61 protein-coding genes (1 of these 61 cut by a window edge) are annotated in these 55648 nt (G+C 68.9%); 38 read left to right on the top strand and 23 right to left on the bottom strand.

Going from position 1 to position 55648, the window contains the following annotated elements; translation table 11 throughout:
- Positions 1-236, top strand: the 3' portion of a protein-coding gene (locus A5750_RS09920; protein ID WP_066950653.1) for a glycosyltransferase. Its footprint begins 979 nt before the window's first position; only the last 236 of its 1215 coding nucleotides appear in the window; its start codon lies beyond the left edge, outside the window; it ends in the stop codon at positions 234-236.
- On the opposite strand, the gene A5750_RS09915 is transcribed toward A5750_RS09920, so the two are convergent.
- Positions 225-974, bottom strand: coding sequence for a dienelactone hydrolase family protein (locus A5750_RS09915; protein ID WP_066950465.1), 750 nt, complete (start codon positions 972-974; stop codon positions 225-227). The two genes, A5750_RS09920 and A5750_RS09915, sit on opposite strands and share 12 nt — an antisense overlap.
- 42 nt (positions 975-1016) lie before the next feature.
- Between A5750_RS09915 and A5750_RS09910 the strand changes: the two genes are divergently transcribed.
- From A5750_RS09910 to A5750_RS09870, 9 genes are all read left to right on the top strand, one after another.
- Positions 1017-1817, top strand: coding sequence for a thymidylate synthase (locus A5750_RS09910; RefSeq protein WP_067262371.1), 801 nt, complete (start codon positions 1017-1019; stop codon positions 1815-1817).
- Positions 1814-2311, top strand: a complete 498-nt coding sequence (locus A5750_RS09905; RefSeq protein ID WP_066950459.1) for a dihydrofolate reductase — start codon at positions 1814-1816, stop codon at positions 2309-2311. Before A5750_RS09910 ends, A5750_RS09905 begins: the two co-directional genes overlap by 4 nt.
- A gap of 86 nt (positions 2312-2397) precedes the next feature.
- Positions 2398-3099, top strand: a complete 702-nt coding sequence (locus A5750_RS09900) for a DivIVA domain-containing protein (RefSeq protein ID WP_066950456.1) — start codon at positions 2398-2400, stop codon at positions 3097-3099.
- 18 nt (positions 3100-3117) lie between these two features.
- Positions 3118-4365: a winged helix-turn-helix domain-containing protein gene (locus A5750_RS09895; protein WP_197505402.1), complete on the top strand. Its 1248-nt coding sequence runs from the start codon at positions 3118-3120 to the stop codon at positions 4363-4365.
- Positions 4365-5738 (top strand): type I restriction-modification system subunit M, encoded by a 1374-nt coding sequence (locus tag A5750_RS09890; RefSeq protein WP_066950453.1) that lies wholly within the window; start codon positions 4365-4367, stop codon positions 5736-5738. The genes A5750_RS09895 and A5750_RS09890 overlap by 1 nt, the downstream gene beginning before the upstream one ends.
- Positions 5735-6796, top strand: coding sequence for a restriction endonuclease subunit S (locus A5750_RS09885; protein ID WP_066950450.1), 1062 nt, complete (start codon positions 5735-5737; stop codon positions 6794-6796). Before A5750_RS09890 ends, A5750_RS09885 begins: the two co-directional genes overlap by 4 nt.
- A 10-nt stretch (positions 6797-6806) precedes the next feature.
- Positions 6807-7559, top strand: a complete 753-nt coding sequence (gene thyX / locus A5750_RS09880; protein ID WP_066950644.1) for an FAD-dependent thymidylate synthase — start codon at positions 6807-6809, stop codon at positions 7557-7559.
- Positions 7560-7640: 81 nt separating this feature from the next.
- Positions 7641-8543 carry a 4-hydroxy-tetrahydrodipicolinate synthase gene (gene dapA / locus A5750_RS09875; protein WP_066950447.1) on the top strand — a complete coding sequence of 301 codons (903 nt, stop codon included), beginning with the start codon at positions 7641-7643 and terminating at the stop codon, positions 8541-8543.
- Between the two features lie 19 nt (positions 8544-8562).
- Positions 8563-10239, top strand: a complete 1677-nt coding sequence (locus tag A5750_RS09870) for a ribonuclease J (protein ID WP_066950444.1) — start codon at positions 8563-8565, stop codon at positions 10237-10239.
- Positions 10240-10245: 6 nt separating this feature from the next.
- On the opposite strand, the gene A5750_RS09865 is transcribed toward A5750_RS09870, so the two are convergent.
- The 3 genes from A5750_RS09865 to A5750_RS09855 are packed head-to-tail and all read right to left on the bottom strand — an operon-like array spanning position 10246 to position 12255.
- Positions 10246-11118 carry an SAM-dependent methyltransferase gene (locus tag A5750_RS09865; protein WP_066950441.1) on the bottom strand — a complete coding sequence of 291 codons (873 nt, stop codon included), beginning with the start codon at positions 11116-11118 and terminating at the stop codon, positions 10246-10248.
- Positions 11119-11122: 4 nt separating this feature from the next.
- Positions 11123-11944 carry a mycofactocin-coupled SDR family oxidoreductase gene (locus A5750_RS09860; protein ID WP_066950641.1) on the bottom strand — a complete coding sequence of 274 codons (822 nt, stop codon included), beginning with the start codon at positions 11942-11944 and terminating at the stop codon, positions 11123-11125.
- Positions 11941-12255 (bottom strand): putative quinol monooxygenase, encoded by a 315-nt coding sequence (locus A5750_RS09855; RefSeq protein WP_066950438.1) that lies wholly within the window; start codon positions 12253-12255, stop codon positions 11941-11943. The genes A5750_RS09860 and A5750_RS09855 overlap by 4 nt, the downstream gene beginning before the upstream one ends.
- 177 nt (positions 12256-12432) lie before the next feature.
- Between A5750_RS09855 and A5750_RS09850 the strand changes: the two genes are divergently transcribed.
- Positions 12433-14913, top strand: coding sequence for a DNA translocase FtsK (locus tag A5750_RS09850; protein ID WP_156659342.1), 2481 nt, complete (start codon positions 12433-12435; stop codon positions 14911-14913).
- 10 nt (positions 14914-14923) lie between these two features.
- On the opposite strand, the gene A5750_RS09845 is transcribed toward A5750_RS09850, so the two are convergent.
- Complete coding sequence (locus tag A5750_RS09845; protein ID WP_197505395.1) at positions 14924-15439, bottom strand: amino-acid N-acetyltransferase; 516 nt, start codon at positions 15437-15439, stop codon at positions 14924-14926.
- Positions 15440-15495: 56 nt separating this feature from the next.
- On the opposite strand from A5750_RS09845, the gene pgsA reads away from it, so the two are divergent.
- The 4 genes from pgsA (at position 15496) to A5750_RS09825 (ending at position 18326) form a co-directional block, all read left to right on the top strand.
- Positions 15496-16095: a CDP-diacylglycerol--glycerol-3-phosphate 3-phosphatidyltransferase gene (gene pgsA / locus A5750_RS09840; RefSeq protein WP_066950429.1), complete on the top strand. Its 600-nt coding sequence runs from the start codon at positions 15496-15498 to the stop codon at positions 16093-16095.
- A gap of 114 nt (positions 16096-16209) precedes the next feature.
- Entirely contained in the window at positions 16210-16548 is a 339-nt protein-coding gene (clgR, locus tag A5750_RS09835; RefSeq protein WP_066950425.1) for a transcriptional regulator ClgR, read from the top strand.
- A 127-nt stretch (positions 16549-16675) separates the two neighbouring features.
- Entirely contained in the window at positions 16676-17506 is an 831-nt protein-coding gene (gene pspA, locus A5750_RS09830) for a phage shock protein PspA (protein ID WP_066950423.1), read from the top strand.
- 10 nt (positions 17507-17516) lie between these two features.
- Positions 17517-18326: a hypothetical protein gene (locus A5750_RS09825; RefSeq protein ID WP_067262367.1), complete on the top strand. Its 810-nt coding sequence runs from the start codon at positions 17517-17519 to the stop codon at positions 18324-18326.
- Between the two features lie 4 nt (positions 18327-18330).
- On the opposite strand, the gene A5750_RS09820 is transcribed toward A5750_RS09825, so the two are convergent.
- Complete coding sequence (locus A5750_RS09820) at positions 18331-18762, bottom strand: limonene-1,2-epoxide hydrolase family protein (RefSeq protein WP_067262363.1); 432 nt, start codon at positions 18760-18762, stop codon at positions 18331-18333.
- Positions 18763-18815: 53 nt separating this feature from the next.
- Here A5750_RS09820 and A5750_RS09815 point away from each other — a divergent pair, with 53 nt between their 5' ends.
- From A5750_RS09815 to A5750_RS09805, 3 genes are read left to right on the top strand one after another with little or no spacing between them, the layout of a single operon-like run.
- Complete coding sequence (locus A5750_RS09815; RefSeq protein ID WP_067262360.1) at positions 18816-19982, top strand: glycosyltransferase; 1167 nt, start codon at positions 18816-18818, stop codon at positions 19980-19982.
- A 32-nt stretch (positions 19983-20014) separates the two neighbouring features.
- Positions 20015-20278, top strand: coding sequence for a hypothetical protein (locus A5750_RS09810; protein WP_066950408.1), 264 nt, complete (start codon positions 20015-20017; stop codon positions 20276-20278).
- 19 nt (positions 20279-20297) lie between these two features.
- Positions 20298-20516, top strand: a complete 219-nt coding sequence (locus tag A5750_RS09805) for a DUF3046 domain-containing protein (RefSeq protein WP_197505401.1) — start codon at positions 20298-20300, stop codon at positions 20514-20516.
- A gap of 14 nt (positions 20517-20530) precedes the next feature.
- Here A5750_RS09805 and A5750_RS09800 read toward each other — a convergent pair whose 3' ends face one another.
- The gene (locus A5750_RS09800; protein ID WP_066950636.1) at positions 20531-21157 is read right to left on the bottom strand and encodes a flavodoxin family protein; all 627 of its coding nucleotides are present in this window, start codon (positions 21155-21157) and stop codon (positions 20531-20533) included.
- Between the two features lie 44 nt (positions 21158-21201).
- The gene (locus A5750_RS09795) at positions 21202-21864 is read right to left on the bottom strand and encodes a (2Fe-2S)-binding protein (RefSeq protein ID WP_067262356.1); all 663 of its coding nucleotides are present in this window, start codon (positions 21862-21864) and stop codon (positions 21202-21204) included.
- Positions 21865-22195: 331 nt separating this feature from the next.
- On the opposite strand from A5750_RS09795, the gene recA reads away from it, so the two are divergent.
- The 4 genes from recA (at position 22196) to A5750_RS09775 (ending at position 25904) form a co-directional block, all read left to right on the top strand.
- A complete protein-coding gene (gene recA / locus A5750_RS09790) occupies positions 22196-23236 on the top strand; it encodes a recombinase RecA (RefSeq protein ID WP_066950396.1) in 1041 nt (346 codons plus the stop codon).
- The gene (gene recX / locus A5750_RS09785) at positions 23202-23714 is read left to right on the top strand and encodes a recombination regulator RecX (protein ID WP_067262353.1); all 513 of its coding nucleotides are present in this window, start codon (positions 23202-23204) and stop codon (positions 23712-23714) included. The genes recA and recX overlap by 35 nt, the downstream gene beginning before the upstream one ends.
- Positions 23715-23775: 61 nt before the next feature.
- Positions 23776-25281 carry a tRNA (N6-isopentenyl adenosine(37)-C2)-methylthiotransferase MiaB gene (gene miaB / locus A5750_RS09780; protein ID WP_197505400.1) on the top strand — a complete coding sequence of 502 codons (1506 nt, stop codon included), beginning with the start codon at positions 23776-23778 and terminating at the stop codon, positions 25279-25281.
- Positions 25278-25904, top strand: a complete 627-nt coding sequence (locus A5750_RS09775; RefSeq protein WP_066950386.1) for a hypothetical protein — start codon at positions 25278-25280, stop codon at positions 25902-25904. The genes miaB and A5750_RS09775 overlap by 4 nt, the downstream gene beginning before the upstream one ends.
- Here A5750_RS09775 and A5750_RS09770 read toward each other — a convergent pair.
- Positions 25901-27262, bottom strand: coding sequence for a DUF349 domain-containing protein (locus A5750_RS09770; RefSeq protein WP_067262347.1), 1362 nt, complete (start codon positions 27260-27262; stop codon positions 25901-25903). The genes A5750_RS09775 and A5750_RS09770 overlap by 4 nt on opposite strands.
- Before the next feature lie 235 nt (positions 27263-27497).
- Between A5750_RS09770 and A5750_RS09765 the strand changes: the two genes are divergently transcribed.
- The 8 genes from A5750_RS09765 (at position 27498) to A5750_RS09730 (ending at position 37634) form a co-directional block, all read left to right on the top strand.
- Positions 27498-28400 carry a DMT family transporter gene (locus A5750_RS09765; protein WP_067262346.1) on the top strand — a complete coding sequence of 301 codons (903 nt, stop codon included), beginning with the start codon at positions 27498-27500 and terminating at the stop codon, positions 28398-28400.
- 204 nt (positions 28401-28604) lie between these two features.
- Positions 28605-29573, top strand: a complete 969-nt coding sequence (locus A5750_RS09760) for a DMT family transporter (RefSeq protein WP_066950375.1) — start codon at positions 28605-28607, stop codon at positions 29571-29573.
- Between the two features lie 33 nt (positions 29574-29606).
- Entirely contained in the window at positions 29607-30296 is a 690-nt protein-coding gene (locus tag A5750_RS09755) for a hypothetical protein (protein WP_067262343.1), read from the top strand.
- A gap of 7 nt (positions 30297-30303) precedes the next feature.
- Positions 30304-31236 (top strand): tRNA (adenosine(37)-N6)-dimethylallyltransferase MiaA, encoded by a 933-nt coding sequence (miaA, locus tag A5750_RS09750; RefSeq protein ID WP_067262472.1) that lies wholly within the window; start codon positions 30304-30306, stop codon positions 31234-31236.
- Between the two features lie 22 nt (positions 31237-31258).
- Positions 31259-32125: a diaminopimelate epimerase gene (dapF, locus tag A5750_RS09745; protein ID WP_067262469.1), complete on the top strand. Its 867-nt coding sequence runs from the start codon at positions 31259-31261 to the stop codon at positions 32123-32125.
- Positions 32126-32177: 52 nt separating this feature from the next.
- Positions 32178-33605, top strand: coding sequence for a GTPase HflX (gene hflX / locus A5750_RS09740; protein ID WP_067262341.1), 1428 nt, complete (start codon positions 32178-32180; stop codon positions 33603-33605).
- A gap of 93 nt (positions 33606-33698) precedes the next feature.
- Positions 33699-34859, top strand: coding sequence for an acyl-CoA dehydrogenase family protein (locus A5750_RS09735; protein ID WP_066950365.1), 1161 nt, complete (start codon positions 33699-33701; stop codon positions 34857-34859).
- A 582-nt stretch (positions 34860-35441) separates the two neighbouring features.
- Positions 35442-37634, top strand: a complete 2193-nt coding sequence (locus A5750_RS09730; protein ID WP_066950362.1) for an LGFP repeat-containing protein — start codon at positions 35442-35444, stop codon at positions 37632-37634.
- 23 nt (positions 37635-37657) lie between these two features.
- On the opposite strand, the gene lexA is transcribed toward A5750_RS09730, so the two are convergent.
- The gene (gene lexA / locus A5750_RS09725) at positions 37658-38356 is read right to left on the bottom strand and encodes a transcriptional repressor LexA (RefSeq protein WP_066950360.1); all 699 of its coding nucleotides are present in this window, start codon (positions 38354-38356) and stop codon (positions 37658-37660) included.
- A 290-nt stretch (positions 38357-38646) separates the two neighbouring features.
- On the opposite strand from lexA, the gene A5750_RS09720 reads away from it, so the two are divergent.
- The 3 genes from A5750_RS09720 to A5750_RS09710 all read left to right on the top strand — a co-directional run bounded on the left by A5750_RS09720 (position 38647) and on the right by A5750_RS09710 (position 40230).
- On the top strand, positions 38647-39141 hold the full coding sequence (locus A5750_RS09720) for a LysM peptidoglycan-binding domain-containing protein (protein WP_066950357.1): 495 nt from the start codon (positions 38647-38649) through the stop codon (positions 39139-39141).
- Between the two features lie 103 nt (positions 39142-39244).
- Positions 39245-39709: a transcriptional regulator NrdR gene (gene nrdR / locus A5750_RS09715; RefSeq protein ID WP_046184812.1), complete on the top strand. Its 465-nt coding sequence runs from the start codon at positions 39245-39247 to the stop codon at positions 39707-39709.
- A 38-nt stretch (positions 39710-39747) separates the two neighbouring features.
- Positions 39748-40230, top strand: a complete 483-nt coding sequence (locus A5750_RS09710; protein ID WP_066950354.1) for a peroxynitrite isomerase — start codon at positions 39748-39750, stop codon at positions 40228-40230.
- Between the two features lie 13 nt (positions 40231-40243).
- Here A5750_RS09710 and A5750_RS09705 read toward each other — a convergent pair whose 3' ends face one another.
- Genes A5750_RS09705 through A5750_RS09695 form a run of 3 tightly spaced genes read right to left on the bottom strand, consistent with a single transcriptional unit; the run spans position 40244 to position 43018 of the window.
- A complete protein-coding gene (locus A5750_RS09705) occupies positions 40244-40930 on the bottom strand; it encodes a PhzF family phenazine biosynthesis protein (RefSeq protein WP_066950351.1) in 687 nt (228 codons plus the stop codon).
- 36 nt (positions 40931-40966) lie between these two features.
- The gene (locus A5750_RS09700; RefSeq protein WP_067262339.1) at positions 40967-41998 is read right to left on the bottom strand and encodes an alpha/beta fold hydrolase; all 1032 of its coding nucleotides are present in this window, start codon (positions 41996-41998) and stop codon (positions 40967-40969) included.
- 45 nt (positions 41999-42043) lie between these two features.
- Positions 42044-43018: a proteasome assembly chaperone family protein gene (locus A5750_RS09695; RefSeq protein WP_066950344.1), complete on the bottom strand. Its 975-nt coding sequence runs from the start codon at positions 43016-43018 to the stop codon at positions 42044-42046.
- Positions 43019-43216: 198 nt separating this feature from the next.
- Here A5750_RS09695 and A5750_RS09690 point away from each other — a divergent pair, with 198 nt between their 5' ends.
- A complete protein-coding gene (locus A5750_RS09690; RefSeq protein ID WP_067262337.1) occupies positions 43217-44056 on the top strand; it encodes a serine protease in 840 nt (279 codons plus the stop codon).
- Here the strand turns inward: A5750_RS09690 and sthA are convergent.
- The gene (gene sthA, locus A5750_RS09685; RefSeq protein ID WP_067262334.1) at positions 44053-45468 is read right to left on the bottom strand and encodes a Si-specific NAD(P)(+) transhydrogenase; all 1416 of its coding nucleotides are present in this window, start codon (positions 45466-45468) and stop codon (positions 44053-44055) included. The two genes, A5750_RS09690 and sthA, sit on opposite strands and share 4 nt — an antisense overlap.
- A gap of 111 nt (positions 45469-45579) precedes the next feature.
- Between sthA and A5750_RS09680 the strand changes: the two genes are divergently transcribed.
- Positions 45580-46638, top strand: a complete 1059-nt coding sequence (locus A5750_RS09680) for a DUF4192 domain-containing protein (protein WP_067262466.1) — start codon at positions 45580-45582, stop codon at positions 46636-46638.
- 8 nt (positions 46639-46646) lie between these two features.
- Here A5750_RS09680 and ideR read toward each other — a convergent pair whose 3' ends face one another.
- The 3 genes from ideR to A5750_RS09665 all read right to left on the bottom strand — a co-directional run bounded on the left by ideR (position 46647) and on the right by A5750_RS09665 (position 48973).
- Positions 46647-47336, bottom strand: coding sequence for an iron-dependent transcriptional regulator IdeR (gene ideR / locus A5750_RS09675; RefSeq protein ID WP_066950336.1), 690 nt, complete (start codon positions 47334-47336; stop codon positions 46647-46649).
- 125 nt (positions 47337-47461) lie between these two features.
- Complete coding sequence (sigB, locus tag A5750_RS09670) at positions 47462-48451, bottom strand: sigma-70 family RNA polymerase sigma factor SigB (RefSeq protein ID WP_082948083.1); 990 nt, start codon at positions 48449-48451, stop codon at positions 47462-47464.
- Between the two features lie 108 nt (positions 48452-48559).
- Entirely contained in the window at positions 48560-48973 is a 414-nt protein-coding gene (locus A5750_RS09665; protein ID WP_369817315.1) for a DUF3099 domain-containing protein, read from the bottom strand.
- A 45-nt stretch (positions 48974-49018) separates the two neighbouring features.
- On the opposite strand from A5750_RS09665, the gene A5750_RS09660 reads away from it, so the two are divergent.
- Positions 49019-49258, top strand: coding sequence for a DUF3039 domain-containing protein (locus A5750_RS09660; protein WP_066950325.1), 240 nt, complete (start codon positions 49019-49021; stop codon positions 49256-49258).
- On the opposite strand, the gene A5750_RS09655 is transcribed toward A5750_RS09660, so the two are convergent.
- Entirely contained in the window at positions 49255-50250 is a 996-nt protein-coding gene (locus tag A5750_RS09655) for a YihY/virulence factor BrkB family protein (protein WP_067262331.1), read from the bottom strand. The genes A5750_RS09660 and A5750_RS09655 overlap by 4 nt on opposite strands.
- Positions 50251-50315: 65 nt before the next feature.
- The gene (locus A5750_RS25260; protein ID WP_082948084.1) at positions 50316-50501 is read right to left on the bottom strand and encodes a hypothetical protein; all 186 of its coding nucleotides are present in this window, start codon (positions 50499-50501) and stop codon (positions 50316-50318) included.
- A gap of 136 nt (positions 50502-50637) precedes the next feature.
- Between A5750_RS25260 and A5750_RS25255 the strand changes: the two genes are divergently transcribed.
- Positions 50638-50994, top strand: a complete 357-nt coding sequence (locus tag A5750_RS25255; protein ID WP_067789657.1) for a DUF952 domain-containing protein — start codon at positions 50638-50640, stop codon at positions 50992-50994.
- On the opposite strand, the gene A5750_RS09650 is transcribed toward A5750_RS25255, so the two are convergent.
- The 3 genes from A5750_RS09650 to ppgK all read right to left on the bottom strand — a co-directional run bounded on the left by A5750_RS09650 (position 50943) and on the right by ppgK (position 53952).
- Positions 50943-51356 carry a RidA family protein gene (locus A5750_RS09650; RefSeq protein ID WP_067262329.1) on the bottom strand — a complete coding sequence of 138 codons (414 nt, stop codon included), beginning with the start codon at positions 51354-51356 and terminating at the stop codon, positions 50943-50945. The genes A5750_RS25255 and A5750_RS09650 overlap by 52 nt on opposite strands.
- A 101-nt stretch (positions 51357-51457) precedes the next feature.
- A complete protein-coding gene (locus tag A5750_RS09645; RefSeq protein ID WP_082948085.1) occupies positions 51458-52966 on the bottom strand; it encodes an RNA polymerase sigma factor in 1509 nt (502 codons plus the stop codon).
- Between the two features lie 176 nt (positions 52967-53142).
- A complete protein-coding gene (ppgK, locus tag A5750_RS09640; RefSeq protein ID WP_066950316.1) occupies positions 53143-53952 on the bottom strand; it encodes a polyphosphate--glucose phosphotransferase in 810 nt (269 codons plus the stop codon).
- 103 nt (positions 53953-54055) lie between these two features.
- Here ppgK and A5750_RS09635 point away from each other — a divergent pair, with 103 nt between their 5' ends.
- Positions 54056-54934: an inositol monophosphatase family protein gene (locus A5750_RS09635; RefSeq protein WP_066950313.1), complete on the top strand. Its 879-nt coding sequence runs from the start codon at positions 54056-54058 to the stop codon at positions 54932-54934.
- Positions 54935-54942: 8 nt separating this feature from the next.
- Here A5750_RS09635 and cei read toward each other — a convergent pair whose 3' ends face one another.
- On the bottom strand, positions 54943-55596 hold the full coding sequence (gene cei / locus A5750_RS09630) for an envelope integrity protein Cei (protein ID WP_066950310.1): 654 nt from the start codon (positions 55594-55596) through the stop codon (positions 54943-54945).
- Positions 55597-55648 lie beyond the last annotated feature (52 nt).

Genomic DNA, 55648 nt, shown 5'->3' with positions numbered 1-55648 from the left:
CGCAGGTGGTACTGCCGCAGGGGGCCGATCAGCCGTATTGGGCGGGCCGGGTGGCGGACCTGGGCATCGGTGTCGCGCACGACGGCCCGGCGCCCACCGCCGAGTCGCTGTCGGCCGCGCTCGAGACGGCCCTGTCGCCGGATATCCGTGCGCGGGCGGGTGCCGTGGCCGCAAAGATCCGCACCGACGGCGCGGCGGTGGCCGCAACGCTGCTGCTGGACGGGTTAGCGCGGTAACGCGGAACCGAAGACCTCGGTCATGGCCTGCCAGTGCCGCTCCGCCGCGGCCGGGTCATACGGCGCGTTGTCCGGAACCGCGAACCCGTGGGCCGCCGGATACCACTCGATGGTGTGCTGCACGCCGGCGGCGGTCAGCGCCTTGTCGAGCTGCTCGGCGTGGTCGTGCGTGAAGGACGCGTCATCTTTGGCGCCACCCACATACACCGTCGCGCGCATCCGGTCGGCCAGCAGGTGCGGACTGTCCGCCGTGTCGGTCACCAGGCCGCCGCCGTGGAAGGACGCCACAGCGGCGACGCGCTCGGGTACCCGACCGGCGACCACCAAGGACGTACGGCCGCCCATGCAATAGCCACACACGCCGAAGCGCTCCCCGGACACCTCCGGCCGGGCCGACAGGTAGTCGAAGAAGGCGACGGCGTCGCCGGCCATTTTGTCCGGGGTGATGCTGCCGATCATCCCGAACAGCCGCCTGCGTTCCTTCTCGTCGGCGAACACGGTGGCCATGTCGAACGGGGCCCACTCGCCGCTGCGGTAGTACACGTCGGGAAGAAGCACGGCGTAGCCGTATCCGGCCAATTTGGCCGCCATTTGTTCGAAGGTGTGGCGCAATCCGCCGGCGTCGGGGTACATGACCACGCCGGGCCACGGAACTTGGGATTCCGGACCATCGGGGGTGAACAAGTGGACGGTGCAGGTCCCGTCAGCGGTGGCGATGGTGTCGATGATGTTCGGCATGGGACCCGTTCTACTCCTGGCCCCGGGAGCTAAGCTGGCCGCGTGCCGATCCCGACGCCATACGAGGACCTGTTGCGCCTGGTGCTCGAGCGGGGCACGGCCAAAGCCGACCGCACCGGCACCGGGACCCGCAGCCTGTTCGGCCGGCAGTTGCGCTACGACCTGTCGGCCGGCTTCCCGCTGCTCACCACCAAGAAGGTGCATCTGAAGTCGGTCATCTACGAGTTGCTGTGGTTCCTGCGCGGCGACTCGAATGTCGCCTGGCTGCACGAGCACGGCGTCACCATCTGGGACGAATGGGCAAGCGAGACAGGCGATCTCGGGCCTATCTATGGCGTGCAGTGGCGGTCCTGGCCGACGCCGACGGGTGAGCACGTCGACCAGATCACCGCGGCGCTGGACTTGCTGCGCAGCGACCCAAACTCGCGGCGCATCATCGTGTCGGCGTGGAACGTCGGCGAGATCCCGCAGATGGCGCTGCCGCCGTGCCACGCGTTCTTCCAGTTCTACGTGGCCGACGGCCGGCTCAGCTGTCAGCTGTATCAGCGCAGCGCCGACCTCTTCCTCGGTGTGCCGTTCAACATCGCCAGCTACGCGCTGCTCACCCACATGATGGCCGCCCAGGCCGGTCTGTCGGTCGGTGAGTTCGTCTGGACGGGCGGCGACTGCCACATTTACGACAACCACGTCGAGCAGGTGCGCACCCAGCTCAGCCGCGAGCCGCGGCAATATCCGGAACTTTTACTGGGACACCGGGATTCGATCTTCGACTACACCTACGACGATGTCGTCGTGAAGAACTACGACCCGCACCCCGCGATCAAAGCCCCCGTCGCTGTATGACCGACCTCGGCCTGGTGTGGGCGCAGTCGACGTCGGGCATCATCGGCCGTGGTGGCGACATCCCGTGGCGAGTACCCGAGGACCTGGCCCGCTTCAAAGAGCTGACCATCGGGAACACCGTGGTGATGGGCCGGCGCACGTGGGAGTCGCTGCCTGCCAAGGTCCGGCCGCTGCCCGGTCGCAGGAATGTCGTACTCTCGCGCCGGAGGGACTTCGTGGCCGACGGCGCACAGGTCGTCGGATCGCTCGAGGCGGCTCTTGCCGGTTCCGAGACCGAGCCCGAGACGTGGGTGATCGGTGGCGAGCAGGTCTATCTGCTCGCGCTGCCCCACGCCACGCGGTGTGAGGTCACCGAGGTCGAAGTCGACCTGCGGCGCGACGACGACGACGCGCTGGCGCCTGTGCTCGACGACGCCTGGCTGGGTGAGACGGGGGAGTGGCAGGTCAGCCGCACGGGGCTGCGATACCGGCTGCACAGCTACCGTCGGGCATAGGCGTGGGCCTGCGCGCCCGTGACATACTCGGACGCGGGGGTCGGTCTCTCCGCGTCACCACACGTTGCCAGGAGGGGGAATTGGCAGTGATAACCGAACCCACGAAAGCGTTCACTCGCATGTTCAGGGGCTACGACCCGGCCGCGGTCGATGCCCACATCGAGATGTTGACCACCAAGCAGCAGTTGCTGCTCGACGATGTCGAGAGCCTGAGGTCCCGGCTGAAGGAAGCCGGCGACCAGACGGCCGCGCTGCGCAAGGAGGTCGCCGTCCTCACCGACACCTCACCCTCACCCCACGCGGTGCAGCGCCGGATGGCGAAGATGCTGCAGCGTGCGGTCGAGGAGGTTTCCGAGATGCAGGCCGAGGCGCGGAGCGAGGCGGACGCGCTGATCGCAGCGGCCGAGGCCGAGGTCGAGGCCGCGCAGCGAAAGCACGAAGAGGAGTTGGCGGCGATGGCCGAGCAGCGGAAAGCCATGGAAACCGATTACCAGGAAGCCAAGAAGCAGCTCGAAGCCGAACTGGCCGGGATGCGCGCCGACACCGAAGCGGCGATCGACAAGGCGTGGCGCGACGCCCAGCGCGAGGCCGATCACTACCGTGAGCAGGCCCGGCGCGCGGCGGACGAGGCGATCAAGCAACGGATCAACGTCCTCGAGCAGCTGATGGGCGTGTACCGCGACCTCGAAGCGGTCCCGGCCGCTCTCGAGTCGGCCTACCAGGAGCAGAAGAACGCGCCGGAGCCGAGCGTCGTGGTGCCGCTGGACGGGAAAGTCAGCACGGGCTAGCCGCGTCGCCGCCGGGCGCTGTCGCACCCGAGCGGTATTCTCGGCGCCGTGTCGATCCGGACCCCCAGGCTGTCGGCCGCGCAAGCCCGACGGATCGCCGTTGCGGCCCAAGGCTTTAGCGAGCAACGGCCCGCCGGTCCGATCACCCGCGCGCACCTGAAGCGGCTGATATCGAGAATCCAAGTGCTGCAACTGGATTCGGTTTCGGTCGCGGTGCGCGCCCACTACGCGCCGGTGTTCAGCCGGCTCGGCCCCTACGACCGCGACGTGCTGGACCGCGCCGCCTGGGGGCCGCGCGCGTCGCGGCTGCTGGCCGAGTACTGGGCGCACGAGGCCGCGCTGATGGCCGTCGACGACTGGCCGCTGCTGCGCTGGCGGATGCGCCAGTACCGGCACGGCCGCTGGGGCGTGCACATCGTCAAGGCCAATCCCCAGCTCGCTGACAAGATCGTCGCCGCCGTCGCCGAGCTCGGGCCCAGCACTGCCGGACAGATCGAGGCCCATCTCGAGGCCGAACCGCGTGGGCCCAGAGGAAGCTGGTGGGGCAGCCGCAGCGACACCAAGTGGGTCGCCGAGGCGCTGTTCGCGTCCGGCGTGCTCACGACGGCCACCCGGGTGGGCTTCGCACGGCACTACGACCTGGTGGAACGGGTGCTGCCGGCGAGCGTGCTGGCGCGCGACGTCGACGACGAGGAGGCCGTCCGGGAACTCACGCTGCGGGCGGCCACCGCGCTCGGCGTGGGAACCGAGGCCGACATCCGCGACTACTTCCGGCTGTCGGCCCAGCAGGTCAAGCCGGCGGTCGCCGACCTGGTGGCCGCGGGGGAGGTCGAGCGGGTCGACGTCGAAGGCTGGCCCGCGCCGGCCTATCTCCGCACCGGGCGCGCGGTGCCGCGAGCCGACCGGGGGACCGCGCTGTTGTGTCCGTTCGACCCGCTGATCTTCTTTCGGCCCCGGGTTGAGCGGCTGTTCGGATTTCACTACCGCATCGAGATCTACACCCCGGCCCACAAGCGCCAGTACGGCTACTACGTGTGGCCGCTGCTGATGGACGGGCAGCTGGTGGCGCGGGTCGACCTCAAGGCCGATCGGGCCGGCGACACGCTGCGCGTCGTGGGCGCGTTCGGCGAACCCGACGCGCCGCGACCGCGCGTCGTCGAGGCGCTGGCCGGCGAATTGCAGTCGATGGCGTCGTGGCTGGGTCTGGGCGGGTTCAGCGTCGCCACCCGGGGCGACCTGGCCGCCGATCTGCGGGCGGCCGGCTGATGCGGGCGACGGACAAAGAGCTCAAAAACACGCTGTGGAAGGCGGCCAACAAACTGCGCGGCTCCCTATCTGCCGGCCAGTACAAGGACGTCGTTCTCGGGCTGGTGTTCCTCAAGCATGCCTTCGATGCGCAGTGGAAGTTGTTGGTGCACAACGCGGAATCGCCCGACATCGGCCGGCTCGTCGACGACGCGATGGAGGTCGCGACGCTGCCGCGGCTATACGAGAAGCTCGACCCTCGCCGTCTCGGTGAGCTGCTGGGCCTGCTGGACACGGCGCGATTCGGTGAGCTTGGCCACGCCCGTGACGTGCTGGGCGAGGTGTACGAGTACTTTCTGGGCAATTTCGCGCGCGCGGAAGGGCGCCGCGGCGGCGAATTCTTCACCCCACCCAGCGTGGTCGGCGTGATCGTCGAGGTTCTGGAACCTTCGAACGGGCGGGTGTATGACCCGTGCTGCGGATCGGGCGGGATGTTCGTGCAGACCGAGCGGTTCATCGCCGAACACGACGGCGACCCCGCCGGAATCACGATCTGCGGTCAGGAAAGCGTCGAACAGACCTGGCGGATGGCGAAGATGAACCTCGCCGTGCACGGCATCGACAACTCCGGGCTGGGCGTGAGGTGGGCCGACACGTTCGTCGACGACCAGCACGCCGGCGTGCAGATGGATTACGTGATGGCCAATCCGCCCTTCAACATCAAGGATTGGGCCCGCGACGAGCGTGACCCGCGCTGGCGCTTCGGTGTCCCACCCGCCGGGAACGCCAACTACGCGTGGATTCAGCACGTCCTGTCCAAACTGGCCCCGGGTGGGAAGGCCGGCGTCGTCATGGCCAACGGTTCGATGTCGTCGAACGTGGCCGGGGAAGGCGAAATTCGCGCGCGGATCGTCGACGCCGACCTGGTGTGTTGCATGGTCGCGCTGCCCGGGCAGCTGTTCCGCAGCACGTCGATCCCGGTGTGCCTGTGGTTCTTCGACACCGACAAGGGCGAGCGGTCCGGGCAGGTGCTGTTCATCGACGCCCGCGGGCTCGGCCACCTGGTGGACCGCACCGAGCGGGCGCTGACGCACGAGGAGGTCGTCCGCATCGGCGACACGTATCACGCGTGGCGCGGATCGGAATCGGCTGCCGCGAAAGGCCTTACCTATCGAGATGTTCCGGGGTTCTGCGGCTCCGCGTCGCTCGACGAGATCGCCGCGGCAGGCTACCCGCTCACGCCGGGACGGTATGTCGGGGCGCCCGACCCCGAGGGCGACGGCGAGCCGGTGGAGCAGAAGATCGCCCGGCTGACCGGCGACCTGCTCGCGGCACTTGACGAATCCGCCCGCCTGGAAGGCGTTGTGCGCCAACAATTGGAGCGCCTGACTTGACCACCACACTGGGTGACCACCTGGCCTTCAGCACCGGCGGCAGTGCGCCGCCGCCGGCACCCGGCGCACGCTTCCGTGTGTACGGCGCCAACGGGGCGATCGGTTACACGGCCGAACCCAACGCGGCCGGCCCGCTGATCGTCCTCGGGCGCGTCGGGTCGCGGTGCGGCAGCCTGCGGTACTGCGCCTCCGACGTCTGGGTCACCGAGAACGCACTGGTATGCCGGGCCAAAGACCCACGCGAGACACGGTATTGGTACTACGCGCTGCAAACCTGCCGGCTGGGCGATCACCGCGGTGGATCGGGGCAGCCGCTGCTCAGCCAGCGCATCCTGCGTGACGTTGCGGTGCGCAGCGTGGGCGCGCCGCAGCGCCAGGCGATCGCCGAACTGCTCGGCTCCCTCGACGACAAAGTGTCCGCCAACGAACGGGTGATCGAGACCGCCGAGAACGTGATGGTCGCCATCGCGGAGTCGGCCCACGAACGCGTGCCGCTGTCCAGCCTCGCCGGCCGGTCGACGGTGTTCCTCGACGTGGCCGAGTTCGACGACGTGGTCGCGCACTTCAGCCTTGCGGCCTTCGACGACGGGGCGCGGCCGCGCCCCGTGGGCGCCGAATCCATCAGGAGCGGCAAATTCCTGCTGTCGGAGCCGTGCGTCTTGTTCGCCAAGCTCAATCCCCGGATTCCGCGAATCTGGAACGTGCTGACCTTGCCGCCCCAGATGGCCGTGGCCAGCAGCGAGTTCGTCGTCCTGAAACCGAGCGGCGTCGACGCCTCGGCTTTGTGGTCGGCCGTGCGGCAACCCGACGTCTCCGAACGGCTGCAACGTCGGGTGGCCGGGACTTCGGGGAGCCATCAGCGCATCCAGCCGCGCGATCTGTTGGACGTTATGGTCCCCGACGTCCGGCGCCTGCCGACCGCGGCCCTGCAGACGATCACCGAGATGGGGGCGCTGTGCGACGCGCGTCGCACCGAGAACGCGCGGCTGTCCGCCGTCCGCGACGCGCTGCTGGCCCCGCTGATATCGGGTGAGCTTCGGGTGCGGTCGCCACGTTAAGGTGAGCGCCGTGGCCGAGACCGCGCCGCTACGCGTGCAACTGATCGCCAAGACCGAGTTCCTGGCGCCGCCGGACGTGCCGTGGACCACCGACGCCGACGGTGGCGCGGCGCTGGTCGAGTTCGCCGGCAGGGCGTGCTATCAGAGCTGGTCGAAACCCAATCCCAAGACCGCGACGAACGCCGGCTACATCAAGCACATCATCGACGTCGGGCACTTTTCGGTGCTCGAGCACGCCAGCGTGTCGTTCTACATCACCGGCATTTCGCGATCGCTCACGCACGAGCTGATCCGGCACCGGCATTTCTCCTACTCGCAGCTGTCGCAGCGCTACGTGCCGGAGGGCGACTCGCGAGTCGTCGTGCCCCCGGGCATGGAGGACGACCCCGAACTGCGCCGGATCCTGACCGAGGCCGCCGACGCCAGCCGGGCCACCTACGCCGATTTGCTGGCCAAGCTCGAGGCGAAATTCGCCGACCAACCCAACGCCGTCTTGCGGCGCAAGCAGGCGCGCCAGGCCGCCCGGGCGGTGCTGCCGAACGCGACCGAGACCCGCATCGTCGTGACGGGCAACTACCGGGCCTGGCGGCACTTCATCGCCATGCGCGCCAGTGAGCACGCCGACGTGGAAATCCGGCGGCTGGCCATCGAGTGCCTGCGTCAGCTCGCCGACGCCGTGCCCGCGGTGTTCGCCGACTTCGAGATCTCGACGCTGGCCGACGGGACCGAGGTAGCCACCAGCCCGCTGGCGACCGAAGCCTGAGGCTGACCACCCCCGCCGCCCCGGCAACGCACGTCCGCGCCGTTGCCAAATACCTTGCCGCCGCCAGGTAACCTAAGGACCGTGAGCACCGTCGGATTCGACGCCCCGGCCCAGTTGGGAACCGTGCTGACCGCGATGGTGACACCGTTCGCTCCCGACGGCTCCCTCGATACCGCCGCCGCGGCACACCTGGCGAACCACCTGGTGGACGCGGGGTGTGACGGCCTCGTGGTCTCCGGCACCACCGGCGAGTCGCCGACCACCACTGACGACGAGAAGCGGGAACTGCTCCGCGTCGTGCTGGAGGCGGTGGGCGACCGCGCCCGGGTGATCGCGGGCGCGGGCACCTATGACACCGCTCACAGCGTCCGGCTGGCCAAGGCCTGCGCGGCCGAGGGCGCCCACGGATTGCTGGTGGTCACGCCCTACTACTCGAAGCCGCCGCAGAGCGGCCTCATCGCGCACTTCACCGCCGTCGCCGACGCCACCGACCTGCCGGTGCTGCTCTACGACATCCCGCCGCGCTCGGTGATCCCGATCGAGACCGAGACCATCCGTGCGCTCGCCGCCCATCCGAACATCGTGGGAATCAAGGACGCCAAAGCCGACCTGCACAGCGGCGGTCAGATCATCGCCGAGACCGGGCTGGCCTACTACTCCGGGGACGACGCGCTGAACCTGCCGTGGCTGGCCATGGGCGCCACCGGCTTCATCAGCGTGATCTCCCATGTGGCCGCGGGTCAGCTCCGAGAGATGTTGTCCGCCTTCGCTTCCGGCGACATCGCCACCGCGCGGAAGATCAACGTCTCCGTCGCCCCGCTGTGCAACGCGATGAGCCGGCTGGGCGGCGTGACGATGTCCAAGGCGGGTCTGCGTCTGCAGGGCATCGAAGTCGGCGATCCCCGGCTGCCGCAAATGCCGGCGTCGCCCGAGCAGATCGACGCGCTGGCCGCCGATATGCGCGCGGCTTCGGTGCTCCGGTGAGCCAGAGGGTGGCCCGTAAGTGGATGTAGACCTCGCCCCTCCTGGTCCCTTGACCACTGGTGGGTTGCGGGTCACCGCGCTCGGTGGCATCAGCGAAATCGGCCGGAACATGACGGTTTTCGAGCATCTCGGCCGGTTGCTGATCATCGACTGCGGGGTGATGTTCCCCACCCATGACGAGCCCGGGGTGGACCTGATACTTCCGGACCTGCGCCACATCTCCGACCGGCTCGACGACATCGAGGCGCTGGTGCTGACCCACGCGCACGAGGACCACATCGGCGGCATCCCGTTCCTGCTCAAGCTGCGCCCCGACATCCCGGTCGTCGGGTCGAAGTTCACTCTGGCGCTGGTCGCCGCGAAATGCCGCGAGCACCGGCTCAAGCCGGTGTTCGTCGAGGTCAGCGAACGCCAGCGGAGCACCCACGGCGTCTTCGAGTGCGAATACTTCGCCGTCAACCACTCGATCCCGGATGCGCTGGCGATCGCCGTGCACACCGGCGCGGGAACCGTCTTGCACACCGGCGACATCAAGCTCGACCAGCTTCCCCTGGACGGCCGGCCCACCGATCTGCCCGGCATGTCGCGGCTCGGCGACGCCGGTGTGGACCTGTTCTTGTGCGACTCGACCAACTCCGAGATCCCCGGCGTCGGACCGTCGGAGAGCGAAGTGGGACCGACGCTGCACCGCCTGATCCGGGGCGCCGAGGGCCGGGTGATCGTGGCCTGCTTCGCCTCCAACGTCGACCGGGTACAGCAGATCATCGATGCCGCGGTCGCATTGGGCCGGCGGGTGTCGTTCGTCGGGCGGTCCATGGTGCGCAACATGGGCATCGCCCGCGAGCTGGGGTTCCTGCGGGTGGCCGATTCCGACGTGATCGACATCGGCGCCGCCGAGATGATGCCGCCCGAGCGGGTGGTGCTGATCACCACCGGCACCCAGGGCGAGCCCATGTCGGCGCTGTCGCGGATGTCGCGCGGCGAGCATCGCAGCATCACGCTCACCGCGGGAGACCTGATCGTGCTGGCGTCGTCACTGATCCCCGGCAACGAGGAGGCGGTCTACGGCGTGATCGACGCGCTCGCCAAGATCGGGGCGCGCGTCGTCACGAACGCCCAAGCACGCGTGCATGTTTCGGGCCACGCGTATGCCGGCGAGCTGTTGTTCCTCTACAACGGTGTGCGGCCGCGCAACGTCATGCCGGTGCACGGCACCTGGCGGATGCTGCGCGCCAACGCCAAGCTGGCGGCCAGCACCGGGGTGCCGGAGGAGTCGATCCTGTTGGCCGAGAACGGCGTCAGCGTCGACCTGGTCGCCGGCACGGCGTCGATCGCCGGGGCGGTTCCGGTCGGCAAGATGTTCGTCGACGGGCTGATCAGCGGCGACGTCGGCGACATCACGCTGGGGGAACGGCTCATCCTGTCGTCGGGCTTCGTCGCGGTGACCGTCGTCGTCCAGCGCGGCACCGGGCGCCCCGTGGCCGCGCCGCACTTGCATTCGCGCGGCTTCTCCGAAGACCCCAAGGCGCTGGAGCCCGCCGGGCGCCGGGTCGAGGCGGAGCTGGAACTGCTTGCCGCGGACAACATCACCGATCCGGGCCGCATCGCGCAGGCCGTGCGCCGCACCGTCGGCAAGTGGGTGGGCGAGGTGTACCGCCGGCAACCGATGATCGTGCCGACGGTCATCGAGGTCTGACCCGCCCTAGAGCTTCTCCGCGTAGGCCGACCATTCCAGTTGCGAGGCCTTCAGCTTGCGACCCGTGGGCTCCACGTAACGCTCGAGGAGTTCGTCGGGCCCGGCCTGCTCCAGCAGCCGCCAGCCGTATTCGCCGACGAACTCGCCGACCTCCTCGGGTTGTAACCCGAAGTGCCACAACTGCCTGCGCTGGCGGACGCTGCGATAGAGCGTGCGAGTGCCGTATCGATTCGTACCGTCGATGAAATCCCGCCGGACGTAGGTGAATACCAGACGGCTGCCCGGCGCGGCCGCGCGCAACCCCTCCAGCGTCCGGCGAACGGTTGCTTCGGTCAGGTACTGGGTGACTCCTTCGCAGATGAAGAAGGCCCGGTAATCGGTGCGGTAGCCGTGCTCGGCCAGGGCGGTCAGCAAGTCGTCGCGCGCCAGGTCCAACGCCACCTGCCGCACCGACATCGGCGGCCCGCCCAGCACCCGCCGGACCGTCTTCACCTTCCTGGCGACGTTGACCGGCAGGTCGACTTCGAAGACGGGGATGCGGACTTGGCGGGTCAGCAGGTAGGCGCGGGTGTCCAATCCGGCGCCGAGGATGACGACCGCGTCGACGCCCTCGAGCGCCTCGGCCAGCTTGTCGCCGATGAAACGCTTGCGGCAGGCCAGGTTCGCCCACAGGCCGCGGCCGGTCCACTCCGATCCGCGGACCATCAAGCGGCGCACGGGGGCCACGCGGGTGGCCGCGACGAGCCAGCGCAGCGGCGCCGGCAGAAACAGTTCCGCGAGGTCGTCGTCCACCAGGCGGCGGCCCGGTGGCTCGTTCTGTTCGACGGCGGCCAACACCATCGGGCCGAAAGCGGTCTGCGCGGCGGGATTTCGTGCCATTCGACTACTTGTTCAAAAAGCCCGCATCGACCGGCAGCGTCACCCCGGTGATGTAGCGGGCCTGGTCGCTCACCAGCCACGCCACCGCGTTGGCGACGTCCTCGACGTCCAGCACCTCCACCGGCATGGCGTTGCCCATGGCGCCCGGTGTGTCGGTCGCGGCGGCCATCTTGGCCAGCCATTCCCGGGTGAACTCGTTGTTGATCATCGGGGTCTCGACACCGGAAGGATGGATCGAGTTGACCCGGATATACTGTGTGGCAAGCAGATTCGCGTATACCCGCATCAGCCCCACCACGCCGTGCTTGGCGGCGGCGTAGCCGACGGAACCGGCGTCCGGGCTGCCGACGCCGGCGAGTCCGGCGCTCGAGCTGATCAGCACGATCGAGCCGCCGGTGCCCTGCTTGACCATGGTCGGGATGGACACCTTGATGGTGTTGTAGACGCCGGTGAGGTTGACGTCGATGACGTCGCGCCAGCCGTCGTCGCCGGACTGCATCGGTGCGATACCTGCGTTGGCCACGACGATGTCGAGCCGGCCGAACTCGTCCAGGCCCGCCTGCAGCGCGGCCGACAGCGAGGCCCGGTCGCGCACGTCGCCGCGGGCGGCCACGATCCGGGCGCCGGTGTCCTCGACCAGCTTGACGGTTTGCGCGAGGTCGTCCTCGGTGGCCAGGGGATAGGGCACGCTGGCGATCTGGTCGCACAGGTCGACCGCGATGATGCTCGCGCCGTCGGCGGCGAGCCGCACGGCGTGGGCGCGTCCCTGGCCGCGCGCCGCGCCGGTGATGAAGGCGATCTTGCCTTCGAGGGGCCGCGTCATCAGGACCGGAGCTGACCCTTGTCCGGGTCGCCGGCGGGAACCGGCTGCAGCATCTTGATGTCCGGCGCCCCGGCGAGGTGGTCGCCGGCCGCGGTGAACATCTTGGTGACGGCGGGAGCGGTGCTGTGGGCCTTCAGCGCCTCGGGATCGGCCCACTGCTCGACGAAGACGAAGGTCTCGCCCGATTGGTGCAGCGAGTACAACTGGCAGCCGGGTTCGTTGTGCACTTCCTCCACAGCCTGCGTAAGGATGTCGCGGACTGCGTCGACCGATTCGGGTTTAACGGTCATTGTGGCAACGACGACGACGGGCATGCTGGGGCCTCCTGGGGGCTACGGGGTGGTGACGCGCATGACTTCTGTTATCTAAATCACCGGTTGCCACCCTACCCACGCAGCCGAGTGGCCCACCCGTCAGATGGCTCACATGACCAAACCGTTACCAGTGTGGCGGGTGGTGCAGATGATGGCGGTGCGACTACCCTTGCCGACATGGCTAACAAGACCGCCGCCCGCTCCAAAGCCAGAACGAGCAGGTCAAAGGCCCCTTCACGAAGTGGGTCGGGTCGCGGGCGGCCGGCGGCGCCCCGTAAGCGGCCGAGGAGGCCCGCCAAACGGCGCAACCACTCGCTGCTGCTGGCCGCCGGGCTGACCGGCGGGCGCGCCCTGCGCGCCACCTGGCTGATGGCGGCGCGCAGCACCGGCGGCGCCGCCCGATCGATCGGCCGGGCCCGCGACATCGACCCGGGGCACCGCCGCGACGGGATCGCGCTGATGCTGCTCGGCCTTTCCGTCGTGGTCGCCGCGAGCTCGTGGTTCAACGCCGCCCGGCCGGTCGGCGCGTGGGTCGACACGCTGTTGCGCACCTTCATCGGGGCGGGGGTCCTGGCGCTCCCGGTCGTCACCGCCGCGGTGGCGGTGACGCTGATGCGCACCCAGCCCAACCCCGATGCGCGGCCCAGGCTGATCCTGGGCGCCACCCTGATCGCGCTTTCCGTGCTCGGCCTGCGGCACCTGTGGTCGGGCTCGCCCGAGGACCCGGAAGCGCGGCGCCGCGCGGCGGGGTTCATCGGCTTCGCCATCGGCGGCCCACTGTCCGACGGGCTGACCGCGTGGATCGCCGCGCCGTTGTTGTTCATCGGCTTCATGTTCGGCCTGCTGTTGCTGACGGGCACCACCATCCGGGAGGTGCCCGACGCCGTCCGCGCCATGTTCGGCGCCCGGTTGCTCGGTGATGACGAGTACTACGACGACTTTGACGACTACGCGGATTCCGATGCGGTCCAGGACTTTTCCGACGACTTCTACGACGAGAGTTCGCTCGACCCCGAAGACGGGCCGCCGGCCTGGCCGGCTGACCCGGCCCCCGCCCTGCGCGACAACGAGGACGACATCCCCACCACGCCGGAGCCGGCCATCGGGAAGAGTCGCCGCCGCGACAAGAAGAAGACCGAGGTGCTGGACCGCGTCGTCGAGGGTCCGTACACCCTGCCGTCGATGAGCCTGCTGGTGGCGGGCGACCCGCCGAAGAAGCGCAGCGCCGCCAACAACGTCATGGCCGACGCCATCGGCGAGGTGCTCACCCAGTTCAAGGTCGACGCGGCCGTCACCGGCTGCACCCGCGGGCCGACCGTCACCCGCTACGAGGTCGAGCTCGGGCCGGGCGTGAAGGTGGAGAAGATCACCGCGCTGCAGAAGAACATCGCCTACGCGGTGGCCACCGAGAGCGTGCGCATGCTGGCCCCGATCCCCGGCAAGTCCGCCGTGGGCATCGAGGTGCCCAACACCGACCGGGAAATGGTGCGGCTGGCCGACGTGCTGACCGCGCCGTCGACCCGCCGCGACCACCACCCGCTGGTGATCGGGCTGGGCAAAGACATCGAGGGCGACTTCATCTCGGCCAACCTCGCGAAGATGCCGCACCTGCTGGTCGCGGGGTCCACCGGCTCCGGCAAGTCCAGCTTCGTCAACTCCATGCTGGTGTCGTTGCTGACCCGCGCCACCCCCGAAGAGGTCAGGATGATCCTGATCGACCCGAAGATGGTGGAGCTCACCCCGTACGAGGGCATCCCGCACCTGATCACCCCGATCATCACTCAGCCCAAGAAGGCGGCCGCCGCGCTGGCGTGGCTGGTCGAGGAGATGGAGCAGCGCTACCAGGACATGCAGGCGTCGCGGGTGCGCCACATCGACGACTTCAACGAAAAGGTGCGGTCGGGGGCCATCACCGCGCCGCTGGGCAGCCAGCGCGAATACCGGCCGTACCCGTACGTCGTGGCGATCGTCGACGAGCTGGCCGACCTGATGATGACCGCGCCGCGCGACGTCGAGGATGCGATCGTGCGGATCACCCAGAAGGCCCGCGCGGCCGGCATTCACCTGGTGCTGGCCACCCAGCGCCCGTCGGTCGACGTGGTCACCGGGCTGATCAAGACCAACGTGCCGTCGCGGCTGGCGTTCGCCACGTCGTCGCTCACCGACAGCCGGGTGATCCTGGACCAGGCCGGTGCCGAGAAGCTGATCGGCATGGGCGACGGCCTGTTCCTGCCGATGGGCGCGAGCAAGCCGCTGCGGTTGCAGGGCGCCTACATCACCGACGAGGAGATCCACGCCGTCGTCAACGCCTGCAAGGATCAGGCCGAGCCCGAATACACCGAGGGCGTCACCGCCGCCAAGACCACCAGCGAACGCACCGACGTCGACCCGGACATCGGTGACGACATGGACGTGTTCCTGCAGGCCGTCGAGCTGGTGGTGTCCAGCCAATTCGGCTCGACCTCGATGCTGCAGCGCAAGCTGCGCGTCGGCTTCGCCAAGGCCGGCCGGCTGATGGACCTGATGGAAACCCGCGGCATCGTCGGGCCCAGCGAGGGATCCAAGGCGCGCGAGGTGCTGGTCAAGCCCGACGAGCTGGCCGGGACGCTGGCGTTGATCCGGGGTGGCGGCGACGCCGACGGCGGCGACCCCGACTAGCGCCGAAGATTCACAGCACCAGCAGCATCCGGGAGTTGCCCAGGATGTTGGGCTTGACGTAGCTCAGGTCCAGGAACTCGGCGACACCGATGTCGTAGGAGCGGCACATCTCCTCGAACACCTCGGCGGTGACCGGCGTGCCCTCGATCTCGGTGAACCCGTGCTTGCCGAAGAACTCGGTCTCGAACGTCAGCACGAACAGCCGCTTCAGCTGCAGCTCGCGTGCGACCTCCAGCAACCGGTCGACGATCGCGTGGCCGATGCCGTGGCCCGTCATCGCCGGGTCGACCGCGACGGTGCGGATCTCGCCCAGGTCGGACCACATCACGTGCAGGGCGCCGCAACCGACCACGTCGTCGCCGCATTCGGCCACCCAGAACTCCTGGACGGCCTCGTATAGCGTCACCAGGTTCTTCTCGAGCAGGATCTTCCCCGCGTAGGTGTCGACGAGCTGTTTGATCGCGGGGACATCGGACGTTCGCGCGCGGCGCACCACCGCTCGGCAGTCCTGCGGACTTTCAGTCACGGCTAACAGTATCGGCATCGGGGACGGGTGCACTGGTCAACAGTTATTCTGTTGCGGTGTCGGGGCAGCCGCAAACGGGACCGTTGATGGGACCGCCGGGCCGCGTCCATATCGCGAACCTCGCCAACACGCTGACGCTGTTGCGGCTGGTGTTGGTCCCGATCTTCCTCCTCGCGCTGTTCGCCAAAGATGGTCACGAGACCGCTTTCCGGATCGTGGCTTTCGTGATTTTCGCGGTTGCCGCGATCACGGATCGCCTGGACGGCCTGCTGGCCCGCAACTACGGCATGGCGACCGAATTCGGGGCGTTTGTCGATCCGATCGCGGACAAGACGCTGGTCGGGTCGGCGCTGATTGGTCTGTCGATGCTCGGCGAGCTGCCGTGGTGGGTCACGGTCGTGATCCTGGTCCGCGAGTTCGGGGTCACGGTGCTGCGGCTGGCGGTCATTCGCCGGGGGGTCATCCCGGCCAGTTGGGGCGGCAAGGTCAAGACCGTGGTCCAGGCGGTGGCGATCGGCCTGTTCATCCTGCCGCTGGCCGGGCCGTTCCGGGTGACGGCGGCGGTGGTGATGGGTGCGGCCATCGTTCTGACGATCGTCACCGGCATCGACTACGTGGTGTCGACCGTTCGGGAAGTGCGCCGGACGACCGACTGATTTTTACGGTCGCCGAACGGGAACCAAGACCCCGCCACCCGCGTTTCACGTAGTGAGCATCTGCCGCGGTCGATTTCGTGCCGAGCGGGGCTGACTGGACGAAGGAGGGCAGGGATGCCGTCATTAGTGCGCGAGGTCATCGGCGACGTGCTGCGCGAGGCCCGGGTGACACAGGGCCGGACGCTGCGCGAGGTGTCCGATTCGGCGCGGGTGAGCCTCGGATACCTGTCCGAGGTGGAACGCGGGCGCAAGGAGCCCTCCAGCGAGCTGCTCAACGCGATCTGCGAGGCATTACGGGTGCCGCTGTCGTCGGTGCTCACCGACGCCGGCGAGCGGATGGCTGGCCAGGAACGGGCGGCCCACGGTGCGTCCGTCGATGGCGCCCGCGGTCCCAGCATCGACGCCGGCACCAAGGTCGTCATCCCGCCGGTGGCGTCCCTGGCGATCGCCTGAGCGCAGCCCGGCGCGGCGATCCAGCGCCAGGGGTAGGGCGATCGGCCCCGACCCACTAAATTGAGCGACAAGCGACGGCCCATCCAGGGACCATCCGGCCTACAAGAAGCGAAGGTGGAGCTCACTCATGGCCAATCCGTTCGTCAAAGCGTGGAAGTACCTGATGGCGCTGTTCAACGCGAAGATCGACGAGCACGCCGACCCCAAGGTGCAGATCCAGCAGGCCATCGAGGAAGCGCAACGCACGCATCAGGCGCTGACGCAGCAGGCGGCGCAGGTGATCGGTAACCAGCGCCAATTGGAGATGCGGCTGAACCGGCAACTCGCCGACATTGAAAAGCTGCAGGTCAACGTTCGGCAGGCCCTGACGCTCGCCGACCAGGCCACCGCGGCCGGTGACGCCGCCAAGGCCACCGAGTACAACAACGCCGCCGAGGCGTTCGCGGCCCAGCTGGTGACCGCCGAGCAGAGCGTCGAGGACCTCAAGACGCTGCACGACCAGGCGCTGAGCGCGGCCTCGCAGGCCAAGAAGGCGGTCGAGCAGAACGCGATGGTGCTGCAGCAGAAGATCGCCGAGCGCACCAAGCTGCTCAGCCAGCTCGAGCAGGCCAAGATGCAGGAACAGGTGAGCGCCTCGCTGCGGTCGATGAGCGAGATCGCCGCCCCTGGCAACGTGCCCAGCCTCGACGAGGTGCGCGACAAGATCGAACGCCGCTACGCCAACGCGATCGGCTCCGCCGAACTCGCACAGGGTTCGGTGCAGGGCCGCATGCTCGAGGTCGAGCAGGCCGGGGTGCAGATGGCCGGTCACTCCCGGCTGGAGCAGATCCGCGCGTCGATGCGCGGCGAAGCGCTGCCGGCCGGTGGGACACCCGCCGCCGGGGCCACTCCGGAGGCGAAGCCCGCGTCCGCCGAGACCACCGGGGGCGCGGTCACCGAGAAGCCGTTTGGCCAGTAACGCGGGTGTCGTGGCGGTGAGCGAGACGCGGCGCGGGCTCTGGCGCACGTTGCTGGGGCGCGGGTTGGCCACGGCCGTCGACCTTTCCGATCTGGTGGCCCAGAAGATCAGCGCCGCCGCGGATCCGCGTGCGCGGCTGCTGCGGCGGCAACGTCGCGCACTGCGGTGGGGCCTGATCTTCGCCGCCGGTTGCGTGTTCTGGGCGTTGGTGACGATGCTGCTGGCGGCCTGGGGATGGTTCGCGCTGCTGCTGGAGATCACCGGCGCCGTCTCGGTCATCATGGCCATCCCGGCGACGCTGTTGTTGTTCCGCTACCGGTGGCTGCGCTCCGAGCCGCTGCCCACGCCCCGGCCGGCGAACGCGCGCCGGCTGCCGCCACCGGGGTCGGCGGCGCGGCCCGCCATGTACGCGCTGGGCGCCTCCGAACGCGGATTCCTCTCGCTGCTGAACGTGATCGAGCGCGGCTCGATGTTGCCGACCGCCGAGATCCGTGACCTGACCGCGGCGGCCGGCAAGACCTCGGCGGCCATGGCGGCCACCGCCGCGGAGGTGGTGTCGATGGAGCGGGCGGCACAGTCCAGCGAATCATCGCGGGCGTATCTGGTGCCCACCATCAACGCGTTCACCGCGCAGTTGAGCGCCGGCGTCCGTCAGTACAACGAGATGGTAACCGCCGCAGCCCAATTGGTGTCTTCGGCCAACGGCGATCAGTTGGCCGCCTCGCAGCGCTACCGCGCCGAGCTGGCCGGGGCAACCGACCGGCTGGTCGGCTGGGCGCAGGCGTTCGACGAACTCGGCGGCTTGCGCGGCGCGAGCTAGCGGGCTAGAACGTCGCTTTCAGCGACGGCAGCACCACGGCGGCCAGGCCGCGAAGGGTGGCCTTGAACATGTCGAAGAAGTCAAAGTAGTCGCGCCACAACGTGATTCGCCCATCGTGGACTTCGAACACGCCGCACACCCAGAACTGCAGCCGCAACGGGCCGAAGATCAGGGCGTCGGAGCGCTCGGTGAGCACCGCCCCGCCGTCGGCGGCGATGCGGTGGATCTTCACCTCGAAGGCGGCGCGGCCGTCCATCTGGCGAAACAGCTTCATCGCCCTGGCGCGGCCGTGAATCGTCGGCAGCCCGACATTTTCGTAGACGAGGTTGTCGTCCAATGCCGCGTCGGCGGCGTCGTAATCCGCATCCTGCAGGGCGTTCAGAAAACCCTCGACCGTGCGGGTGTTCGCAACGGTTGTCCCAGTCAGCTCGGTCATGGGTGCCAGCGTAGGCGAGCGTTTCGCCGGCGCGCTGTGGCAGGGTAAGGCCGATGCGCGTCGCCGTGGTCGCCGGGCCTGATCCCGGGCACTCGTTTCCCGCGATCGCGCTGTGCCAACGCTTCGCCCACGCCGGAGACGAGCCCACGCTGTTCACCGGCGCCGAGTGGGTCGACACGGCCCGCTCCGCCGGCATCGACGCCGCCCCGCTGGACGGGCTGGCCGCCACCGACGACGACGCCGACGCCGGGGCCCGAATCCATCGGCGCGCGGCGCGGATGGCCATCCTCAACGTGCCGGCGCTGCGCGACCTGGCGCCCGACCTGGTGGTGTCCGACGTCATCACCGCCGGGGGCGGCATGGCCGCCGAGTTGTTGGGCATCCCGTGGATCGAGCTCAACCCGCATCCGCTCTACCTGCCGTCGAAGGGACTGCCGCCGATAGGGAGCGGACTGGCGCCGGGCACCGGCATCCGCGGCCGGCTCCGCGACGCCACCATGCGGGCGCTCACCGCGCGGTCCTGGCGCGCGGGCCTGCGGCAGCGCGCGGCCGTGCGGGTCGAGATCGGACTGCCTGCCCGCGATCCCGGGCCGCTGCGGAGGCTGATCGCCACCCTGCCCGCCCTCGAGGTGCCGCGGCCGGACTGGCCGGCGGAGGCCGTGCTGGTGGGTCCGCTGCACTTCGAACCGACCGATCGGGTGCTGGAAATCCCGCCGGGCTCCGGACCCGTGCTGGTGGTTGCGCCGTCGACCGCGATGACCGGGACCGAGGGGCTGGCGGAGGTCGCGCTGGCGCACCTGCGGCCGGGGGAGACGCTGCCGGCCGGATCGCGGCTGGTGGTCTCGCGGTTGGGGGGAGCGGATCTGCAAGTGCCGCCGTGGGCGGTGGTCGGGCTCGGCAGCCAGGCCGAGTTGCTGCGCCACGCCGACCTGGTGATCTGCGGCGGTGGGCACGGCATGGTGGCCAAGACGCTGCTGGCGGGGGTGCCGCTGGTCGCGGTGCCCGGTGGCGGGGATCAGTGGGAGATGGCGAACCGGGTGGTCCGGCAGGGCAGCGGGCGGCTGATCCGGCCGTTGACCGCCGAGGCGCTGGTGGCTGCGGTGAACGAGGTGCTGTCGTCGCCCCGTTATCGGGAAGCCGCCCAAGCCGCCGCCGCTAGCATCGTCGGCGTGGCCGATCCGGTCCGGGTGTGCCACGAAGCGCTCGCTCCGGCGGGATGATCGGACGGGTTCGCGAAGGGAGGGCGTCGGCAATGAGAACGATCGCCGCGGGCTGCCTGCTTCTTGCCTTGCTGTTCGGCTCGGGCGTGGCCCGCGCCGACAGCGGCGACGAGCAGCAGGCCTGCCAGCTGATGGACGACCCGGCGGCCGCTGAGCAGGGCTATGCGCCGGCCGAATACGCCTTCATGCAGTTGCGCTCCCGAATGTCGGCGCAGCGGGCGCGGACGACCATGTCCGAGGCCGTCCAGGACTTCTGCCCCAACCACCTGATCGACCTGCCGGCCAGTTGGCGGTAATGCGGCCGGTGTCCGATCGCTGCCCGGTGGGTATCTTGCTGGCGTGCGGCTAACGGAATTCAACGAGCGCGTCGTCCTGCGATTCGGTGCGGCGTACGGCTCTTCGGTGCTGGCGGACCATGTGCTGAGCGGTTTCGACGGCCGTACCGCCGCCCAGGCGATCGAGGACGGGGCCGAGCCCCGCGACGTGTGGCGGGCCCTGTGCGTCGACTTCGACGTGCCGCACGACCAGTGGTGACGCGAGCCGCAACCTCATTCGTAGGGCGGGTACTCGTTCTGCCGCAATAGAGCCGCGAGGTGAACGGCGTTGCGGGCCGCCGTTTCCGTGGTGGTGGCCACCGCTTCCGGCACATCGTCCAAGTCGTTGAAATTCGTCCCCTGCATGGCCTCGCCGTTCCAGTACGTACACCCCTGAGCGGGAATCGAGAATCCGATGTCGTTGAGCGCCTGGAAGAGGTCGGCGACGATCTTGTGCGCGCCGTCTTCGTTTCCCACGACCGCCGCCAGTGCTACTTTGCCCACCATCCGGGGCCGTCCGGCGTCGTCCTTATCGGAGATGGCAGCGTCGAGGCGCTCCAGGACGCGCTGCGCGACGCTGGACATGTGGCCGACCCAGGTGGGCGTCGCCAGCACCAGGATGTCCGCCGCGGTGATCTTCTCCAGCAGCCCCGGCCACTCGTCGCCCGGACCCATGTCGGCTTCCACGCCGGGCAGCAGCGCCAGGTCCACGCAGCGCACCTTCTCGCCGTCGACGCCCGCGCTGCGCAGTTGGGCCATCACCTGATCGGCGATCAGCTCGCTGCTCGACGGCTCCGGGCTCTTCTTCAACGAGCAGGTCAACGCGAGGGCGCGCAGGGATTGCGGTGCGGCTGTGGACATGATGCTCGAATACCCCTGCACCACAAGCGCAAACGACGCACCGGCTAAGTCCGGTCCGACGGTGGCGCCTCGAACACGCAATCGCCGCAGACCGACCGACCCGGCAGGCGATAGAAGAGGCAGCAACTATGACGTTTGAAGCCCAGGCGTGGGCCGGTGACGCCCGATCCGGCCAGCCCGCCGGTACCGAGCAGCGCATGGGTCATCTCGGCGATCCGCGGGCCGAGGTCGGACCGCACCGCGAGCAGGGCCCGGGCGGCGCCGGTCAGCGCGGAGGCGACATTGCCCGCCAGCAGCGCGGGCGCCAGCTTGACCCGCAGCCCGGCGGCGAGCGGCTCCATGTGCTCTTGCACCACCACCCGGTACAGCACGTCGGATGAGTTCGCGGGGATCCCGACGGGCGCGGGCAGCCGCAGTTGCGCCCCGTCGTCGGCGCGTTGCAAGTCGTTGAGGTCGGGGACGACGCCGTGACCCAGCGCGCATGCGAGCACGGGTGACCACAGCCGGGTGGCGTGGCCGAGGTGAACCAACGAGGCGGCGACGCGCAGGTCCGTCGTGCGATACCGCCTGGCGGTGGCGTCGATCAGGTCGGTGAAGCCGTCGGCGTAGGACCGCCCGACCGGGTGCCAACCCGCGGCATCACCCACGGGCAACGTGAAAAACCCTTTGTAGCAGGCTATTTCGGCCAGCTCAGCGGAGATGTCCATGTATGCGCAAACCAAGCCTTTAAGGAGATCCGCCCCGGTTGTGGTGAGGAGCGCCGACGGTGGCTCTCCGGTGGGGACAGCCCGGTCCCGGTCACAGTGGCTGGACCGCGCCGGATTCACCCCGGTTTCCTCGGGCTTATGCCCCGTCGGCGCCTTTCGGTAGCAGATGTTGCCATACGGGTGACGGGCTCGGCGTGTCCACTTGAATCGAACAGGTGTTCGGCTACTGTGGAGAACGTTCGGTGAGTCAACTTGTCGGTGGCCTTCTCTAGTGTCACGGCCAACCGACCGACACCGGTCACCGAACACACCGAATCATAGGAGAGGCACCATGACGCAAGCCCCCGACCGCGAGAAGGCTCTCGAACTGGCGATGGCCCAGATCGAAAAGAGCTATGGCAAAGGCTCGGTGATGCGTCTCGGCGACGAGATGCGTCAGCCGATCTCGGTCATCCCGACCGGATCCATCGCACTGGACGTGGCCCTGGGCATCGGCGGCCTGCCCCGCGGCCGGGTCGTGGAGATTTACGGCCCGGAGTCTTCGGGTAAGACCACCGTCGCCCTGCACGCGGTGGCCAATGCCCAGGCGGCCGGCGGCGTCGCGGCGTTCATCGACGCCGAGCACGCCCTGGACCCGGACTACGCCAATAAGCTGGGCGTGGACACCGATTCCCTGCTGGTCAGCCAGCCCGACACGGGGGAGCAGGCCCTCGAGATCGCCGACATGCTGATCCGCTCCGGCGCGCTGGACATTTTGGTCATCGACTCGGTGGCGGCGCTGGTGCCGCGCGCGGAGCTCGAGGGCGAGATGGGGGACAGCCACGTCGGTCTTCAGGCCCGGCTGATGAGCCAGGCGCTGCGGAAAATGACTGGCGCGCTGAACAATTCGGGAACCACCGCGATCTTCATCAACCAGCTGCGGGAAAAGATCGGGGTGATGTTCGGCAGCCCGGAAACCACCACGGGCGGTAAGGCTTTGAAGTTCTACGCGTCGGTGCGCTTGGACGTGCGCCGGATCGAGACGCTCAAGGACGGCACCAACGCGGTCGGTAACCGTACCCGGGTCAAGGTCGTCAAGAACAAGGTGTCGCCGCCGTTCAAGCAGGCGGAATTCGACATCCTCTACGGCAGGGGAATCAGCCGCGAGGGTTCGCTGATCGATATGGGCGTGGAGCAGGGCTTCATCCGCAAATCCGGTTCCTGGTTCACCTACGAGGGTGAGCAGCTCGGTCAGGGCAAGGAGAATGCCCGCACCTTCCTGATGGAAAACGGCGAGGTGGCCAACGAGATCGAGAAGAAGATCAAGGAGAAGCTCGGCATTGGCGCGGTCGTGACCGATGACGACGTCCTGCCCGCCCCCGTCGATTTCTGAGCCCTCTCGCGAGGAGCAGGCGCGGACGCTGTGCCTGCGCCTGCTCACCGCGAGGGCGCGCACCCGGGCCGAGCTGCACGGCCACCTGGCGAAACGTGGTTACGCCGAGGACATCAGCGCTACCGTGCTCGACCGGCTCGCCGCCGTTGGCCTGGTCGATGACGGCGACTTCGCCGAGCAGTGGGTGCAGTCCCGCCGGGCGAAGAGCAGGCGGGCCCTGGCCGCCGAACTGCGCACCAAGGGTGTCGACAGGGACGTGATCGCCACCGCGCTGTCCGGGATCGACGCCGGTGCCGAGCGGGACCGGGCCGAGCAGTTGGTGCGGGCCAAGCTGCGCCGGGAGACGCTGGACGGCGATGACGCGCGCGTGACCCGCCGGCTGGTCGGGATGTTGGCGCGCCGTGGCTACAGCCAGAACCTGGCGTGCGAGGTCGTCCTCGCCGAACTGGCCGCCGAGCGGGAGCGCCGCCGGGTCTAGCCCGGTGACGTGCGGTTTCTCGCCCGCCGACCGGTCGCCGTACCATGGCCCCGTGACTTCGATGGTGGCCCGAGACGTCTCGGGGGCGCGTACCTACCAGGTGCGCACCTACGGCTGCCAGATGAACGTCCACGATTCCGAGCGGTTGGCGGGTCTGCTGGAAGCGGCCGGCTACCAGCGGGCGGTCGAGGGTGCCGACGCCGACGTGGTCGTCTTCAACACCTGCGCGGTCCGCGAGAACGCCGACAACAAGCTGTACGGCAACCTCAGCCACCTGGCGCCGCGCAAGCGCGGCAACCCCGAGATGCAGATCGCGGTCGGGGGTTGCCTGGCTCAAAAAGACCGGGATGCGTTGCTGCGCAAGGCGCCCTGGGTGGACGTCGTCTTCGGCACGCACAACCTCGGATCGCTGCCCACGCTGCTGGAACGGGCGCGGCACAACAAGGTCGCCCAGGTGGAGATCGCCGAGTCGCTGCAGGAGTTTCCGTCGTCGCTGCCGAGCGCGCGCGAATCGGCTTACGCCGCTTGGGTTTCCGTTTCCGTCGGGTGCAACAACAGCTGCACCTTCTGCATCGTGCCCTCGCTGCGGGGCAAGGAGGTCGACCGCAGCCCGGCCGACATCTTGGCCGAGGTGAAGGCGCTGGTGAACGACGGCGTACTCGAAGTCACGCTGCTGGGCCAGAACGTCAACGCCTACGGTGTCTCGTTCGCCGACCCGGCGCTGCCCCGCGACCGCGGCGCCTTCGCGCGCCTCCTGCGAGCCTGCGGCGACATCGACGGTCTGGAACGGGTGCGGTTCACCTCCCCGCATCCGGCCGAATTCACCGACGACGTCATCGAAGCCATGGCGCAGACGCCGAATGTCTGCCCCGCCCTGCACATGCCGCTGCAGTCGGGCTCCGACCGGGTGCTGCGGGCGATGCGGCGCTCGTACCGCGCCGAGCGCTACCTCGGCATCATCGACCGCGTGCGCGCGGCCATGCCGCACGCCGCCATCACCACCGACCTGATCGTCGGATTTCCCGGTGAGACCGAGGAGGACTTCGCGGTCACCCTGGACGTGGTGCGGCAGGCCCGGTTCGCGGCCGCGTTCACTTTCCAATACTCCAAGCGGCCCGGTACCCCGGCCGCCGAGCTCGCCGGGCAGCTCCCGAAAGCCGTTGTGCAGGAACGCTATGAGCGCCTGGTCGAGCTGCAGGAACAGATCTCGCTGGAGGGCAATCGCGCGCTTGTCGGCCACACCGTCGAGCTGCTGGTCGCGGCCGGCGAGGGACGCAAGGACACCCGCACGGCGCGGATGACCGGACGCGCCCGCGACGGCCGCCTGGTGCACTTCAGCTTGGACGAATCCGGGGCCGACCGAATCCGACCGGGGGATCTCGTCACCGCGGTGGTCACCCAGGCCGCGCCGCACCACCTCATCGCCGACGCCGGCATCCTCAGCCATCGCCGCACCCGCGCTGGGGACGCGCACGCCGCCGGGCAGCGCCCGGGTGGCATCGGGCTCGGCATGCCCCCCGTCGGACCGCCGGCCGACCCAATCGAACCCCTTGGATGTGCCCGATGAACGAAGAACACCCCGACCTCGACGCCCTGCGCACCGAAATCGAGGCCGCCGAGCGCCGCGTGGCACGCGGATTCGACCCGGGCCCACGGGGTTTCGTCGTGGCTATCCTGGTCTTCGTGCTGCTGGGATCGTTCATCCTGCCGCACACCGGCGCGGTGCGCGGCTGGGACGTGTTGTTCAGCAGCCACGGCGCCGGCGCGGCCGCGGTGGCGCTGCCGTCGCGGGTGTTCGCCTGGCTGGCGCTGGTGTTCGGCGTCGGCTTCTCGATGCTGGCGTTGGTCACGCGGCGCTGGGCGCTGGCCTGGATCGCGCTGGCGGGTTCGGCGCTGGCCGGCGCGGCGGGACTGTTGGCCATCTGGTCGCGCCAGACGGTGGCCGCGGGGCACCCGGGCCCGGGGGTGGGGCTGATCGCGGCCTGGATCGTCGTCCTCACGCTGACCTATCAATGGGCCCGGGTGGTGTGGTCGCGCACCATCGTGCAACTCGCGGCCGAGGAGCAGCGGCGCCGCGTCGCGGCGCAGCAGCAGTCGATGACGCTGCTCGACAGCCTGGACGATGGGTCCGCCGCCCCGAACGGCCGGGGAGGGCCGAACGACGCGCCCCCCAGGGATCCCGAAGCCTAGGGCTTGCGGGTCAGCGCCTCGGCGGCCGCCTGCGCCCACTGCCGCCACTGCTCGGCGTTGACCCTGGCCTCTTCGGCCTCTTTAGTTCGGCCCGCCGCCGCGGCCTTCTCGGCCTGCTGCTCGAATTGTTCGGCGCGGGTGCGGAACTGCTCGGCGCGGGCCTGCGCCTGCGGATCCGACCAATCGGCCTCGCCCGCGTCGCGCACCTTCTTCTCGATCGCGCGCAGCCGGCGCTCCAATTCGGCGGACCGCTCCCGCGGCACCTTGCCGATCGCGTCCCACTTCTCGGCAATCGACCGCAGCGCCGCCCTGGCCGCGTCGTGGTTGCTCGTGTCGATCTTCTCCGCCTCGGCCAGCAGCGCCTCCTTGGCGGTGGCGTTGGCCCGCAGCTCCGCGTCCTTCTCCGCCGTCGCCGCGTTGCGGGCCGCGAAGAAGATGTCCTGGGCCGCCTTGAACCGCCGCCACAGGGCGTCGTCGACGTCGCGGGCCGCTCGGCCCGCCGCCTTCCACTCCGTGAGCAGCTTGCGGAATTCCGCGCTGGTGGCGGTCCAGTCCGTCGAATCGGACAACTCCTCGGCCCGTTCGCACAGCCGTTCCTTGGCCTGCCGGACTCCCACCCGTTCCCGGTCCAGCTCGGCGAAATGCGATCCCCGCCGCCGGTTGAACGCCTCCCGGGCCGCCGAATAGCGCTTCCACAGCGCGTCGTCGACCTTGCGGTCCAGGCCGTTGATGGTCTTCCACTCGTCCAGGATGGCCCGCAGCCGGTCGCCGGCCGCCTTCCACTGCGTCGAGTTGGCGCCCAACTCCTCGGCCTCGGCGGCCAGCGCCTCCTTGCGCGCGGTCTGGGTGGCGCGATGCTCGTCGCGGCGGGAGCGCTCCTCGGCGACGGTGCTCTCGACCTGGTCGATGAGGCCGGTCAGCCGGCGCGCGAGCGCGTCGATGTCGCCCAGGACGGACGCCGTCGGCAACGTTTCGGCCAGTTCGGTGGCGTGGGCTTTGATCTTGCGGGCGTCACCGGTTCCGGCCGCGAGCCGCTCCTCCATGAGGGTGATCTCGGTGCTCAGGTCGTCGAAGCGACGGCCGAAGTGGGCGAAGGCGGCTTCTCGGTCGCCGGCCTGCCAGGAGCCGACGATGCGCTCGCCGGCGGCGGTGATCAGCCAGACCGTCCCGTCGTCGTCGACCCGCCCGAACTGATGCGGATCGCTGCGCGGGGGCGCCGGTATGGGATGGGCGGTGGGCCGCGGCCCCGGGCTGAGCGGCCGGGGCCCGGGACGTGGTCCCGGACGTGGCACCGGGTGCGAAACCGGTTGGGCCACCGGGTCAGCCGGGTCTCCGCCGTGTGGTTCGTCAACCGTCATGCGCTCGTCACCTACCCTTCGCGCGGTCGGTATTTCCGCGCGCACCTGCCGCGCGTAGCGGCACCGTCTGCTGCAGCCGTCGGCCGGGCCGTCTCGGCTCTCCCAACAGCTGCTTAACAGTATTCAAGCAGCTTGGCTGCCCCTGCGCCGCCACCCTGGTGTTCTCGTTCCGGATGCGTTCGCCCGGACGCAGCGGTATGACAGTTGTCCGTACCCCGACTCGGACGGAGAACGCATGGCCAAGGCGGACATCGCCGCGTTGCTCGCGTTGGCGTCCGCACTCTGCGTGGCGATCGGCGACGTCCTGCAGCAGCGCGCGACGCACCGGATCACCGACACGTCGGTCGGGCAGCTCGAGCTCTTCCGCAGGCTGCTGGGCAACCGGCGCTGGCGGTGGGGCGCCGTGATGCTGGTGGTCAGCATCGTGCTGCAGGCCGCCGCACTGGACCAGGGTTCGGTGTTGCTGGTGCAGGCGTTGCTGGTCCTGTCCCTGCTGTTCGCGTTGCCGATCAGCGCCAGGCTGGCCGATCGCGCCGTGACCGCCCGGGAGTGGGCCTGGGCCGTCGTGCTGACCGCCGCGGTGACCGTGATCGTTACCGTCGGCAACCCGCAGGCGGGCCGTTCGACCGCGCCGCTGCGGACCTGGGCCACCGTGGCGGCGGTGTTGGTTCCGTTGCTGGTCGGATGCGTGGTGGCCGCCCGGATCTGGGGCGGCGCCCTGGCCGCGGCGCTCCTCGCATTCGTCTCCGGTTCGCTCTGGGCCGTCTTCGCGGTGCTCGCCAAAGGCGTCGTCCATCGGGTCGGCGACGGTGGGTGGGCGGTGGTCCGGACACCCGAGCTGTACGCCTGGCTGCTGGTCGCGCTGGCGGGGTTCGCTTGGGAGCAATCGGCCTTTCGGGCCGGCTCGCTGACCGCGTCCATGCCGACACTGGAGGTATCCCAGCCGGTCGTGTCGGCCGTGCTGGGCGTCGTCATCCTCGGCGAGACCCTCGGTACCGGGCGGGCCGGAATGCTGGCGCTGGCGGTGGCCGCGCTGGTGATGACGGCCGCCACAGTCGAACTCGCTCGCGTCGACGCCTCCGCGACGCGCGACAGGGTCGCGGCGCGGCTCGGGGACATAGCCGCACAACCGGCATAGCCTGGCCGCCGGTGTAACCGAATCGCGGCGGTACGCACAGGGCCTACTTATGTTGATGAAGTATCAACAGTGGATGAACCGGTCAAAGAGCAGTGACGTGCTGCACGTCATAGAGTTGTTGCTGAACTGATCGCGAATTTTTGGTGTATTTCCCCGCACCCCAGGGAAAGCTGGTCGGGGCAGTTGTGAGGTGAGGGGTCGCACGTGTCAAAGGTTGATGTCGCGGCGCTGATAGCGCTGTGTGCGGCGTTGGCGTCCGCGGTCGGCGATGTGATCCGCCAGCGCTCTGCGCAGGAGATCACGGACAAGAAGGTCGGCCATCTCGAGCTGTTCCGCATGTCGCTGCGGGACACCCGGTGGTGGTTGGGCGGCCTGGCCGCGATCGTGAATTACAGCCTGCAGGCCGGGGCCCTGGCGTGGGGCTCGGTGGTGTTGGTGACCGCGCTGCAGGTGACCGCGTTGCTGTTCGCCCTGCCGATCTACGCGCGGCTGACCAAGCGCCGGGTGACCCGCTGGGAGTGGGTGTGGGCGGTGATACTGGCCGGCGCCCTGGCGGTGGTCATCATCGTCGGTGACCCGGCCTCCGGCCATCAGCGCGCGCCGGTTCAGACGTGGGCCATCGTCGCCGCGGTGATGGTGCCGCTGCTGGTGGCGTGCGTGGTGGCCGCGCGGATCTGGTCGGGCAGCCCGTTCGCGGCCGCGCTGCTCGCGGTGGTGGCGGGTTCGGCCCTGGCGTTGTTCGCGGTGCTCACCAAGGGGATCGTCGAGATCGGCGAGGACGGCCCGCTGGCCGTGCTGACCGCGCCCGAGTTCGTCCCGTGGCTTCTGCTGGCGCTGACCGGGATGATCTTCCAGCAGTCGGCGTTCCGCGCCGGCGCGCTGACGGCCTCGATGCCGACGATGACCGTGGCGAAGCCCGTGGTGGCCGGCCTGCTCGGCATCTTCGTGCTCGGCGAAACGCTGAACGCCGACGGTCCCAAGGCCTTCGTGCTGGTAGCGGCGATCGCGGTGGTGATCGTGGCAACTGTCGCTCTGGCCCGCGGCGAGGCCGCCACCATGGTCGCGGAGGTGGGGCGCGACGACGGAAGCATCGCGCCGGACGCGTGGTCATCCGAGGACGGTGACCCCGGCCCTTTTAACACCGGCCCCGTCGTCGTGGCGGCCGAGGCCTGAGCGGACGCGTCGGCGAACCATTAGTTTGGTGGCGTGCTCAGCGGGATTGCCATCGTTCCTTCGGCTCCGCTGCTGGTGCCCGAGCTCGCCGGAGCGGCCGCCGCGGAGGTGACCGACCTGACGGCCGCGGTGCTGGCGGCGGCCGCCCTATTGCCCGCGCGCTGGACCGTCATCGGGACCGCCGGGCGTGACGACGTTTTCGGCCCCGACACGGCCGGCTCGTTCGCGGGTTTCGGCGCCGACGTGCGGGTCGGGTTTTCCCCGCAAGCCCCGTCCGGGCCGCCCGCCGAGCTGCCCGTGTGCGCGTTGCTGGCCGGCTGGGTCCGGGCCCAGGCCCGGCCCGACGCGACCGCGCAGGCCCGCGTCTACTCCGCCGACCACGACGCCGAGACCGCGCTGGCCCAGGGGCGACGCTTGCGCGCCGACATCGACCGATCACCGGAGCCGATCGGCGTGCTGGTCGTGGCCGACGGCGCGAACACCCTGACGCCGGCCGCCCCCGGCGGATTCGACCCGGGCAACGCCGGCGCGCAGGCCGCCCTCGACGCGGCGCTGGCGACGGGCGACGTCGCGGCCCTGACGCGGCTGCCTCGGCAGATCCTGGGCCGGGTCGCCTTTCAGGTGCTGGCCGGCCTGTCCGAACCCGGGCCGCGATCGGCCAAGGAGCTGTACCGGGGTGCGCCCTACGGCGTGGGCTACTTCGCCGGCGCCTGGCAGCTCTGAGGTGGCCGTGCGACCGCTGGCGATCATCGGCCCCACCGGAACCGGCAAGTCACAGCTGGCGCTCGACTTCGCAGAACGGGTCGAACGGCTCGAGGGCCCCGCCGAAATCGTGAACGCCGACGCGATGCAGTTCTATCGCGGAATGGACATCGGGACGGCCAAGCTTCCCGTCGGCGAACGCCGCGGCATCCCACATCACCAGCTCGACGTCCTGGACGTCACCGAGACCGCGACCGTCGCCCGCTACCAGCGCGCGGCCGCGGCCGACGTCGAGGCGATCGCCGCCCGCGGCGCCGTCCCCATCATCGTGGGCGGCTCGATGCTCTACATCCAGTCCCTGCTCGACGACTGGTCGTTCCCGGCGACCAATCCCGCCGTGCGGGCGCGCTGGGAACAGCGGCTGGCCGAGGTCGGGGTCGGCGGGCTGCACGCCGAGCTGGCCCGCCGCGACCCCGCCGCCGCAGCGGCCATCCTGCCCACCGACGCGCGGCGCACCGTGCGGGCGCTCGAGGTGGTCGAGCTGACCGGCCGGCCGTACGCCGCGTCCGTACCCCGAATCGGCCCCCCGAGGTGGGACACCGCCATCGTCGGACTCGATTGCGACACAACGATTCTGGACGAGCGGTTGGCCCGCCGCACCGACGCCATGTTCGACCAGGGCCTGGTCGGCGAGGTGAGTGCGCTGCTGGGCGGGGGCCTGCGCGACGGGGTCACCGCGTCGCGCGCCCTGGGCTACGCCCAGGTGATCGAGGCGCTCGACGCCGGGGGCGGCGCGGATCGACTGCGCGAAGCGCGGGAACAGACCTACGTGGGCACCCGACGCTACGTGCGACGGCAGCGGTCGTGGTTCCGCCGCGACCACCGGGTCCACTGGCTGGACGCCGCGGATAGCAAGCGGCTCGTCGACGAAGCCCTGCGAGTCTGGCGCCACGTATCCTGAGCAGGTGAATCGCGCGGCGCACCTGACTTTCGCCAAGGGCCACGGCACGGAGAATGACTTCGTGTTGTTGCCCGATGTCGACGCGGCGCTCACACTCACCGCGCCCCGGGTGGCCGCCTTGTGCGACCGGCGGCGCGGGCTGGGCGCCGACGGGGTGCTGCGGGTGACCACCGCCGGTGCCGCCCATTCGGCCGGCGTGCTCGACCGGCTGCCCGACGGCGTGGACTCGGCCGACTGGTACATGGACTACCGCAACGCCGACGGCTCCGTCGCCCAGATGTGCGGCAACGGCGTCCGGGTGTTCGCGCACTACCTGCGGGCCAGCGGGATGGAGTCCCGGGACGAGTTCGTGGTCGGGTCGCAGGCCGGCCCCCGGCCGGTCACCGTGCACCGCGTCGATGCGACGTATGCCGACGTCACCGTCGACATGGGCAAGGCCAACACGCTGGGCGCGGGCGAGGCGACGGTCGGCGGGCGCCGGTTTTCCGGCCTGGCGGTCGACGTGGGCAATCCCCACCTGGCGTGTGTGGATCCCGACCTGACCGCCGAGGAGCTGACGAGGCTCGACGTGGCGGCGCCGGTCAGCTACGACCACGCCCAGTTTCCGGAGGGGGTCAACATCGAAGTTCTCACGGCACCGGCCGGTGGCGCGGTGCGGATGCGGGTGCACGAGCGGGGCGTGGGTGAGACCCGCTCCTGCGGCACCGGCACGGTCGCGGCCACGGTGGCCGCACTGGCCGCCGGCGGGGCGGACACCGGCACCCTCACGGTCCGGGTGCCGGGCGGCGACGTCGTCGTCACCGTCACCGATGCCACCAGCTACCTGAGGGGGCCCTCGGTGCTGGTGGCGCAGGGGCAGCTGAGCGGGGAATGGTGGGACGCGCAGTAGCGTTAATTCGAGTGCACGACGCCGATCCGCCGTGCATCATCTTGTATTGCCTATGACATATCCAGAATCTCCCAATTTCGCTCCCGCAGTAGCGGAGCCAAGCACCGGCGAACTCGCCCTGGAAGAACGGTCGGCGCTGCGCCGCGTCGCCGGTCTCTCCACCGAACTCGCCGACGTATCCGAAGTCGAGTACCGCCAGCTCCGGCTGGAACGCGTAGTGCTGGTCGGCGTGTGGACCGACGGCACCGCCGCCGACAGCGAGGCCAGCATGGCCGAGTTGGCCGCCCTGGCCGAGACCGCCGGTTCCCAGGTGCTCGAAGGGCTCATCCAGCGCCGCGACAAGCCCGACCCGTCGACCTACATCGGCTCGGGCAAGGCCCAGGAGCTACGCGAAGTGGTGCTGGCCACCGGCGCCGACACCGTGATCTGCGACGGCGAACTGTCCCCGGCGCAGCTGACCGCGCTGGAGAAGGCGGTGAAGGTCAAGGTCATCGACCGCACCGCGCTGATCCTGGACATCTTCGCCCAGCACGCCACCAGCCGGGAGGGCAAGGCGCAGGTATCGCTGGCCCAGATGGAGTACATGCTGCCGCGGCTGCGCGGCTGGGGTGAGTCCATGTCCCGGCAGGCCGGCGGCCGCGCCGGCGGCAGCGGGGGAGGCGTGGGCCTGCGTGGCCCCGGTGAAACCAAGATCGAGACCGACCGCCGCCGCATCCGTGAACGCATGGCCAAGCTGCGCCGCGAGATCAAGGACATGAAACAGGTCCGCGACACCCAGCGCAGCCGCCGCCTGCACAGCGACGTGCCCTCGATCGCCATCGTCGGCTACACCAACGCCGGCAAGTCCAGCCTGCTCAACGCGCTGACCGGCGCGGGGGTGCTGGTGCAGGACGCGCTGTTCGCCACGCTGGAACCCACCACCCGCCGCGCCGAGTTCCCCGACGGGCGGCCGCTGGTGCTCACCGACACCGTCGGGTTCGTCCGGCACCTGCCCACCCAACTGGTCGAGGCGTTCCGCTCCACGCTGGAGGAGGTCGTCGACGCCGACCTGTTGCTGCATGTGGTCGACGGCTCCGACGCCAACCCGCTGGCCCAGATCAACGCGGTTCGCGCGGTGATCTCCGACGTCATCGCCGACCACAACGGCGACCCACCCCCGGAGCTGTTGGTGGTCAACAAGGTCGACGCCGCGAGTGGCTTGACCCTGGCCAAGCTTCGTCACGCGCTGCCCGGCGCGGTCTTCGTCTCGGCCAGGACCGGCGAGGGCATCGACGCGCTCCGGCGCCGGATGGGCGAGCTGGCCGTTCCGGCCGATACCGCGGTGGACGTGGTGATTCCCTACCACCGCGGTGACCTGGTGGCCCGGCTGCACGCCGACGGTCGCGTGCAGCAGGAGGAGCACAACTCCGACGGCACCCGGATCAAGGCCCGCGTACCGGTGGCGCTGGCCGGGCGCCTGCAGGAGTTCTCGACGCGCTGATCTGCCCGGCGACCGGACCCCGCCGGCCGCCGACCAACCGTCTGGTTGGTATATGTTGGGCGACAGAGTTTCCAGTCGCCGGAGGTCATTCACATGGGCAGTGCCGTCAAGTACCAGCGCACTCTTTTCGAGGCGGAGCACGACCTGTTCCGTGAGTCCTACCGGGCCTTCCTCGATCGCCACGTCGCGCCCCATCACGACGAATGGGAGAAGGCGAAGATCGTCGACCGGGGCGTGTGGCTCGAGGCCGGCAAGCAGGGCTTCCTCGGCATGGCGGTGCCCGAGGAGTACGGCGGCGGGGGCAACCCCGACTTCCGGTACAACACGATCATCACCGAGGAGACCACCGCCGGTCGCTATAGCGGGATCGGCTTCGGCCTGCACAACGACATCGTGGCGCCGTACCTCCTGGCCCTGGCCACCGAAGAGCAGAAGCAACGCTGGCTGCCGAAGTTCTGCAGCGGCGAGATCATCACGGCGATCGCGATGACCGAGCCGGGAACCGGCAGCGACCTGCAGGGCATCAAGACCCGCGCGGTCGCCCACGGCGACCACTTCGTGCTCAACGGTGCAAAGACGTTTATCACCAACGGAATCAACGCCGACTTGGTGATTGTGGTGGCGCAGACCGATCCCGACAAAGGGGCGCAGGGCTTTTCGTTGCTTGTCGTCGAACGCGGCATGGAGGGTTTTGAACGCGGCCGGCACTTGAACAAGATCGGGCTGGACGCGCAGGACACCGCCGAGTTGTCGTTCACCGATGTCAAGGTGCCCGCTGAAAACCTGCTGGGGCAGCAGGGCATGGGATTCATCTACCTGATGCAGAACCTGCCGCAGGAGCGGATTTCGATCGCCATCATGGCCGCCGCGGCAATGGAGCAGGTGCTGGAAGAAACCCTGCAATACACCAAGGAACGCAAGGCATTCAACAAGCCGATCGGCAGCTTCCAGAACAGCCGCTTCGTGCTCGCGGAGCTGGCGACCGAGGCGACGGTGGTGCGCATGATGGTCGACGAGTTCATCCGGCTGCACCTGGACGAGAAGCTGACGGCGGAGCAAGCGGCGATGGCCAAGTGGTACTCCACCGAAAAGCAGGTGCACCTGATCGACCGTTGCCTGCAACTGCACGGCGGCTACGGCTACATGCGCGAATACCCGGTCGCCCGTGCCTATTTGGACGCGCGGGTGCAGACCATCTACGGCGGAACGACCGAGATCATGAAAGAGATCATCGGGCGCAGCCTCGGGGTCTAGCGCTAACACGTTGGTCGACAACGCCATCGGACCGGCCAATTCGCACCCCGACGGCAAACCTCATCAATGCCCGGCGCGCGAGGCGATTTTTCGGGTAGATCGTTGAAGAGTTAATGGCTTCACGTACCGTCGGCACATGTGTTCGGGGTACGTCGCCCGCGTAATGGCGCATCGTCGAGCCGAAAAGCGCGACGCCGCTGACGACCCCGGTAGGTCCGGCAACTCCCGCGGGCGCGGAATCGCAACGCGCGACGGCGGCCGTGCGCTATTGCGCAGGCGGGCGTCGGGTTCGGATACCCATGCGTCGCGCGACCGATGCTGCTGTCGGTCGCGATTTGAGCGTGGCTCTGCATCATTTCGACATCGGCGTGGTATCCGTTTTTGTAATATTCGTGATTTGACTTCGCATTTTTCGTCCGCGGGAGCAAAGTTATGCGCGCCCGGTGGTAATGCGGATCGGAACGGGGTTGTTTCCCCGCGGTCGGACTACGGCCCGCCTGCCGGCTGTGCAGGCACGGGCCTAGTCGCTGACAGGGGCATGGCCGTCGGCTGGGAGGCTTGGTGAACGGGCAGAGAGGTCACATGCGCAGGCTGGTCGCGAGCGCGCTGGTCACCTTGACCGCCACGGCAATAGCCGCCGCCTTGCTGGCGCCGCCGGCAGCGGCGTCTCCCATCGGCGACGCCGAGGCGGCCATGATGGCGGCCTGGGAGAAGGCCGGGGGCGACGGTTCACCCTTGGGCGCCCGGAAGGGCGATGTGTACCCCGCCGGGGATGGTTTCGCGCTGGACTTCGACGGCGGCAAGATGTTCTTCACCCCGGCGACCGGCGCCAAATTCGTCTACGGGCCGATCCTGGACAAATACGAGATGCTGGGCGGGCCCGCGGGCAGCGATCTGGGGTTTCCCGCCATCAACGAAGTGCCCGGGCTTGCCGGACCCGACAGCCGCGTGAGCACCTTCTCCGCCAGCGACAAGCCGGTGATCTTCTGGACGCCCGAGCACGGCGCGTTCGTGGTGCGCGGCGCGATCAACGCCGCCTGGGACAAGCTGGGCAGTTCGGGCGGCGTCCTCGGCGTCCCGGTCGGCGACGAAACGTACAACGGCGAGGTGTCCGCCCAGAAGTTCAGCGGCGGCCAGGTCTCGTGGAACAGGCAGACGAAACAGTTCTCCACCGACCCGCCCGCATTGGCCGACCAGTTGAAGGGCCTGCAGGTGGCGATCGATCCCACCGCGGCCATCAACATGGCCTGGCGCGCGGCCGGCGGGCCCAATGGGCCGTTGGGGGTGAAGAAGGGTGCGCAATATCCGATCGGCGGCGACGGGATCGTCCAGGACTTCGCCAACGGCAAGGTCTATTTCAGCCCCGCCACCGGCGCGAACGCCGTCGAGACCAACATCCTGGCCAAATACGAGTCGCTCGGCGGACCCGCCGGCAGCGACCTGGGTTTCCCCACCGCCAACGAATCCGACGGCGGCATCCCGTCGAGCCGTATGGTCGCGTTCTCCGGCGCCGACAAACCGGTGATCTTCTGGACGTCGGAGCGCGGCGCGTTCGTGGTGCGCGGCGCCATGAAAGCGGCATGGGACAAGCTCCGCGGACCGACCGGCAAGCTGGGCGCGCCCGTCGGTGACCAGGCGGTCGACGGCGACGTCGTCTCGCAGCAGTTCGCCGGCGGCAAGATCTCGTGGAACCGGGCGAAGAACACGTTCAGCACGGATCCCGCCAACCTTGCGCCGCTGCTGTCCGGCCTGCAGGTGTCGGGCCAGACCCAGCCGAGCAACTCGGCGATGCCCACCCACGCCAAGAAGTTCACGTGGCAGTGGTGGTGGCTGCTGGCCGCCATCCCGGTGCTGGTGCTGATCGCCTTGGCCGGATTGCTGGCGGTCGGTTGGCGTCGGCGTCGCGCCATTCGCGAGGATGCCGGCTACGAGCCTCCCCGCGACCTCGATGCCGGTTACGACGCCGGCGCCGAGCGGCAGTGGGGACGCGACGACGTCAGCACCGAGCATTTCGCGGGTGAGCAGGAAGCGCCCGAGGCGGCCGGCCGGGTGAGCTGGCGGCGCGGCGGCGCCGATGAGGATTCATTCGAGCAGGACCCCGACGCGGTGGACACCGACTCCTTCTCCGCGGTCTCGCCGGCGGTCCTGTCGGAGGCCGGCTACCCCGAAACGGAGACCGAGTACGTCGAATCCGATTACGGCGCATCCGATTACGCCGAGGGGGATTACGCGGACGAGGATTACGCCGAGGTCGAGTACGCCGACGATGAGCGGGAGTCCGCCTACCCGGACGCCGCCCGTGGCGACGATGACTACGTGGAGGCCGAATACCTCGACGTCGCCGTGGCGCCGACGCCCCCGGACCCCGAATTCGACGCGGGTGGCCCCGACGTCGGCGCCCCCGAGGGCGATTATCCGGATGTTGCGGTCACGCACGTCCCGGCGGACGTCGCCGAGGCCCCCACTCCAGAAGCCGCCGCTCCGGAAGCCGTCGTGACGGCCGCGGCCGCGGCCGCTGCCGAGCAGCGCAGCGGGCGGCACGCGGCCACGGATGACGAGGACACCGCCGGAGGGGCCGGCCCGGCCGGGCGCCCGACCATCCACCTGCCGCTCGACGATCCCTATCAGGTGCCCGACGGATACCCGATCAAGGCGAGCGCCCGCTTCGGTCTGTACTACACACCGGGCAGCGAGCTCTACCACGACACGCTCGCCGAAATCTGGTTGTCCAGCGAAGAAGTGGCGCAGGCCAACGGCTTCGTCAAGGCGGACTGAGCCGACCAAAAGTCCGCGACGGGCTAGACCTTGCGGATCACCGTGACGACCTTGCCGAGCACGGTCGCGTCATTGCCGGGAATGGGGTCGAACGCGGGGTTGTGCGGCATCAGCCATACCTGACCGCCCGCGCGCTTGAACGTCTTCACGGTGGCCTCCCCGTCGAGCATGGCAGCGACGATGTCGCCGTTGTCGGCGACGTTCTGCTGGCGCACCACCACCCAGTCGCCGTCGCAGATCGCCGCCTCGATCATGGAGTCGCCGACAACCTTGAGCAGGAAGAGCGTGCCCTCGCCGACCAGCTCGCGCGGCAGCGGGAAGACGTCCTCGACCGCCTCCTCGGCGAGGATGGGGCCACCTGCAGCAATGCGCCCGAGGACCGGAACGAACGTCGGCTCCGGCAGGGCGTCCGAGCCGGCGACATCGGTGGTGCGGGCCGTCACCTCTTCGTCCGCGCCGCGGACATCGACCGCCCTTGGGCGGTTCGGGTCGCGACGCAGGTATCCCTTGCGTTCCAGGGTGCGCAGTTGATGAGCCACCGACGAGGTCGACGTCAGACCGACGGCGTCGCCGATCTCCCGGATGCTCGGCGGGTAACCGCGACTGGTGACCGACGCGCGAATGACGTTCAGGATCGTGCGTTGCCGTTCGGTCAGCGCTGAATCCACGGCGTGCAGCCGACCGCCCGCGCCGGCCGATGAAGTGTCGTTGCTGTCGCTCATGGCACTGAATGTAACCCCACGGCGGCCGAGAATCAAACATGTGTTCGACTAGCGTGTCGCCCTGCCGGCGCAGCCGCGAGATCGCCCGCCGAAGTCGTTAATCACAAAGGTGTAACTCTTCGGCAGATCGGGTATTTCAGCCGCATGTCAGCTCTAGCGACCGCGGCCTTGTCGGTGGCGTGGTCTAGCGTTCGACTCGTGCGACACGCTTCGCTCACATGTTCGGATTTCGAACACACGAGCGATACAGTCGAACAGCTGAGCGAATCAAGTTGACCGGAGGAACGCAGATGACAACGATCCACACGCTGGCGCCGCGTACCAGCAGCCCCCGGCGTCCGGTCAACGGACCGGTCCACGGGCTTCGTTACGGCCGGGACGGGCTGGCCGGTTCCCGCCGGCCCGGTCCGTCGAGGCCGGCGGGCGCGCCCACGCGCTATTCCGGCACCGGCGTCGCGATGTCCGCCGCGCCGCACCGCAAGCGGCCCGTCACGGTGGCGACCACCGTCTGGTTGGCTTTGGCGGCCGGAGCGATCACCCTGTGGCTGGGCCTGGTCGGGAACGTCGGTCAGGTGCTCAACGGCGACGCCGGAAGTTCGGCTGCTCACGTACCCGACCGGTTGGCCGTGGTTCGCGTCGAGGCGGGGGAGTCGCTGCAAGACGTCGCTCACCGGGTGGCGCCCGACGCGCCGGCGCGCCAGGTTGCCGACCGCATCCGCGAACTCAACGACATGATCTCACCGACGCTGGTGGCGGGCCAAACGCTGATCGCCCCGGTCGGCTGACCGCCGCCCTCGCGGGGGCCGGCTGCATTCGCCGCGCAGGTGAGCGCACGGGTACGCTCGTGCTGCGGTACCTGGTGTTTGTCGGCACGGCGAAGGAGCGGCCATGCATTGCCCGTTCTGCCGGCATCCCGATTCCCGGGTGATCGACTCGAGGGAAACCGATGAAGGGCAGGCCATCCGGCGCCGCCGATCCTGCCCGGAGTGCGGGCGGCGTTTCACCACCGTCGAGACCGCGGTTCTCGCGGTGGTCAAGCGCAGCGGCGTCACCGAACCCTTCAGCAGGGAGAAGGTCATCAGCGGTGTCCGCCGGGCCTGCCAGGGCCGCCAGGTGGACGACGACGCGCTGAACCTGCTGGCTCAGCAGGTCGAGGACACCGTGCGCGCCGCGGGGTCCCCGGAGGTCGCAAGCCACGAGGTCGGGCTGGCCATCCTCGGCCCGCTGCGCGACCTCGACGAAGTGGCGTACCTGCGGTTCGCGTCGGTATACCGCTCCTTTGAGTCCGCGGACGATTTCGAGCGGGAGATCCAGGCGCTGCGCGAACACCGCCAAGTGACGACACCGAGCTGACAGCCCGGCCCAAGCCGCCCGGGCCTAGGCTCGGTTCCATGCCCACCGACTTGCATCCCGATCTCGAGGCACTGGCACCACTCCTGGGAACCTGGGCTGGCCAGGGTGCGGGCGAGTACCCGACGATCCAGCCCTTCGACTACCTCGAAGAAGTGGTCTTCTCTCACGTCGGAAAGCCGTTTCTGGCCTACGCGCAAAGGACCAAGGCGCCCGACGGCAAGCCGTTGCACGCCGAAACCGGATACCTTCGCGTGCCGCAGCCCGGTCACGTCGAGCTGGTGCTGGCGCATCCGAGCGGCATCACCGAAATCGAGGTCGGCACGTATTCGGCCGCCGGCGGCCAGATCGAAATCGAGCTGTCCACAACGGACGTCGGGCTCACCCCGACCGCCAAAGAGGTGACCGCGCTTGGCCGTTCCTTCCACATCGATGGCGACGAGCTGTCGTATTCGGTGCAGATGGGCGCGGTCGGGCAGCCCTTGCAGCACCATCTCGCCGCGGTGCTGCGCCGGCAGCGCTGAACCGGGCCCGGGGTCAGTTCAGGTGCGTCACACCGTCATTGACGACGCGCCCGGCCACCCCCACCCAGCCCTCGGCGTTCCACGTCGTCTCGATGACCGATCCCTTGCCCTGGGTGATGTGTAGGTCGCGGCTGAGGTAGTCGGTGATCCGCATCGCCGCCGAGCCGGTTGCCTCGTCTTCCGGCACACCGAGGTTGGCGGCAAACATGCGGGCGCGTACCGATCCTGCGGCCCGGTCGGTCCACGCCCACAGGTAGTGCGCCGTGTCGTCGGAAAAATCTCCCGGGTCGGCGGCGAGAAGGTCCTCGGCTGAACCGAATTCGTGCAGGGCGACCTCGGGAGCCCAGTCCGACCGTGCGCTGATGCCCGCGCTTTCCGCCCCATAGCTCACCTGCACGATGCCGGCCGTCACCTGCAGCGTGTTGATCGGCGTTCCGTTCTCGCGCAGCCACCACGCCGCGCCGACCGTCGGGTGCCCGGCGAACGCAATCTGGATCAGTGGGGTGTAAATGGTGGCGTGCGCCGTCGCTGATCCGGCAGCGGGAAGATCGACGAAAACCGTTTCGCTATAGCCCAATTGAGTTGCGAGCCGTTGCCGAGCCGCGGGCTCGACCTGGGCGGCATCCACGACACCGAGCGGATTGCCGAAATTCCCCTCCGGATCGGTGAACACCCGCAACACGGTGACGTCGATACCCATGGCCCGACTGTACGGCCCGTGGCGCGGCCGCGGGGTTCAGGTAGCGCTGCGCTCGTCGGATCCCATGGCGTTCAGCACGGCGACGCGGGTGGGGGCGGGGCCGGTGACGGCCTTCTCGCCGCCGCCGCTGCGGAGCAGCTCGCGCAGGGCGGCCTGGTCGTAGTCGGCGGGCGCGGTGGTGTCGATGAAGCGTTCGACCACGTCGATGAAGCGAGCCGGGTCGTCGTGGAAAGGGAAGTGGCCGGAGCCCTGGAAGATTTCCAGGCGGGAGCCGGGCATCGCGGCGTGCGCCATCCAGGCATGACGAACCGGGACGACCACATCCTTGGTGCCCCAGACGATCTGCACCGGAATGGCTTCGGTCAAATAGCACCGATCGAGCATGGTGACGATCTGCCCGCGCCAATCCACCACCGCCCGCAGCGTCCGGCTGAACGCCGCCGACGCCGTCGGCTCCGGCAGGTCGTCGAGGATCCGCAGGACGTTGGGCAGGTCGCGACCCAGGCCGGTCGATCCGATCGCCAGGCCCGCGATCCGTCCCGCCAGCTGCACCGCCGGCAGCACCAGGGGAAGCCGCAGCAAGGCCAGCGCCTCGCTGCCCATCGGCAACGAGGCCAACCGCAAGGCGACGTTGACATCCTTGGTGACGCCGCCGGCCGCGACCAGGATCAGCCGGTCGACCAAATGCGGGAACTGGTAGGCGAATTGCATGGCCACGCCGCCGCCCAGCGAATGGCCGACAACCGTGACCCGCTCGATGTCGAGCACGCTGAGCAGGTCGCGCATCCCGTTGGCATAGGCCGCGACCGAATAGTCGGCGCGTGGCTTGTCGGATCGCCCGTGGCCCAACAGGTCCGGGGCGATGACCGTGAACCGCTGGGCGAGCTTGGCCTGCACGGTGTTCCAGGTCGTCGAATTGTCACCGATGCCGTGGACCAGCAGGATCGGCGGCCCGTCACCGGCGATGCGGTAGGCCCGCTTGTAGCCGTGGATGGTGCGGAACTCCAGCCGCGGCGCGCTGACCTCCCGCACCGGGCGGAGAGTGCTCTTGCGCTTCCGCTCGGTCATGTCGCCACCTTTGGTGTCGGGCCGGGCTGAGGCCGGGCGGAAAGGTCAGGCCTGGTCGTCGTCGCCGCGCTTCTTCTCCGCCTCCTGGGCGAGGAATCGCTCAAACTCTGCACCAAGCTCGTCGCCGCTAGGCAGGTCCTCGTCGCGAGTTAGTAACGACCTGTTCTCCTGAGCGTCGATGAAGGCATCGTACTGGCGCTCGAGCGCGGTCACCACTTGAGCAACCTCCGCGCTCGCCTCGACCTGCTCGTCGATCTTGCTCCGGATCACCGCCGCGGCTTCGGTCAACGCCGTCAGCGGCAGCTCGAGCGACGCGATCTTGGCCACTTGCTCGAGCAACGCCTCTGCGGCCGCCGGGTAGTCGGTTTGCGTCAGGTAATGCGGCACATGCACGGTGTAGCCGACGACCTCGTGGCCGTGCTGTGCCATCCGATATTCCAGCAGATTCGACGCGCTGCCGGGGACCTGGATCTCCGAAATCCACGGCGTGAACTCGGCGATCAACTCGGGGTTGTTGGAGTGCGCGGTCATCGTGATGGGCCGCGTGTGCGGAACCGCCATCGGCACGGTGCCCAGGCCGATGGTCTGGCGAACGTTGAGACGCTCCGCCAGCAGGCGGACCGCGGTGATGAAGCGCTCCCACTTCAGGTCCGGTTCCATTCCGGCGAGTAGCAGAAACGGCGTGCCGATGGTGTCGCGCAACGCGTACAGGCTCAGCTCGGGGTCGTCGTAGTTCGTGAAGTGATCGGTCTTGAAGGTCATCAGCGGCCGCCGCGACCGGTAATCCAGCAATTCGTCGATGGCGAAGGACGCCACCAGCTCGGAGTCCAAGGCCGCTTTCAGATGCGACGAGGCCAGCCGGATCGCGTGACCGGCATCCGAAAATCCTTCCAACGCGTGCACCAGCACCGGGCCTCGCCCGTCCGACGTCGACAGCTGGGGCGCGGGCAACTCGAGCTCGTACATGCCGGCCTGTCCCGGCTGGTAGTGCTGCTCCTGCGGGTCCTGATCGTGAGCCATCGGAATCGCCTCCTCTCGGGGGGTTCTCCAGCGTGCCCTACCAGTGTCCCCCGAATCGATGGGCACCAATATCAAACAGCGATGTGAAGTTCGCGTTTAATCCACAAGTGAACATGGCGGGGGGTCGCTCGTGAGTTTTGCCGGCGAGCCGGGTGGCACGCGACGCGTCGAAATCTGCTCTCTGTGCAGGTGTCAGGCATGATGAAACCGATGCGCGTTCCGACCGTGATGCTGTGCCTGGTGGTCGCCGTGGCGACGTCACTGACGTCGTGCAAACGGCCGCCGGGCGATCATGCGTCGGCCCCTCCGGCGGCCCCGCCGCACAGCAGTGCGCCGGTGCAGCGGCTCGGTCAGCCCCAGCAAAAGGCGGTGGCGGGGCCGGTGGACCCGGACAAGCGCGTCGGCGCCATCTTCATCGACGGCGGTCCGCTGCACGTGTGCACGGGCTCGGTGGTGCATTCCGCGGGCGGCAACCTGATGATGACCGCGGCGCACTGCCTGGCCGGGGCCACCAAGATCACCTTCGTGCCGGGTTTCGTCGGCAACGCGCCCCCCGCGCCGGCCGACGTGTGGAAGGCCGATGCCGTCTACCTCGACCCCCGCTGGACCGCCAGCAAGGATCCCAACGCCGACTACGCGATCGCGCGGTTGAGTAACGACGCCGGGGGTTCGGTGGAGTCGCACGCCGGCCTGGCGCTGACGCTGGGCACGACACCGCCGCCCGGTAGCCACGTCACCGTGATGGGCTATCCGGCCGGTGTGGGTGGCGCTCCCATCGGGTGTCAGGCGAGCACGTCGTTGACCGAGGCCGGATTTCCCTCGTTTCCGTGCGAGGGGCTGGTGGACGGCACCAGCGGTGCGCCCTGGGTCAGCGGTACCACGTTGACTGGGGTGATCGGTGGTTTCGAGCGCGGTGGGTGCGCCGCGAACGTGTCGTATTCGGCGCCGTTCGACGCGCAGACCGCGCAGCTGTTGGCCCGCGCCGATGCCGGCGGCCCCGGCGACCCGGTTCCCGGGGAGCTCGACGAGAGCTGTTAGGCGCGGAACTGGTTGAGCGCGCGCACTTTGTTCATCACGTCGAGCGCGGCCACCTTGTAGGCCTCGGAGAACGTGGGGTAGTTGAAGACGGCGTCCACCAGGTACTCGACGGTGCCGCCGCAGCCCATGACGGCCTGCCCGATGTGCACCATCTCGGTGGCGCTGGTGCCGAAGATGTGCACGCCCAGCAGCTTGAGATCGTCGGTGGACACCAGCAGCTTGAGCATGCCGTAGGAGTCGCCGGCGATCTGGCCGCGGGCCAGTTCGCGGTACCTGGCCACGCCGACCTCGTAGGGGACCGCGTTCTTGGTCAGCTCGACCTCGGTGGCACCAACGTAGGAGACCTCGGGGATTGAGTAGATGCCGATCGGCTGCAGTTCGGTGATGCCGTCGGTCTGCTCCCCGAACGCGTGGTAGGCGGCCAGCCGGCCCTGTTCCATCGATGTCGCGGCCAGCGCGGGGAAGCCGATCACGTCGCCGACGGCGTAGATGTGCGGCACCTTGGTCTGGAAGAAGTCGTCGACGAAGATCCGGCCGCGGTTGTCGGCCTCCAGCTCGGCGTTGTGCAGGTCGAGGTGGTCGGTCTGGCCCTGCCGCCCGGCGGAATACATCACCGTCTCGGCGGGGATCTGCTTGCCGCTTGCCAGGGTGGTGACGGTGCCCGCCGAGCCGACGTCGACCGCAGTCACCTCCTCGCCGAACCGGAACGTCACCGCCAGGTCGCGCAGGTGGAACTTCAGCGCCTCGACCACCTCGGGGTCACAGAAACCCAGCATGTCGCTCTGCTTCTCCACGACGGTGACCTTGGTGCCCAGCGCGGCGAACATGGAGGCGTATTCGATGCCGATCACCCCGGCGCCGACCACCACCATCGAGGTGGGCAGCGATTTGAGGTCGAGGATCCCGTCGGAATCGAGCACCCGCTCCTCGTCGAACTCGACGCCGGACGGCCGCGCCGGCCGGGTGCCGGTGGCGATGACGATGAATTTGCCGCTAACGGTTAACTTTTCGCGACGGGACGGGTCTTCGACCTCGATGGTGTGCGGGTCGACGAACCGGCCGTGGCCCAGCAACAGGTCGATGCGGTTGCGCATCAGCTGGTTGCGCACCACGTCGACCTCCTTGCCGATCACGTGCTGGGTGCGCGCCAGCAGGTCGGCCGGGGTGATCTTCTCCTTGACCCGATAGCTCGCGCCGTACAGTTCCCGTTGACTCATGCCGGTCAGGTAAAGGACGGCCTCGCGCAACGTCTTTGACGGGATGGTGCCGGTCTGGACGCACACCCCACCGAGCATCTGGCCGCGTTCGACGATTGCAACCGACTTGCCGAGCTTGGCCGAGGCGATGGCGGCCTTCTGGCCGCCGGGCCCCGAACCGATGACCACCATGTCGTACTCTTGCGCCGAACTCATGGGCTAACAGTAGATCAGCAGAACTCACAGTGCTGGGTTCATTCACAGGCCCGGGATTGCATCCGTTCTCCCGAGCGCCGGATGACGGTGCGGCCCGTCAGCGTGGTGCCCATGACGACGCATCGACCTGACTTCAAACTGAACCGGCCCGGCGCACTCATCGCCGCGCTGCCTGCCGTCCTCGGCTTCGTTCCCGAAAATTCATTGGTACTGGTGTCTTTGGATGGTGGCGACCTTGGAGCGGTGATGCGGGTCGACCTCTCCGACGAGCTCGCGGGGCGGGTCGGACACCTCGCGGAGGTCGCCGCCGCGGCCCGGCCCGACGCCGCGATCGCGGTGATCGTCGACGCGGAGGGGGCGCACTGCCCCTGCTGTAACGACGATCACCGGCTGGTGTGCGATGCGCTCGCAAAGTCGTTGTCCGAGCACGACATCGAGCTGTGGGCCGCACACGTGGTCGACCGGGTCGCCCTCGGTGGGCGCTGGCACTGCGTGGACGGTTGCGGCTCGAGCGGTCTCGTCGACGATCCGTCGGCGTCGCCGCTGGCGGCCGCGGCGGTGCTCGACGGCAGGCGGCTGTACGCGCGGCGCGCCGACCTGCAGGCCGTCATCGCGATCGAGGACACGGCGCGCAGCGCCAAATTGACCGCCGTGATCGACCGGCAGGAGACCAGGCGCCGGGCCGCGCACCGCGCGGATCCGGCCCGCTGCGCCCGCGCCGACGTGAAGCACGCGATGGCGGCCGCGTCCCGTGTCGCCGCCGGCGAGGCGCTGACCGCAGGCCAGCTGGCGAAGCTGGGCTGCGCACTCGTCGACCCGCAGGTGCGCGACATCCTCTACGCCCTGGCGGTCGGTGAGCATGCCGACGAGGCGGAGTCCTTGTGGGCGCTGCTGGCTCGCACCCTGCCCCCGCCCTGGCGGGTGGAGGCGCTGGTGCTGCTCGCGTTCAGCGCCTACGTCCGCGGCGACGGACCGCTGGCCGGGATATCGCTGGAGGCCGCGCTGCGCTGCGAGCCCGGGCATCGAATGGCGGGCATGCTGGACACGGCGTTGCAGTCCGGCCTGCGGCCCGAGGACATCCGGGAACTGGCGCTTACCGGCTACCGGCTGGCCAAAGAGCTCGGCGTGCGGTTGCCGCCGCGACGGCCGTTCGGGCGCCGGGCGTGCTAGCCCCTACGTCAGACTTTCTCGACCTTGACGGCGTGCGCCATCTCGTGCGGCAGGGTGACGTTCTCGTGGCCCGGGATGACGATGGTGACCCCGGCGGGCCCGGTCTCGACGGTCACCCGGGCGTTGGGGACGACGCCGGCGTCCTTCAGGCGGGTGATCAGGTCGATGTCACCTTGCACGTGTTCGGTCAGCTGGCGGACGACCACGGCCACCGGCGAACCGGGCGGCAACTCGGTCAGCCGGACGAGGTTGGCGTCGTCGGCGCCGGACTCGGGGCCGACGCCCAGGTCCAACAGCCCCGGGATCGGGTTACCGAACGGGGAGGTGGTCGGGTGGTTGAGCACCTTCACCAGTCGCCGCTCGACGTCCTCGCTCATCACGTGCTCCCACCGGCATGCCTCGGCGTGCACTTCCTCCCAGGGCACCCCGATGACGTCGACGAGCAATCGCTCGGCGAGACGGTGCTTGCGCATGACGGAGATGGCCAGCGCGCGGCCCTTGTCGGTGAGCTCCAGGTGGCGGTCGCCGGCGACGTGGAGCAGCCCGTCGCGCTCCATACGGGACACGGTCTGGCTGACTGTCGGCCCGCTCTGGTCGAGGCGTTCCGCGATGCGCGCACGCAGCGGGGTCACGCCCTCTTCTTCGAGGTCGTAGATGGTCCGCAAGTACATCTCGGTGGTGTCAACCAGGTCGTTCATTCAGCACCTTCCATCGACGCCGAGTCTACTTGGCCAGCTGCGCGAATGGGTGTAACGCTGCCCCGACAAGCAGTATGCCCGCCGCGTGCGCGGCGGGCATACCGTCTGCTACCTAGCTGGGGGTCTTAGCTTGCGTACGACCGTAGCCGGTCGGCGCGCTCGCCGTGGCGGAGTTTGGACATTACATCCCGCTCGATCTGCCGGACCCGCTCGCGGGAGAGGCCGAACAGCTTGCCGATCTGATCGAGGGTGCGCGGCTGGCCGTCGTCCAGGCCGAAGCGCAGCCGGATCACCTGGTGCTCGCGCTCGTCGAGAGTGGCGAGCACGCTGCGGATGTCGGTGTGCAGCAGCTCGGCGATCACCGCGTTCTCGGCGGACATCGCCTCGGCGTCCTCGATGAAATCGCCCAGCGGGGCCTCTTCTTCGGAGCCGACCGGCATGTCCAGGCTTACCGGGTCGCGGCTGTGCTCGAGCAGGTCGTTGATCTTCTCGACCGGGATTCCGGACTCGGCCGCGAGTTCCTCGTCGGTGGCCTCGCGTCCCAGGTTCTGGTGCATCTCCCGCTTGATTCGCGCCAGCTTGTTGACCTGCTCGACCAGATGCACCGGCAGCCGGATGGTGCGGCTCTGGTCGGCCATGCCACGGGTGATGGCCTGACGAATCCACCATGTGGCATAGGTGGAGAACTTGAATCCCTTTGTGTAGTCGAACTTCTCCATCGCGCGGATCAAGCCCAGGTTGCCCTCCTGGATGAGGTCCAGCAGCGGCATACCGCGACCCGTGTAGCGCTTGGCCAGCGACACCACCAGGCGCAGGTTGGCTTCCAGCAGGTGACGGCGCGCGGCCTGTCCATCGCGCGCGACGGCCTCGAGGTCACGCCGGCGGTTCTCGCCGAGGCGCTTGCGAGTTTCGAGCAGATGCTCGGCGTAGAGCCCGGCCTCGATGCGCTTGGCCAGTTCAACCTCGCCCGCAGCGTTCAGCAGCGCCGTCTTACCGATGCCATTGAGATACACGCGCACGAGGTCCGCGGCGGGGCTTTGAGCATCCAGATCGCCGTCAAATCTGCTCGTGCTGGCGTTCGCCATAGCGACCTCCCGTTCGGCTTGTACTGTCATCGAGTTCAACGACAGATCAGCTCTGAGAGTTCCCGGCGTTTTGTGATCTCACACGTCTTGACGTGCGGGAATGTGCCGTCGACCTGAGAATGTCCTGAGAAGTGCGGACTATTCCCAGCCCTGCGGTCCGGTGGGCCAGCTCGAGGGGGGATGCCGGGGCGGTTCGATCGCCGGCCGCTCGGCGCTCGGGAAGAGCGGCGTGCGCCGCCGGGCATCGTCGAACCGCCGCGGTTCGTCGGGGCTGCGCGGTGGCCGGTCGTTGGCGATCAGGACCGCCATCCATGGCAACGGGATCGACACGGCCACGATCGCCAGTGAGATCAGACCGTTGTGCCACGCGCCGTACGCCAGCGCGGCCAGGATGAGCGCCGGGATCCGGAACCCCATCAGCGTCAAGTATTTCCGGACCCGCGCGCGGTGCTGCTCTTCGTAGGAGGGTGCTGCGGCGGTGATGAGCACCGGCCGGCCCTCATCGTCGAACCCCAGATCGGATTCGCGCTTCATTTCTCCACTCTCCCACACCTGACCAATTCCGGCAGAAGCGAGTTACGGGGCACAATGTCAGGTATGGAGACCCAGACGATCGAACGCACCGAGACCGACGAACGCGTCGACGACGGGACGGGCAGCGATACGCCGAAGTACTTCCACTACGTCAAGAAGGACAAGATCGCCGAGAGTGCGGTCATGGGCAGCCACGTGGTGGCGTTGTGCGGGGAGGTCTTTCCCGTCACCAAGGCGGCCAAGCCGGGCTCGCCGGTCTGCCCCGATTGCAAGCAGATCTACGACCGGATGAAGAAGGGCTAGGTCGGCCGCGACGGCTCGGCCGTCAGCGTCGCGGTGTCGGCGGGCGCCGGCTCCGGTGCCGAAGCCGCCGGCCGCTTGAGCGCCGTCACCCGGGATTCCAGCCACTTGCGCAGCCGGTGGGCGTGAGTCTTCGGCGCCGGGAATTCCTCTTGGATCGCCGCGTTGAGTTCGGCGCCGAGCATGACCGCGAAACCGCCGAAGAACGCAAAAAGCAGGAACGCTATCGGTGTGGCCAGCGCGCCGTAGGTGTAGCCGGTGCTGGTGATCCACCGCAGGTAGATCCGAAGGCCCAGCGTCGCGACCAGGAAGACCGCCGTGGCGAGCACGGCGCCGAAGATCAGCCGGTGCGTCGGCAGGGGCTCGGGTAGTGCCACCCGGTACAGGATGACCACCCCGACCAGCAGGCCCAGGATCAGCGCCGGGTAATACCCGTAGCGCAGGACGTTGGCCAGGCTGTCCGGGATGTGTTCGCTCAACTTGCGCGGCCCCACCACCAGTACCGGCGCGGCGACCACCACGAACACCAGCATCACCACGTAGAGGAACAGGGCGAAGAGCCGCTGCCGCACGGGGTGCCGCAGCGGGGTCTGGTCGTGCGCCTCCACCACTGCGTCGACGTAGGCCGAGATCGCCGACGATCCCGCCCACATCGAGATCAGGAAGCCGACCGAAACCACCTCGCCACGCGCGTTGGCGGTGACGTCACGGATGGTCGGCTCGATGATCTCGTTGACGACGCTGGGCGAGAAGAAACTGCGGATCGCGGAGATGATGCTCTTCTCGACCGCCGTCAACGTGTCGGGCCCGAACAGCGGCGCCACGTACGCCAGGCTTCCCAGGATCCCCAGGAGCAGTGGTGGTAGCGACAGCGCCGACCAGAAACCCGCCTGCGCGGACTCGGAAAAGATGGAATCGTCCCAGCTTTTCGAGAGAGTCCTCAGACTGAGTCGCCTGATGTGATGGCGGGACGGTTTTGCGACTTGATCGCTCATACCCGTCCAGCATTACCGAAGACTGCCCCACAAGCCCACATTGGCCGTGGGTGAGTTGAGCCAAACTAGCTTCCGCTGATCTCCAGGACGGCGGCAAGCTCGGTCAATTTCGCCTCGTGCTCGTTGGCGTGATGCTGGCAGAAGAGAAGCTCAGCTCCGGAAGGCAGCTTGGCGCGGACTCGAGCGGCGGCACCGCAGCGATCGCAGCGGTCCGCACGGGTTAGCTCGGGACTGGTCAGAGTTGCATTCATGGCTTCTCCGTTCTTGCTTTCATTCACTCTCTCAGACGTATGGGGTTTTCGCGTTGTTCCCTGATCGTTATCGGGTGTGTCGTTTCTCACGGCCTGTAAACGTTTCGTTTCCGACGCATCTCTAATGTGTTCATCCATGACTTCCGCTCCTGACCTGCTGGTACATCTGTGTGGGGTCGACGAGTGGGCCCGTGCCCGCGCGTGCGGTGAGCTCCACGCGTCCGGCGGCCAGTTCATCCATCTCTCGACGCCGGAACAGGTTCACCTGCCGGCGAACCGGCTCTACCGGGGCCGCGATGACTTGGTGCTACTGCACATCGATCCGGCGCGGCTGCACTCCGAAGTGCGTTGGGAGCCAGGAGCTGCAACGGATCCGGAGTCGATGCTGTTCCCGCATCTGTACGGTCCGCTGCCCACGGATGCTGTGATCAGAGTCACGGCCTACCGCCCGGGCCCCGACGGAACCTTCCCGCCGGTCGCGGGATCCACGTAGGCGTCGGCCTCGATCTCGACCAACAGCTCGGGCGCTATCAGCGCGGACACCTCCACCATGGTGGCCGCGGGACGGATGACGCCGAAGACCTCCGCGTGCACCGCCGCTACCTCGCGCCAGCGGGAGATGTCGGTGACATAGATCCGGGTGCGGACCACGTCGGTAAGCGCCGCTCCCGCCTGCCGCAGTGCAATCTCGATCCGGCGCAAGGCATCTCGGGCCTGGGCCGCGATGTCGCCAGCGGGTCCCGCGCCTGTCGTTCCGGCTACCGACACGTGCGGGCCGACCCGCACCGCGCGCGAATAGCCGACGGCCGCTTCGAACTCGGAGCCGGATGACACCACTGTGCGGTTGGCTGACATGGGAGTCACCGTACGACGGCCACGCCGGCGGCGCGACGCATTTTCTGGGGGCGCTGAGCGTCCTTGCGCGGCAACGGGTCCGGCGAGGACGCTCGGGGTTACTAGTCGAGGTAGTCGCGCAAGACCTGGGAACGGCTGGGGTGGCGCAACTTTGACATCGTCTTGGACTCGATCTGGCGGATGCGCTCGCGGGTGACGCCGTAGACCTGGCCGATCTCGTCGAGGGTGCGCGGCTGGCCGTCGGTGAGGCCGAAGCGCAGCCGTACTACGCCGGCTTCGCGCTCCGACAGCGTCTCCAGCACCGACTGCAACTGGTCTTGCAGCAGGGTGAACGACACCGCGTCGACGGCCACCACGGCCTCGCTGTCCTCGATGAAGTCACCCAGCTGGCTGTCGCCCTCGTCGCCGATGGTCTGGTCCAGCGAGATCGGCTCACGGGCGTATTGCTGGATCTCCAGCACCTTTTCGGGCGTGATGTCCATTTCCTTGGCCAGCTCTTCAGGCGTGGGCTCGCGGCCCAGGTCCTGCAGCAGCTCGCGCTGGATGCGGCCCAGCTTGTTGATCACCTCGACCATGTGCACCGGGATGCGGATGGTGCGGGCCTGGTCGGCCATGGCGCGGGTGATGGCCTGCCGGATCCACCACGTCGCGTAGGTGGAGAACTTGTAGCCCTTGGTGTAGTCGAACTTCTCGACCGCACGGATCAGGCCCAGGTTGCCTTCCTGAATGAGGTCCAGGAACGCCATCCCGCGGCCGGTGTACCGCTTGGCCAGCGACACCACGAGGCGTAGGTTGGCTTCCAGCAGATGGTTTTTCGCGCGGTCGCCGTCGCGGCAGATCCACATCATGTCGCGACGCTGAGCGGCCGGCAGCTTGTCGCCGCGCTCGGCCATCTCGGCCATCAGCTGCGTGGCGTACAGGCCGGCTTCGATCCGCTTCGCCAGCTCGACCTCTTCCTCGGCGTTGAGCAGCGCGACCTTGCCGATCTGCTTGAGGTACGCGCGAACCGAGTCCGCGGATGCGGTGAGTTCGGCGTCCTTGCGCGCCTGACGCAGCGCCTCGGACTCGTCTTCGTCCCAGACGAAATCGCCGGAGGCTTTGTCCTTTTCGGAGGGCTCGGCGATTTCCTCGTCCTCGTCGGCGGGAGCCGCGACGGCCACGACGGGCGGGGTGGTTGCCTCTTCCTCGCTGTCGTCGGTGTCGGGCGGGTCGACTTCGGCGTCCTCGCCGTCGGCCGCGACGTCGTCTTCCTCCAGGTCGTCGAGGCTCAGGTCGGCGGCGTCGATCTCGAGGTCTTCGCCGGGCTCGGCGTCGAGCTCCGCGTCGTCGAGATCTTCGACGGCCTCCAGGTCGACCTCGGCCTCCGCCGGCGCACCCTTGGCCGCTTTGGTCCCGCGGCCCGATGGTGCCTTGGCGGCGCGGGTCTTCTTGGTGTCGGCGGCGGAGCCGGCCTCGGCCGCGCTTGCCGGCGCCTTGGCGGCGCGTTTCGCGGGAGCGGCGGACCCATTAGCGGCCTTGGCCGCCGAGCGCTTGGCGGGGGAGGACGGAGACTTGGTGGCGGTCCGTTTCACCGGCGCATCGGTTGCCGGGCTGGCCTTGGTCGGTGCCACTTACACCCCTTCGTTTGGGCTCACCTTCGGTGGGTAATGGGCATGGTTAACCGAAAGTGTCTGCTATGTCGATGTCGGCGTTGGATCAGCGTGGGTGTTTGCACGCTAACGTTCGGGCGGTCGCCGATGACCATTGTAACGACAGTGAGCGGCCGAACGGCTCTGCCGGGCGAAAATCAGTGCGTCACGTCCGAGGTGGAGGCCATGGCCGCGCCGACGATTCCGGCGGTGTTGAGCAGGGCAGCCGCCACCACCGGGGTGCGATTTTCGAGCAGCGGTAGCCACTTGTCGGCCTTGCGGCTGATGCCGCCCCCCGCGATGAACAGGTCCGGCCACACCGCGTTCTCGATGGCCACCAGCACCCGGGTGACCTGCTTGGCCCACCTTTCGAAGCTCCAACCGTTCTTCTCTTTGACCGACGACGCCGCGCGCTGCTCGGCCTCTTTGCCGCCGACCTCGAGATGCCCGAACTCGGTGTTGGGTATCAGGACGCCGTTGTGGATGACCGCGGAGCCGATTCCCGTGCCGAACGTCAGCAACACCACCAGACCCGACTGATTTCTGCCCGCGCCGTAGTGCTCCTCGGCCAGCCCCGCGGCGTCGGCATCGTTGAGCACCGTGACGTCCTGGCCGTCCAACTCCGCGCTGATGATGTCGCGCGCGTTACAGCCGATCCACGATTTGTCGACGTTGGCCGCCGTCTGGGCGACACCGTGGGTGACGACCCCGGGATAGGTCACCCCGAGTGGACCGGTCCAGCCGAACGCGTTGACCACCTCGGCGATGGTCTTGGCAACCGCCGGCGGCGTTGCCGGCTGCGGGGTGAGCAGCTTGATCCGCTCGCCGATCAGCTGCCCGGTGTCCATGTCGACGATGCCGCCCTTGATGCCGCTGCCGCCGACGTCGATGCCGAATCCCCGACGCTGTGGGGTGCCGACGGCGGCGCCGGTGCCGGGCGTATCCGTGGTCGAGTCCGTGCTGGTCATCGAAGCTCCTGGACGTGGCTGAGGCTGTCCGCCCACCTTAGCCCGGCGCCGGTGCGGCTACGGGGCATCTGCGGGGCCGTGCCGCCTGTGATGCGATAGACGGGTGACCCGAGGAGATGACGAGCCCGCCCGGCTGCGCACGGTGGCCGAATCGCTGGCCACGGAGGCCGCCGCGTTCGTGCGGCGCCGCCGCGCCGAGGTCTTCGGCGAGGCCGCGGCGGCCTCGCAACTTCCGGGCAACGGCGCGGTGCGGTCGAAGAGCACCCCCACCGATCCGGTGACCGTCGTCGACACGGAGACCGAACGCCTGTTGCGGGACCGGCTGGCCGAATTGCGGCCCGGTGACCCGATTCTCGGCGAGGAGGGCGGCGGCCCGGCCGACCCGGCGGGGACCCCCGCGGGCGCGGTGACGTGGGTGCTCGATCCCATCGACGGCACGGTGAACTTCGTCTACGGCATCCCGGCGTACGCGGTGTCGGTCGGCGTGCAAGTCGACGGCGTGTCGGTCGCGGGCGCGGTCGCCGACGTCGTCGCCGGCCGGGTGTACTCGGCCGCGACCGGCCTGGGCGCGCATGTCATCGACGATCAGGGGGTGCGGACGCTGCGGTGCGCCGCGGTCGACGATTTGTCGATGGCGCTGCTGGGCACCGGGTTCGGGTACTCACGGCAGCGACGGGCGACGCAGGCGGCGCTGTTGGCGCGGCTGCTGCCGGTGGTTCGCGACGTCCGCCGGATCGGTTCGGCGGCGCTGGATCTGTGCATGGTCGCGGCGGGCCGGCTCGACGCGTTCTACGAGCACGGCCTGCAGCCGTGGGATTGCGCCGCCGGCGCGCTGATCGCCGCCGAGGCGGGGGCGCGGGTTTCGTTGCCGGCGAACGACATTGAGGGCGCCGGCCTGGTGTTGGCCGCCGCGCCGGGAATCGCCGACGAGCTGCTGGCCGCCCTGGACGAAATCGACGGCCTCGACCCGATTCTCGATTGACGCCGCCGTCAGCAGCTGCTGGCGTGAATCTTCGTGAGCAGCGCGGGGTCTGACGGCTCGGTGGCCCCGGGACGCAGCGTGGCCAACACGGCATCGATGTCGTCGTTGTGGGCCAGCGCGGTGAAGTCCGTACCCAACGCCAGGTCGACGGAGTCGTCGGCGCGGCTGTCGTTGAACAGCTCCATGCACGGCGCCACCAACCAGACCGCTGCCGCGGTGGCCTGCCCCGCCGTCCCGAACCGGATCTGGCCCTGGCAGGTCAGCCGCGTGCCGGCATACAGAGGATCGTTAGCGGCCGTCGGCTGGGCAAACCCGAGGTCTTTGAGGGCGCCTGAGACGTCGCCGGCCTGCCCGCCACGGCCGCTGGCGTTGAGCACGCGGACCTTGGTGTCGCTGAGTTTGGCGGGTGTGACGTCCATCATCGCGCTTCGCGACACCTGCTCACCGAGCTGAGCCGGCGCCCCGGACCCGGCCCCTTTCGGCGGCGGGTTGCACACCGCGACCTCGTGCACCTTCGCCGGCCGGGTCAGTGCGATCGTCCACACCACGGCCGTCACCACCACCAGGAAAACGACGACGACGATGGCGGGGCGGGGATTGCGTCGCCGGAAGGGCCGGCCGTGCTTGTCGAAGGCGGTACCCTCGGTGATTTGTGCGACCACAGGTGCACTCTAGTCACACCCTAAACGCACTGTTCAAAGGCGAACGCAAGGG

The organism is Mycobacterium sp. 852002-51613_SCH5001154 (assembly GCF_001667425.1).
In the GTDB taxonomy this organism is placed as follows: domain Bacteria; phylum Actinomycetota; class Actinomycetes; order Mycobacteriales; family Mycobacteriaceae; genus Mycobacterium.
The sequence above is the reverse complement of the archived record's forward strand: the minus strand, read 5'-3'. Positions and strand labels throughout refer to the sequence as shown.

Bases quoted from the DNA above. Each gene is read 5' to 3' on its own strand.
- A5750_RS09915 (WP_066950465.1), bottom strand. From the start codon at position 974: ATGCCGAACATCATCGACACCATCGCCACCGCTGACGGGACCTGCACC.
- A5750_RS09905 (WP_066950459.1), top strand. From the start codon at position 1,814: ATGACCGACCTCGGCCTGGTGTGGGCGCAGTCGACGTCGGGCATCATC.
- A5750_RS09890 (WP_066950453.1), top strand. From the start codon at position 4,365: ATGCGGGCGACGGACAAAGAGCTCAAAAACACGCTGTGGAAGGCGGCC.
- A5750_RS09865 (WP_066950441.1), bottom strand. From the start codon at position 11,118: ATGGCACGAAATCCCGCCGCGCAGACCGCTTTCGGCCCGATGGTGTTG.
- A5750_RS09855 (WP_066950438.1), bottom strand. From the start codon at position 12,255: ATGCCCGTCGTCGTCGTTGCCACAATGACCGTTAAACCCGAATCGGTC.
- A5750_RS09850 (WP_156659342.1), top strand. From the start codon at position 12,433: ATGGCTAACAAGACCGCCGCCCGCTCCAAAGCCAGAACGAGCAGGTCA.
- clgR (WP_066950425.1), top strand. From the start codon at position 16,210: ATGCCGTCATTAGTGCGCGAGGTCATCGGCGACGTGCTGCGCGAGGCC.
- pspA (WP_066950423.1), top strand. From the start codon at position 16,676: ATGGCCAATCCGTTCGTCAAAGCGTGGAAGTACCTGATGGCGCTGTTC.
- A5750_RS09820 (WP_067262363.1), bottom strand. From the start codon at position 18,762: ATGACCGAGCTGACTGGGACAACCGTTGCGAACACCCGCACGGTCGAG.
- A5750_RS09815 (WP_067262360.1), top strand. From the start codon at position 18,816: ATGCGCGTCGCCGTGGTCGCCGGGCCTGATCCCGGGCACTCGTTTCCC.
- A5750_RS09810 (WP_066950408.1), top strand. From the start codon at position 20,015: ATGAGAACGATCGCCGCGGGCTGCCTGCTTCTTGCCTTGCTGTTCGGC.
- A5750_RS09800 (WP_066950636.1), bottom strand. From the start codon at position 21,157: ATGTCCACAGCCGCACCGCAATCCCTGCGCGCCCTCGCGTTGACCTGC.
- A5750_RS09795 (WP_067262356.1), bottom strand. From the start codon at position 21,864: ATGGACATCTCCGCTGAGCTGGCCGAAATAGCCTGCTACAAAGGGTTT.
- recA (WP_066950396.1), top strand. From the start codon at position 22,196: ATGACGCAAGCCCCCGACCGCGAGAAGGCTCTCGAACTGGCGATGGCC.
- recX (WP_067262353.1), top strand. From the start codon at position 23,202: ATGACGACGTCCTGCCCGCCCCCGTCGATTTCTGAGCCCTCTCGCGAG.
- miaB (WP_197505400.1), top strand. From the start codon at position 23,776: ATGGTGGCCCGAGACGTCTCGGGGGCGCGTACCTACCAGGTGCGCACC.
- A5750_RS09775 (WP_066950386.1), top strand. From the start codon at position 25,278: ATGAACGAAGAACACCCCGACCTCGACGCCCTGCGCACCGAAATCGAG.
- A5750_RS09770 (WP_067262347.1), bottom strand. From the start codon at position 27,262: ATGACGGTTGACGAACCACACGGCGGAGACCCGGCTGACCCGGTGGCC.
- A5750_RS09765 (WP_067262346.1), top strand. From the start codon at position 27,498: ATGGCCAAGGCGGACATCGCCGCGTTGCTCGCGTTGGCGTCCGCACTC.
- hflX (WP_067262341.1), top strand. From the start codon at position 32,178: ATGACATATCCAGAATCTCCCAATTTCGCTCCCGCAGTAGCGGAGCCA.
- A5750_RS09735 (WP_066950365.1), top strand. From the start codon at position 33,699: ATGGGCAGTGCCGTCAAGTACCAGCGCACTCTTTTCGAGGCGGAGCAC.
- A5750_RS09730 (WP_066950362.1), top strand. From the start codon at position 35,442: ATGCGCAGGCTGGTCGCGAGCGCGCTGGTCACCTTGACCGCCACGGCA.
- lexA (WP_066950360.1), bottom strand. From the start codon at position 38,356: ATGAGCGACAGCAACGACACTTCATCGGCCGGCGCGGGCGGTCGGCTG.
- A5750_RS09720 (WP_066950357.1), top strand. From the start codon at position 38,647: ATGACAACGATCCACACGCTGGCGCCGCGTACCAGCAGCCCCCGGCGT.
- nrdR (WP_046184812.1), top strand. From the start codon at position 39,245: ATGCATTGCCCGTTCTGCCGGCATCCCGATTCCCGGGTGATCGACTCG.
- A5750_RS09710 (WP_066950354.1), top strand. From the start codon at position 39,748: ATGCCCACCGACTTGCATCCCGATCTCGAGGCACTGGCACCACTCCTG.
- A5750_RS09705 (WP_066950351.1), bottom strand. From the start codon at position 40,930: ATGGGTATCGACGTCACCGTGTTGCGGGTGTTCACCGATCCGGAGGGG.
- A5750_RS09700 (WP_067262339.1), bottom strand. From the start codon at position 41,998: ATGACCGAGCGGAAGCGCAAGAGCACTCTCCGCCCGGTGCGGGAGGTC.
- A5750_RS09695 (WP_066950344.1), bottom strand. From the start codon at position 43,018: ATGGCTCACGATCAGGACCCGCAGGAGCAGCACTACCAGCCGGGACAG.
- A5750_RS09690 (WP_067262337.1), top strand. From the start codon at position 43,217: ATGATGAAACCGATGCGCGTTCCGACCGTGATGCTGTGCCTGGTGGTC.
- sthA (WP_067262334.1), bottom strand. From the start codon at position 45,468: ATGAGTTCGGCGCAAGAGTACGACATGGTGGTCATCGGTTCGGGGCCC.
- A5750_RS09680 (WP_067262466.1), top strand. From the start codon at position 45,580: ATGACGACGCATCGACCTGACTTCAAACTGAACCGGCCCGGCGCACTC.
- ideR (WP_066950336.1), bottom strand. From the start codon at position 47,336: ATGAACGACCTGGTTGACACCACCGAGATGTACTTGCGGACCATCTAC.
- sigB (WP_082948083.1), bottom strand. From the start codon at position 48,451: ATGACAGTACAAGCCGAACGGGAGGTCGCTATGGCGAACGCCAGCACG.
- A5750_RS09660 (WP_066950325.1), top strand. From the start codon at position 49,019: ATGGAGACCCAGACGATCGAACGCACCGAGACCGACGAACGCGTCGAC.
- A5750_RS09655 (WP_067262331.1), bottom strand. From the start codon at position 50,250: ATGAGCGATCAAGTCGCAAAACCGTCCCGCCATCACATCAGGCGACTC.
- A5750_RS25260 (WP_082948084.1), bottom strand. From the start codon at position 50,501: ATGAATGCAACTCTGACCAGTCCCGAGCTAACCCGTGCGGACCGCTGC.
- A5750_RS25255 (WP_067789657.1), top strand. From the start codon at position 50,638: ATGACTTCCGCTCCTGACCTGCTGGTACATCTGTGTGGGGTCGACGAG.
- A5750_RS09650 (WP_067262329.1), bottom strand. From the start codon at position 51,356: ATGTCAGCCAACCGCACAGTGGTGTCATCCGGCTCCGAGTTCGAAGCG.
- ppgK (WP_066950316.1), bottom strand. From the start codon at position 53,952: ATGACCAGCACGGACTCGACCACGGATACGCCCGGCACCGGCGCCGCC.